Below are 57,671 nucleotides of genomic sequence, written 5' to 3'. Positions count from 1 at the left end.
CAGCAGTGCCTGGATCACCAAATCGCGCGAGCCTTCAATCACTGCATCGGCGGTCAGATCGTGGATAGCAATCTGGTTACTGAGCAAGCCACCAATGCCTGCCGGCATATCCACTTTTATGCCATGCACCCCTTTGCGATCGATAATGGCCGGCACCTCGACGGCAATGAACGCCGGCAACTGTTTAATAAACCCCAGGTTGGGGATATTCACCGCCGACTCTTCATAGCCGGAATCCGTCAAGATCCCTTCCATGATCGGCACCACGCGTTCTTTCAGTTTCAATTCGATTTTCGGCTGCACATGGCCCAGGTAATTGCGATAGAAGGTGTAGAAATCGAGGATGCCGCGATGATCGCTGACCTCATTCGCCCAACGAATATACTCGCCAAAGTGGCTGTCGCCGGTGATTGGCAAGTGATGGAATTTCTCCAGAATCTCTTTAAACAGGGTGCGATCGGCCCAAGAATAGGCACTGTCTTTGCCACCCAGCGCCTCCCGCTCGGTGCTGCCTTCTGTCTGAACCCATGTTCCGTGAGTACGGGTGTAGTCCAGGATGTCGCTGTAGCCTGGCAAACGGGAAAAATAGTCCGGCGCCTTGGCTCGCACGTCGCCATAAGCATCTTGACCACTGTCTTTGTAGCTGGCCTCCAGCAAGACGCTAAAGTGATTGAGCCCGGCGGCACGCAGCGTGAGATTGTCGAATGACGTTCCGAGCATTTCCGGCAGATAGCGCTCAAGCGACGCAATTTCGTGACACATACCGACAAAATTGAGCTGCGGGAAGCGGCGATGCACGGTAGTACAAATGCGACTCATCGGATTTGAGTAGTTAAATACCCAGGCATTGGGGCAAATGTCGGCAACGTCAGCGCAAATGTCGAGGATCGGTGGAATAATCCGCAGCGAGTGGAACAAACCGCCAGGGCCGCCATTTTCACCATACACCTGCTGAATGCCATACTGCTGCGGAATTTGCCAGTCGAGATCCCACAGCGCAAAGCGATCGCCCACTTCGATGGAGATAATCACAAACTCTGCGCCCCGCAGCGCGGTTTTACGATCGGTCGTGGCGCTCACCGTAAAGGGCAGATCTTCAGCGGCCAAAAAGTCTCGGGCCGTTTTCTCGGTCACCGCCAGTGCGGCCGGGTTGATGTCGTGCAGCACAATCTCACTGCCGTACAGCGTTTTGCTCTGGAAGATATCCCCCAGCGTGCCGTAACCGAATTGTGCACTGCCTGCTCCCACTAAAACGATTTTTGTAGCCATTACTTTTCTCCTGCTTCAGGGTTAATCGAAAATCAGCCTTTTACTGCGCCGTTGGTTAATCCGCTGACGATTCGGCGCTGGAAAATCAGAACCAGTGCGATGATCGGCAGTGTGACGATGACCGAGGCCGCCATGATGGTGCCCCAGGGGAGTTCGAATTGAGAGGCGCCCTGCAACATGCCGATCGCCACAGGGACGGTGCGCTTGCCGCTGGAGATGACAAACGTCAGGGCAAACATGAATTCATTCCATGCGCCGATAAATGCCAGCAGTCCGGTGGTCACTAGCGACGGCCCCATAATGGGTGCAAAGATACGGGTGATGATGGTCCAGGTGCTTGCGCCGTCGACAATCGCCGCCTCTTCCAATTCTGCCGGGATCGCTTTCATAAAGGTGGTCAGTACCCAGACGGTAAAGGGCAATGAAAAGGTGGTATAGGACAACACCAACGCCCCGAGGGAGTCATACAGCCCCATAAAGCGCACCAACTCGAACATGCCGGACAGTACCGCCACCTGCGGGAACATTGAGACGCACAAAATGGTGAACAGCAGATATTTGCGACCGCGAAAACGAATGCGCGCCAGGGCAAACGCGGCGGTAATCGATACCAGCAGACAGATACCGACCGTCAGCGTTGCCACCACGATAGAGTTCAACAAGCTGCGAGCAATGCCGTTATCCATCAAGGCTGTCAGATAATTGCCCCAATTCAGGTGGCTCGGCAGATAGGCAACCTGGAACAGGTCCTGCCCCGGACGCAATGAGGTGATCAGCGCGTAGTAGAACGGAAACAGACAGATGATGCTGGCCAACGCGGCGCTGGCGAATATCAGTATCTTATGACCCTTTTGTTGCTGTTGGCGGCTCAGTTTCATGCCTGTTTCCCCTTGTCATTCAGGCGACTCAGCGTGAGGAAACACGCAGCGATGCCCGCAACCATCATGAATACCAACACGGAAGCTGCCGAGCCGGATCCCATTTCCTGATAGCTGACCATGCGATCGCGCGCATAGCCGGACACAGATACCGTAGCCTCGCTGTTGGAGGTCAGCACATAGATCAGATCAAACACCCGCAATGCGTCCATGACCCGGAAAATCAGCGCGACGATCATCGCCGGCATGATCAGCGGCAAGGTGATGCGGCGAAACCGCTGCCAGGCATTGGCACCATCGACCCGTGCCGCCTCGTATAAATCCCCCGGGATCAGTTGCAGCGCGGCCAGCAGCATCAAGGCCATGAAGGGTGTGGTTTTCCAGACATCGGCAATCACCACCGCCCACATCGACAACCCCGGCTCCGCCACCCAGGCCAATGGGGTCGAGATGATGCCGGTCTTGAGCAGCAGGTCATTGACCACACCGTACTGATCGTGAAACATCCAGCCCCACATTTTGGCGGACACGATGGTCGGAATGGCCCAGGGCACCAAAATCGCAGTGCGCACGAGCCCCTGACCGCGGAATTTCTGATGCATCAGCAACGCCAGCAACATGCCAAACACCAGCTCCAATGACACCGACAGCAGGCTAAACCGCAGAGTATTGCCTACGGCCAACCACCACAGTGGATCCGCCAGCACGCCGTAATGATGCCCGCCCTCGGTCAGGTCCAGATAATTGGCAAAACCGACAAACCGGTAGTCATCTGGCGCATCCAGCATGGCGTCGGTAAAGCTGTAAAACAGCGTGCGCAGCAGCGGCCAACCCGCGACGACTGCCAGCAACAGCATTGCCGGTGCCACCAAGAGCCAGGCGATGCGACTACGCCGTTGCTGATGATTCAACGTGCGGCGCCTGGCGGAACGTTCCGCCTTCGGTGCCGGCGCCGCCGTTAGGGATAAAGCGTGCGTCTCGCGTTTCATGCGTCTGACTCCAACGGTTAATGGGGATTGCACTGCCTTCAACGCCATCCTCTGGCTTTAATCCGTTCCAGTCGCTGTTGTAAATCCGCCACAGCAGTGACACCGTCACTATCTCCGCGCAATACGTTAAACGTGGCGTTGTAGATCGCTTTCGAAACCTGCGCGTACTGCCTTTTGGTTTGGGTTGCCGGGCGTGGCGTTGCCTGCGCGAAGATGCCTTTGAAATCGGCTAAATACGGTGCCTGCGCCAGGACCTGGGGATCGTCGTACAATGCCATCCGTGACGGTGCCAGGCCCATTAATGCCAGCGCCCGTTTTTGCGATTCGGCATCGCTGACAATTTTCAGCAGCGCGATCGCCGCCTGAGGGTTCTTGGTATAACCGTTGATTGCCCACTGCCAGCCGCCTAATGCGCTGACGGACTCACCTTCAGCGCCCTTCGGCAACGGCGTTACGCCGACCTTTCCACGTATTGCACTGCTGCTGTCCTGCGCCAATACGTAGGCGTAGGGCCAATTGCGCATAAATAACGCATCGCCGTTTTGAAACACCGCCCGCGACTCTTCTTCCATGTAACCGAGTGCGCCCTTTGGCGTAATTTTGCCTATCCATCCGGCGGCCATATTTAATGCCTGTGCGGCCTGTGGATTGTTGATGGTGATATTGCCCTGGGCATCAATAAAACTGCCGCCGTTTTGCGACGCCACCCACTCGAGTGCGTTGCACGTCAGCCCTTCGTAGGATTTCCCCTGGAACACGAGTCCCCAAAAATTCTTATGGCCGGCGGCACGCTCCCCCTGCTGAATACGCGTCGCGATGCGGGTCAAGTCGGCCCAGGTCGCCGGGGGCTGCTCGTCGTATTTTTCCAGCAAGTCCTTGCGGTAATAGAGTGCGCCACTGTCCAGATAGGCCGGTACCGCTTTAACCCGGCCATTAACCACATTGTTTTGCCAGGCGGCGGGGAAGAAATCCTGCTTGATGTCGCTCACGCTGTCGGTCAGATCCAGCAGATGTTTGTTCAGCACGCCTATCCACACGGTATCGGCCTGGAACAGATCGATGGCACTGGAATCTTTGGCGGCAAACAGCTGCTGAAATAACGACAGCTTTTCATCGGAGGCCGGGGGAAGATCGATAAATTCCAGGGTATGGCCGGTCTGAGCCTCAAAACGTTGCTTGATCTCATTGCAATACTGACGCCCTTCTTTGCTGGGCGCACACTGCATACGCAGCGTATCGGCCAGCGTTTGACCGGACATCAGCGCCAGTGTGGCGGCAACCATACTCGGTATCAGTCTTCTCATTGCGTCCTCTCTGGTGGCGGCTGGGAATACCGGCATATCCCCGTCATACTTGAAGCTGCATCTGTGTTGGCTGCACCCGCGCACTCCAGTCACGTAGTTAACTAAGCGCCTGGGGATTTACGCCCTTGCCGCGTTGATGCAACGCCAATTATTTTGGGTATAGCAGCAAAACTATCGAAGGCGGGTCATTGGCGGAAATCGTTTTTCATCGCTACGATATAGAAACTTTCTATATCACCAGTGGAAAATATGATCGTGGACAAAATTCTGCGGCAGTTTATCGAAGTGGCAATGTTCAAAAATGTGAGTCATGCAGCAAACAAACTTTGTTTGAGTCAGCCGACATTGACCCACAACATGAAGAAGCTGGAAGAGAACCTGGGAGTACAGCTGCTGGAGCGCACCTCAACGGGCGTGAAAACCACCGAATACGGTGACTTGCTGCTGGAGCAGGCGCAAATGATGCAGCGAATTTACGATAATACATTGATTAAAATGGCGTTTATCAAAGCACGCCAAGAGCAAAGCCTGCGCATGGGCACAGGCCATGCGTGGTGGTACATGTTCGTGCGTGACAGCTTCAATGCCTACCGTAAGTTACATCCGCTGGTGAATATTCATATTGATCTGGGCAACCATCTGCGTTTGATGGATCTGCTGTTGGGGGGCGATATTGACTTGTTCATCGGCCATGAAATTCAGGGATTGAACCCCAAGGCCGGCATCAGTTTTTTGCCGTTATTCAGCACCACCGACAGTATGTTTGTACGACGCGGGCACCCGCTGCTCGGTAAACCGGTAAGCCCGGATGCGTTGCTGGATTATCCCTGCGTTGAGCTGACGCCAGATGAAAGTCGCTATCATCATATCGTGGAGGATATGCAGCCGAAAAAGCTGGCACGTAACCGTCTGCACCTGGCGGAACGGGTGATTTGCTCAACCAACTCGATGATGTCGGCCGTAGATATGATCAATGATTCCGATGCAATTTTGTTAGCGTATCCCTCCTGTATGGCGGGCTACTTTGCCGATTATGGTATTGAGCCGCTGACGTTGATTCAACAGGGCCAACGCTGCACCGTCGGTATTTACCTGATGCGCGAAAAAGCGGATGCCCCCCATCTGATGCAAATGCAGGCGTTAATGCAGCAGCATCTGGAGCAGATCCGCCCTTTGTTGGTGTAATTACTTTTCGCCGCTCAATGCGACCAGTGCCTGATATAACGGCCGGGCATTCCCCGGTCCTACCACCAACTGATACTCGGTGGTCCGCTGTGGCGTTTCTACCTCCAGCAATGCTTTAACGCCTGGCAACTGCGTTATGCTTTGCCGCTCTAACCTTGTGCTATCACACAGTTCTGCCCTGACACGGCTGGCACAGTAACGCAGTTTGGTCAGGTTTTCTGCGCCGCCCAAGGCGGCAAGTACCGCTGTCGCCAACTGTTGTTTTTCCATGATGCCTCCTCAAAAAAATTGCCCTATGCCACCGCAGCATAGGGCCGCTGAGCGGCCGAAGTGAAATTGGTTTATTCCGGGGTGATATAGATAAGTTCTATAACGCATGATCGGACGCTCTCGGCGCCTTGCAGTGCATATACTTAAGAACGTGTTCAGATCGGAGGTAACTGAGATGAAGGCAATGATCCCCCTGTTTTTGATCCTGATGCTTTCTGGCTGTATCGGTAAAGGTGGCCCACAGGACGTGCCGCCACCGCCGGTGCATAATGATCCACAGACCTGCAATAATACCGGCGCCAGCGCCAACAGCGATTGCTCCCAATCTGTGGTGCCCGCTATGCATTAAGTGACCTCGGCCCACCTTTCACGGTGGGCCTTTGTGCCACCGGCAGATTACGACGACTGCTCTTCGTCGTTAGCCATATTTCTCGCCTGCTGCTTCATAAATACCACTTCCTGCGGGCTGGACATATTGACCCGTTGCGCGCGCAGCAGTTTGAGAATATTGAACAACAGCTCGCTTTTGGTGGCCCCAACCATGCGCGGACTTGCCACATACCCGGTCACACTGAGGATGATGCCATCCGGGCCGAGCTGGCTGAAGCGCACATAGGGCGCAGGTGCCTCGAGAATAGCGTCATACTCTTGGTAGGCACTCAACAAAATATTACGTACCTGTTCCGGATCGATGTCCGTTGGGAAGGTCAGCGCAATCGTCACTACCCCCTGTGCGTTCCCCATCGTCGCGTTACGGACGTTTTGTGAGATTAACTGGGAGTTAGGGACAATCATTGTCGAACGGTCACTGAGTTGAATCTCGGTAGCACGCACGTTAATACGGCGTACATCCCCTTCGACACCGCCAATACCGATCATATCGCCGACTTTCACTGGCCGTTCGGTCAGCAGGATCAAACCGGAAATAAAGTTCTTCACGATCTCCTGCAAACCAAAACCGATACCGACCGATAACGCACTCACGATCCACGCCAGATTGTTCCACTGAATACCCAACGCAGCCAGGGTGATCAAGATCAGTAACACATAACCAACGTTACTGAATAACGTGACCAATGAGGCACGAATACCGATATCTGAAATGGTTTTCGGCAGTAATTCCTGACTGAGCCAACGCTGCGTCACCCGCAGAATGTAAATGCCAATGGCCAGGCAAATAACCGCATTAATCAGGTTACCCGGCACAATATTCAGCCGCTGTAATCCTTCACCACTCAGGATGGCAATAATTTTTTCGAGCAACGAGTTCGGCGTGGTGGTACCAAAAGAACCGTTAAACAGCGAGACGATCATCAACAACAGCAAAGAACATTTGGCAATGGCGGTGAAGATGATGGCCATTTGTTCCAGATGACGGTCTTTAAAGTTAAAGGACTTTTTGAGCATCTTGCCACTGGCGGTCTGCGGCGAAAAGATTGCGCCACACAGATCGGTCGCGAACAGCAGCAGAAAATAAAACGCCATCAATACCAGAGCTATCCAGATCACCTGATAGGTCAGGAAACGGGCGAACGCGATATACCCCACCAACAACGAGAATAAGATCACTACTGAGCATACCAACGTGCCCATGTGCAGCAATCCGCTGATGGTTGAGCGTTTCTCTACATGCTCGCCCTGCTGTTCCAGCTTACGGCGGATACGCTGAGAACGTAGCGGCATCGCCAGCAATACCATGCCGATCAAGCCAGCGACCAAGCCATTGCCGAAAATGGTGGTGCTCAGGCTGGCGCTGACCACGTTATTGATCAGTTCCACGGTACCAAACGCCAGTGCCAACCCAGCCAATAGCGGCGAAAAATAACGCAGCCCGGAAGCAACGGCATCATCCATCGAGGCCAGGCGCCATGATGGCCGATTGAGCGACAGTGTCGCACGTCCCAGCCCGGCAATCAGCGCACAGAAGATCCCCAACCGGTTAAAGCCTTCGGCGAAGTCCTCCAGCATTACCGGCAGTGGTTGCACGCGGGTAAAGGAGATATACAGCAAATTTAACGCAATACTGGTGGTGATCACGGTGACGGTGACGGTCATCAGCGCCATAAAGCTGCGGCGCAAGCGCCCGTCCGGCAGAAAACGAATACTTGCCCAAGCCAGAAAACGCTCGGAGAAGTAACGCCCCCACGACCAGATAACCACGGCCAGTACCAGCAAACCGAGAGTGCCGTAACGCGAGTCCTCTTGCCAACTGGCGTCCCAGACCTGTTTCATTGCAGCATTGAATTCATCCAATCGCTGCATGTCACTGTCGGAAGGTTGCACCACCGGCGACCAAAACTTGGCGCCCAGCACGCTGCCGGTGTTCAACGCCAACTGGGTTTTGAACGCCACACGACGCAGATCGCTGATTTGTTGCCCAAGGTCGAGCACGCTGGCTTTCATGGCCTGCGCCCGTTTTACCGCATCGTCGAGTTGCTTTTTGCTGTTGTTCAAACCATTACGCTGCTGCACCACGGCTGCGGTTTCTGCCATCGCCCCGGCGGCCGGCGGTGGGCCTAATACATCGAGTTGCGCCTGCAATTTTTCCTGCGCCGGTTGCAGTTCGGTCGCGAGCTTGTCCAGCCCAGCGGCCAGATCGTCGGTGACCAGCTTCAGCTTGCTGAGTTGGTTATCATTATCCGCCTTGGAAACCTGCTGTTTAATGCTATCCAACTGTTTCTGGTAGTTCTTTAGCGCGGTAGCAGGATCCAGCTGGACTTCGGCGGCAGGGGTATCATCCTGTGCAGCGACGCTGGTCAGCGGTGCCAACTGCAAGCCAAACAGCAGGAACAGGAAAAGAAGAATTTGACGGGGCTTTAACATAAATTCATTGCTCGGCATTTGCATGATAGACAGACGACGCAGGCGGGTCGATATACACCGACCCGCCTGGCTAATCATAAACTGTAGTTATGATAACTGCTTAATCTCCGCTTAAATATCAGTATTACTCCCATTCAGCACGATTATTGATGCCGCCCTATCACTCGGCTTGCAACCGGTTGAATTACGGTAAACTTTCCCCTGACGTAACCGATCAGTAGCGTGACTCACAGTGGCATAACCGACCAAAGCGTTTTATACTCAGCGCACCCATTTACCAACATTATAAAAAGGAGGATTACTATGCCGATGTGTGAATTGTTTTTTTACTCACACTTCTATAGTAATTGCCGCTGCTCAAGCATTACCGGTATCGTGCTGCGATAACCCAGGCTTGAGCGAAGCTTACTAAAATTTGAGTCCCTTCCCTCCGGCTTACCGGGTTATCGTCAGCGATGTTTGACGATAGGCATTTGCATGCCTGTAACTCTTGAGTAAGCAATGAGCACATTATTATCTGCACAATCTGTCGGTTTCGACAACGCGTTCGGCCCTCTGTTGGTTGAGGTTTCCTTCAGCCTGAAAAAAGGCGACCGCATTGGTTTAATCGGCCATAACGGCTGCGGCAAAAGTACCCTGTTGAAAATCCTTAGCGGTGATCTCTCTGCCAGTACCGGCAGCGTGACGCCTGCCCATCAGTGCCTGATGGCACGGGTAGAACAACACCTGCCTGATGAACTGCACGGCTGCACCCTGCTCGAGGCAGTACTGGCGCGATTGCCAGAAAATCAGCGCGTCAGCGAAAGTTGGCAGGGAGAAGTCCTGCTCACCAGCCTGGGTTTTGCGCCACCGTCATGGACGCTAACCGCCGGCACCTTGAGCGGTGGGCAGCATACTCGTCTGCTGCTGGCACGTGCGTTAATCCGCCAACCGGATCTGCTCCTGCTGGATGAACCCAGTAACCATCTGGATCTTCCCACCTTATTGTGGTTAGAGCGTTTTTTGCAAAACTGGTCTGGCAGTTTTGTTCTGGTATCTCACGATCGCTACCTGTTGGATCAGGTCACCAACTGCACCTGGATCTTGCGTGACAAAACACTGCAATTCTTCCGCTTGCCATGTACTGCAGCACGCAAGGCGTTAGAGGAACAGGATGCCGCAGATGCGCATCGCCGTCAGGCGGAACAGAAAGAGATCGACCGGGTCGCCAAAAGCGCCCATAGGTTGGCCGTTTGGGGCAAGGTTTACGATAATGAAGACCTGGCTCGCAAGGCTAAACAAATGGAAAAACGCGTTGATCGGATGAAAGAAGAGCAAACCACGTTGACGGCGGGCAGCCAATGGCGGCTTAAGCTTAACGGTGAGGCGCTGGATGCCGATCGCCTGCTGGCTTTGCCGCAGTTGGACGTCCGTCCGGCCGCTGATGCGCCGGTGCTGTTTCACCTGGCGCAGCTGCGGGTCAAAAGCGGTGACCGTATTGCCATCGTCGGGCGTAACGGCTGCGGCAAGTCTTCACTGCTGCAGCACCTGTGGCGGGAATACCAAGGCGCGGCCAGCCAGGACGCGGTTTTCCATCCTCGGGTACGCATCGGCTATTACGATCAAAGCCTGCAACAGCTGCGCGATGACGACACGCTGAGCGAAGCATTGACGCATTTCGCGCCGCTAACCGAAGAACAGCGGAAAATGGCCCTGATTGGTGCCGGCTTCCCTTATCTGCGCCATCAGCAACGTATCAGCACGCTGAGCGGCGGTGAGCGATCGCGCCTGCTGTTTGTCGGGCTGACACTGGCTAACCATTCTTTATTGTTGCTCGACGAACCGACCAACCATTTGGATATGGAAGGTAAGGAAGAGCTGGCCGATACCCTGCGCCAATTTGAAGGCGCTGTGATGCTGGTCACTCACGACCGGATGTTGATCGAAAACAGCTGTAACCGTTTCTGGCTGATTGATAACCAGCAGTTGGAAGAATGGCACGATCTGGAGCCGGTCTACGCACGAATGGCCGAAGAACGTGACGCTCAGCCAATGGCAGCGCCAGACCGGGTTCTCACCGCCAGTGAGTTACGCCATGATGACGAAGAAATGCTTCTTGCGACGTTGTTTGAAGTGGAAAACAAACTGCAGGAGGATCTGGCGCGTAAGCCAAAGCATCAAAAAACGCACTTGCAGCAACAGTGGCGCGAGGAAATCGCCATCCTCACCGCCCGGTTGAATCTGGACTAACCTTCACAGGCCGCCTATCGGCGGCCTTTTTCTTTTCGGTGGTGATATGAATCTTAATCTCCGGCTGGCAACCCGTGAGGAACGGCCACTGCTGGCGGCCATGCTGCACGACTACCTGCGAGAGTTGGGCGCCGATGTGGACTACCCGCATTTGTCACATTATTGGCGCGAAAGCGGCCGGTATCCGTATTTGATTTTAAATCAGTCGCAGCCAGTGGGGTTTGCGTTGGTCCGCACGCTGGATCCCACCCCAACAATGGAAATGGCAGAGTTCTACATCACCAAACCCTGCCGCAAATACGGTATGGGTAAAACGGTTGTGCAAACCTTGTTCAGGTTACATCCGGGTCACTGGCAGCTGTCAGTGCTGGCAGATAACCCCGGTGGCCTTGCATTTTGGCTGTCGGTGGTCCCCCCGACAGCCTACCGCGCGTGGATTGATCAACCGGGTAATCGGCCTCATTGGCGGCTGACATTCTCGGTATGTATGACGCCCTGATAACCCCAGGCACGCAAGAATAGATCAATCGTGGTCGTCGCCAATACGTGCAAATGCGCTTTATCCGGTATGTCATCAGTCAGCAACGCCGCAGGTAATGGGTACCCCATCACCGCTCCCAAAAACGCTTTGGCCTGAAGTTCAACGTTTTTAACTTCTATGGCTCCTCGCTGTTGAGCCTGTTGTAATAACGTGACCAATCCTTGCAGTACGCGCCCAGAATCGCGTTGCTGCAACGTCGCGTATAATTCCGGCCGCTGTTGTAACAGTTGGATCAACAACCGATGAAAGTGGATGTTTTTGGTTTGGAAAAAGTGATCCTGTACCACCGTCGCAAAACGCATCAGGACCAAGTGAAGATCTTGCGTATCGCCTGCCAGAATTGCATTGATTGGAGGATGCATCATGTCCTTCATGTAATTGAAGGTCTCCAGCACCAGTGCATCTTTTCCGGGGAAATGGTTATACAACGTTTGCCGCGTGGTACCGGCCTCGGTGGCGATCACATCCAACGAAATATCCAACCCCTGTGTCAGAAACAACTCGCTGGCAGCGGCTAATATTCGCGGTTTAGCCTTCATCGGGCGCCCTGGTTGGCGGTTGTTCATGGTGAATTTACTCCTGCCCCGCAGATATCGTTACGAAAGGATTATTTTTTACTTTTTAGGCGTGCCAGCCCTTGTTTCACCAGCACAAAAAACAACGGCACGAATAACAACGCCAACAGTGTGCCAGAAATCATGCCACCGATCACCGCAATGCCTATTTCACGACGGCTTGACGCTCCGGCACCGACCGACAAGGCCAACGGAATGACCCCTGCGACAAACGCCAGTGACGTCATAACGATAGGACGTAATCGCAGACGCGCGCCTTCAAGTGTCGCTGCCAGCAGTGTTTGCCCCGATTTCATCTGCGCTTCCGCAAACTCAATAATCAGAATCGCATTCTTTGCCGACAATCCGATAGTGGTCAACATGCCCACCTGAAAATAGATGTCATTTTCATAGCCTGCCAGCCGTGTGGCGAGCACAGCACCGACAATACCCAAGGGGATAATCAACATCACAGCAATTGGAATTGACCAGCTTTCATACAGCGCTGCCAGACACAGGAAGATAAACAGTACAGACGCCAGGTAAATCCACAGCGTTTGGCCCGCAGCCACCTGTTCTTGGTAGGATAAACCACTCCACTCCAGTCCAAACCCCGTTACACTGGCAATAATACCCTGCATCTGAGCCATGGCCGTGCCCGAGCTTTCGCCTAATACAGAGGAACCCTGGAGTTGAGTCGCTGATAGCCCATTGAAGCGTTGTAGCATTTGCGGACCGGAGAGCCAGCGCGTGTTAGCAAAACTGGCAAATGACGCCATGCTGCCGCTGCTACCGCGCACAAACCACTGATTAATGTCATCAGGTGCAGAACGAGAACTGGCCTGACCTTGCATATAGACGCGCTTCACCCGCCCACGATCGATAAAATCATTGATATAGGCGCCGCCCCAGGCTGCAGACAAAGTGTTGTTTATATCCGCCTGCTGCAACCCCTGTGCGCTCGCCTTTTGCTGATCGACATCTACCTGGAGCTGTGCTTTATCTTCCAGACCATTCACCCGCACCGCGGTCAATAAGGGATTATCACTGGCAGCGGTAATTACCTGCTGCTGCGCCAATTGCAGTTCATCATGGCCAGCATTGCTTTGATCTTGTAGCCATAACTCAAAGCCACTGGATTGCCCCAGACCGCGTACCGCTGGCGGAGACAGAACATTGACCTGTACATCCCGGGCGCCTTTAAAATGCTGGTTGGCTCGCGCAATGATCGCTTGGGCGGTGTTCTCGCTGCCATTACGCAAATCCCAATTTTTTAATTCCGCAAACGCCATGCCGACATTCTGGCCACTCCCAGCGTTGTTACGCCCGACCACCATAAAAATAACGTTCAGGTTGTCTTTTTCTTCGGTCATAAAATAGTCGGCAATGCTATCTGCAGCTTGCTGTGTTCGCGCCATTGGCGTACCGGGCGGTAACGTAAATTGTATCATGACAGAGCCCTGATCCTCGACCGGCAGGAATCCCGTGGGCATGCGGAAGTACTGCCATATCATCACACCGGTAATCAGTAACGCCACCAGGCTGTAAAGCCCTTTATGTGCCAAAATATGCGTCAACCCACGACCATACCCCTGTTGGCTACGATCGACGACACGGTTAAAACGCGTGAAAAACCAACCGCGCTTGTCATGGGAGGCTGGACGCAGTAAACCGGCGCACAAGGCGGGCGTTAGCGTCAACGCGACCAACACGGATAACACCATGGAGGAAACGATGGTAATCGAAAACTGGCGGTAAATAATCCCGGTGGAGCCACCCAAAAACGCCATAGGAATAAACACCGCAGACAGGACCAGTGCAATGCCGATCAACGCACTGTTGATCTCACCCATCGAACGCAGCGTCGCCTGCTGCGGAGGTAATGCGTCCTCTTCCATCACCCGCTCTACGTTTTCGACAACCACGATTGCATCATCAACCAACAAGCCGATCGCCAACACCATGGCAAACAATGTCAGGGTATTAATGCTGTAACCTAGCAGCGCCAGAATGCCGAATGTCCCTAGCAAGACGACTGGCACGGTGATCGCCGGAATCAACGTGGCGCGCCAGTTCTGTAAAAACAGGTACATCACGACCACAACCAAGATGATGGCCTCGATCAACGTCTGCACCACACCTTCGATCGAAACAGTGACAAAAGGTGTACTGTCGCGCGGATAAGCGACTTTCAGTCCGGCAGGAAACTGCGGAGTCATGCGTTCAACGTCGGCACGCACGCTTTCCGCCACGGTCAGCGCGTTAGCACCCGATGCCAACTGAATGGAAATACCGGCGGCCGGATAGCCGTTTAAGCGGGTTTGGTTCTGATAATTCTCTGCGCCTATTTCAACCCGTGCAACGTCCCGCAGATAAACCGCCGAACCGTCTGTGTTGGTACGCAAAATAATGTTGCTGAACTGTTCTGGCGTTTGCAGCCTGGATTGTGCCGTAACGGTGGCGTTCATTGCCTGGCCAGGGAGTGTTGGGAGCGACCCCAGCTCACCGCTAGTGACCTGAGCATTCTGCGCCTCTACGGCTGTTTGAACGTCTGAGGGCATCAGTCCGTAACTGCTTAACCGGAGCGGATCCAACCAAATGCGCATGGCATATTGCGCACCGAACACCGTCGTCTCACCCACTCCATCCACCCGACTCAGCGGATCCTGCAATGCACTGACAAGATAGTCATTGATATCGACGTTATCCATTTGCCCACCGGTATCGTACAACGCCACCACCATCAAACTGTCGCCTTGTGACTTGGTAACGGTGATCCCCTGCTGTTGCACTTCCTGAGGTAAACGTGAATTAGCCTGGTTCACCGCATTTTGTACCTGAACCTGCGCTATATCCGGATTGGTTTGCTGATCAAAACTCAGGCTGATGCGTGCCTGTCCGGCGGAACTGCTGGTTGAGGAAAAATAGAGCAGCCCATCAATCCCCTTGATTTGCTGCTCTATCACCTGAGTCACACTGTCTTCCACCGTTTTAGCAGACGCCCCGGGATAGTTGGCCGTCACGGTAACACCTGGTGGGGCGATATCCGGGTATTGTTCCACCGGCAGCGTCAGCAATGCCAGAATGCCCGCAGCCATAATGCAAATAGCCAGAACGGCGGCAAATACAGGCCGAAAAACAAAGAAATGCGCCAGCATGGCTTAATCTCCTCTCAGGATTAAACGGATAAACGGCATTTGGTGCTGTTTCGGGAGGCAACGCGGTATGGATAACTGAGAAGGGATCTTCATCACACGCACCACCGTTTCATTCAATTTATTTACTTTACTGTAAAGTAAATAAATTGAATGAACAATAGACCCAACAATATAATCGGCGGTAAAACGTTCTACTTTACAGAAGAGATCTTCGTGACAATGTCACTTAAGCAAATGATGCAGGCTGCTGCCGAGCACTCACCGGGCAGCAGCCAATGGCGTATATACGCCAGGGGAACGCGGCCTCAAATACCGGGTTTAGGCTTAATGGGTTCCACGTGCCCTACTGCCCGAGAAATCGTCGGATAGCGTGCGCGCAGTTGGCGCTCGATGCTGTCTACCGCTGCATGAGCTGACACAATGGAGGCCGCCGGGGATACCCGACAATGGAAATTGACGATGATACCGCCGGTGGTTTTACGGGCGCGAATATTATGCACGTCCTGCACCATGTCTCCACCCTCCACTACCGTTTGCAGTATCTGACGAATATCGGCCAGTTCATCCGGTGCCACGTCCTCGCTGGCAATCCAGTGATGGGTTTGGGGCTCCAGGTGCGTTTCAATCTCTGTCTCTTCACCAATCGCCTGTCGTAGCAGCGTTTCGATTTCGCTGGCGATGTCGTGTGCCTGCGCCACACTGGCGCTGGCCGGGACCGCCAGATCCATGCTGATCGACATCCGTTCGGGCAGTTGTTGTAGCGCCAGATTTTGCACCACGGCACCGTGGTTGGCAGCAATCACCCGGATGCGGGTCGCCATGTCTTCGTCACTGCGGGTTTGTGGGTTGGCAATCACCGTGGCTTCGGCATGTGCGTACTGCTGTTCCAGGCGTTCTGCAATAGACTGTTTTAACGCGTTAATGCGCTCTAACGGCAAAGTACGACAGACGGCGACAGTGACTTCAATGAACAAGCTGGCCCCTGCGTTACGAATACGAATACTCTCGGTTGCCAATATCGCTGGGAAGGTGTCGAGCAATGCGCTGATTTCTTCCTTGGCTCCGGCGGGTGCCGTGTCCATTAACGAATCGAAAGAGCGTTTTCCCAGTTTCAGCGCCGCGACCACAATAAAACAGGCGACGATCAAGGCTGCAATGGCATCTGCACGGTTGAAACCCAACAGAACAAAAACCATCCCCAACAGCACAACGGCGGAAGCCAGCATATCGGAGAAAAAATGCAGCGCATCGGCTTCCAATGCCGCACTGTCAGTGGCTTTTGCCACACGGTTCAATGCTTTAACACGGAAAAAATCGACCAGGATAGAGATCAACAGCACGGCGATCACCACGGGCGCTGCGACGATTTCATGGGCGTCGCCCAGCAGGCTTTTGCCCGCTTCATAAACAATCCAGCCTGCCGCCCCCAGTAGCAGCAGCACTTCAAACAGTGCCGCCAGGTTTTCGACCTTGCCGTGGCCAAAATGGTGATCATCGTCGGCAGGTTTATCGCTGATACGTACCGCCAGCCAGGTAATGCTGGTGGCAACAAAATCGGTGAGAGAGTGGATCCCTTCTGAAATAAGGCCAATACTCCCGGTAAAAATACCGGCAGTAAATTTACCGACGGCCAATAGCCCGCTCGCTATCATGGAGTTTCTGGCAACGGATTGCTTTTCATTTTGCATATTACGACTCACATTCAAATGGGTAATTCATTTTTTTATTTTAGTAGACCATTGCCAGACAAAAGCAACCAGCAGCATAGTACCCGAGAATGTCAGCATTAAACTAGAAAGGAATTCTGATTTTCCGGTTGAATAAAAATAAATCTCATTCACACCAACAGAGATCATCAAAATGGCATAAAGTAAGCCAAGAATAGAAATAATCATTATCGTTATACTCCATAAAGCCGCATCCTGCGGTCAGCATTTAAGCGCATCCTCCCCGTCGTAAATAAAGCACGTCGAGGAGGATGCATCCAGGCGGATCTTTAGCGTTCATTAATCATCCCATTTAGTGCTCATATAGGCAGCTAGCAAGCCCAGCGAGCTGATAACACTCAGGAATCCTACAAAGATTGTCATGTTTCCCATTATTTCGTCCTCGGTTAGTTATTATCGATAAATGCCTCTTTAATTAAAAAGCGGATGGGGTCATTGCTCATGGATATTTACGCGCCTCCTGTTTTGTCAGATAAAATGCCCGCTCCGGCAGAGACACGGAGCGGATACGTCTTTAAATCTCCAGAATGTACTGGGCGATTTTGAAATAAATAATCAAACCGGTGCCATCAATAAAGGTGGCAATAAACGGCGCAGAGACCACCGCGGGATCAATACCCAGGCGTTTGAGCAGCATGGGGATAATCGAGGAAACAATGGCGCTCCAGACGGTGATGGCGACCAATGACAGACTGACCACCAATGTCACGTCCATCCCTACGCCCATAATCCAGGCCCGCACCCAGGCAGCCACGCCAATGGTGATGGCGATCAGCAGCGAGGTGGATACCTCCTTGCGGATTACCGCCCCCAGATTGCGCAGGCTCACCTCGCCCAACGCCATGGCCCGTACCAATGTAGACGTGATTTGAGTACCGCTGTTACCGCCGGTGCCGATCAGTAATGGGATGAAAAACGCCAATGCGATAGCGGCTTCCAACTGCTCTTCAAACGCCTTTAATACATTACCGGTATAGGCTTCTGCGACAAACAGCATCAGCAACCATACCGAACGCTTGCGCCATAACGCCCAAGGGCTGGTTTCCAGATAAGGTTTGTCCAGTGGCAGACTGGCACCCTGACGCTGTGCATCCTCGGTATTTTCATCTTCGATCAGCCGGGCAATTTCTCGTTCGCCCAGCACGCCCACCAGCGTATTATTCGCCACCACCGGTACCACATCCAAGCCGCCCTTAGCCAGTAAATGAGCGACATCATTGCGATCGTCATCGGGGGAAACCTGGAAATAACTTTGGTTGATCATCACCCCAACGGCTTTATCATGATCGTCGCACTGCAGGAGTTTTTTTACCGATAATGTGCCACGTAAATGATAATCGTCGGCGGTAACAAACAACTGCGTCGGAATTTCTTCGGTTTTAAGTTGCGAAAGAAAATAATCTTTTGCGTTATTAACCGTCATATTGCCGGGGATAGTAATAAAATCGGCATTCATATAGCCCGCGACCGAAGACTCATCATGAGTTTCAGCAGAGGCAAGCGCCGAGGATGGGTGATTTTGATGTAACTTCATTATGTTAGTCCCTATTTCTGTTTGAACTTCAACAGCGAATCGCATAGGGGCGTTAACCACAGAGGGAGTGCAGACAGCCTATCTCCGCGTCCAGGTTTTAGCACTATACAACGTATCTGATGTATTCATCAGAAGTTACCTTGGGCTGAACCTTAATCCGATAAAGCCTGTCTTAACCTTGGGCATCTCTCGATGTCGTCAGATCAGTAACCTGTGTTTGTATAGGAGCCTCGCCAAACGAGATACTGCATATAAACTACGGGGGGCAGTATAGGCGCGGTTTTTTATCGATGAGGAAAAAGTTGGCTAACCGTTTATGAAACATTTAGAAAAAAGTTTCGCGACAAAATAATAAATGCGGGCCAGTACCCTCCCGGCCCACGCGTTATTCTGTCGTTAATGAGCGAGAATATACACATTCTTGTCGTACAGCGGCCCCTGCCGGGTAAAGTCGATACCTTTCACATAGGGTTTGACCAGAGTGGCCTTCGCTTCGTAGTAAACCGGTGCCACTGGCGTGTCTACCGCCAGCACGTCTTCAGCCTGTTGGAAATAGCGTTGTACTTGCTGTGGCGTCTGCGCCGCGGTCGCCTGGTGTAACAAACGATCGTAATTTTCGTTGGCATATTTGGCTGAATTTTCACTGCTGGTAGCGCGGAACACGTTCAGGAACGTAGACGGATCATTGTAGTCTGCCAACCAACGGCTGAAAGCCACGCTGTACTGCCCATTGTTGATATTGTCCAGCACCACCTTCCGTTCCTGGCTCTGCAAGGTGACGTCCACACCCAGGTTCTTTTTCCACATCGCACTGCTGGCGATCACTATTTTCTTGATGGTGGCATCGTTGCTGTACAGCAGCGTGAAACTTAACGGATGTGCCGCATCAAAGCCCGCTTCCGCCAATAGCTTTTTCGCCTGTGCGATACGCTGTTCGCGTGGCCACCCGGCCTCTTGGCCCGCTTGCAGCGTAAAACCACCGGCACCGGTTGGCGTAAACGTCCAGGCCGGCTGTTGGCCATAGCCCAGCACTTTGGTGGCTATGATCTCTTTATCCAGCGCCAGATTTAATGCCTGACGCACGCGGACATCATTGAAGGGAGCCTGCCGGTTGTTAAAGGCAAAGTAACTGGTCGACAGCAGTGGATAGGTGATCAACTGTTCATCACCCAGGCTGTTTTTTAACTGCCGGTACAATTCCGGCGGCGCACTGTAGCCCAATTCAATTTCGCCGGCTCGGAAACGTGCCACTTCAGGGAACCCCTGTAACGGCAGGAACGTCACTTTATTGAGCACCGTGCGGGCGTTATCCCAATACTGGCTGTTGCGTTCCACCACCACTTTCTCATTCACGACCCACTGCGTCAGGCGGAACGCCCCGTTGCCAACAAAGTTCTGCGGTTGAGTCCAATTTTTGCCGTATTTCTCCACCACGTTTCGATTCACCGGCAGCACAGGAAAATGCACTAACTGCTTAAGCAGATAGGAGTTTGGCTCAACCAATGTGACTTGTAGCCTGTGTGCATCCAACGCTTTCACACCCAGCTCGGTTGGCGGTTTGCTGCCGGCGTTAATCTCTGCCGCGTTTAGCACATAGGCCGACGCCAAATAGCTACCATAGGGGGATGCTGTTTTGGGATCGGTGAGGCGCCGCCAGCTGTAGACGAAGTCATCGGCCGTCACCGGATCGCCGTTTGACCATTTGGCTTCCGGCCGCAAATAGAATGTCCAGACATTGCCCTGCTGCACCCATTTTGTCGCCAGCGCGGGGATCACTTCACCGTTTTTACCCACCCGCAGCAAACCTTCAAAAACGTCATTGAAGATATAAAACTCTACGTTACTTTCTGCCAAATTCGGATCAAGCGTTGCCGGCTCATAACCATTGGCCCGGACCAGTTCCTGTACGGTGGCCAGTTGAGCCCCTGCAGGCACGTCGGCGGCGTTAACCGGCACCATCGCCTGTAAAGACAAGATGATTAGACCGGCTAATCCGTTAAGTTTGAATGAATACTTCACGTCGATATCCCTTATTGGTGTTTTGTCGACGTATATATACAGTGAAGCAGTTGAATAAATTAAATGATTAAACGCTATGACTCATAACCAAATAAGCGCGTACCGAACAACATGAATTTCTTTCACAATCAATCGAATATCTGCTGCGTTGGTGAGCCTGTTTGATACTGGTCGAGACGGCGGTTGGCGCTTCCCCATGGCAGCGGGGATCATTGTGATCAACGAAAAGAACAGCGTGGCTTCCGGCGCGTTCTTCAGCTAACGAATACGTCGCGCACGAATTGAAGATGAGGGTTTGAACATAATAAATACTGATGAGAATCAGGTATCAAGGCAGATTATTCAGGCTGAAACTTAATTTTTCCTTAGGATGAGATAATTAGTGAGCAAAATCTAAAAATAAATTAATACGAATCGTTTTCACTATCATTATTAATGTTCTTATATACAATCAGGGCAGCCCAACGCCCGTTAGGCACATTTCGCTTTTATTCTCTGCACTCTCTTAATAAGGATGACTGTATGAAGCTGCGTTTCTCTTCTCTCGGCCCGATTGCCTTGTTGGCATCGTCCATGATGCTGGCGTTCTCGGCCAATGCGGCATCCCAGGATGACGGTATCGTTATTTATAACGCGCAACACGAAAACCTGGTGAAATCCTGGGTTGACGGCTTTACCAAAGACACCGGCATAAAAGTGACCTTGCGTAACGGCGGCGACAGCGAATTGGGCAACCAACTGGTGCAAGAAGGCACCGCATCCCCTGCCGACGTATTTCTGACGGAAAACTCCCCTGCGATGGTGCTGGTAGACAACGCCAAGCTGTTCGCTCCGCTGGACGCAGCAACACTGGCGCAGGTTGAACCGCAGTACCGTCCGCAGCACGGCCGCTGGGTTGGCATTGCCGCCCGCTCAACGGTGTTCGTTTACAATCCGGCGAAACTGACAGAGGCACAGCTGCCTAAGTCCCTGCTGGATCTGGCCAAGCCGGAATGGAAAGGCCGCTGGGCCGCGTCACCTTCAGGTGCTGACTTCCAGGCTATCGTCAGTGCATTGCTGGAGCTCAAAGGCGAAAAAGCCACGCTGGAATGGCTGAAAGCGATGAAGACCAACGCCACCGCCTATAAAGGTAACAGCACCGTGATGAAAGCGGTCAATGCCGGCCAAATCGACAGCGGGGTTATCTATCACTATTATCCGTTCGTCGATGGTGCAAAAACGGGCGAAAACAGTAAAAACATCAAGCTTTACTATTTCAAACACCAGGATCCAGGCGCGTTCGTTAGCATCTCTGGTGGCGGTGTGCTGGCATCCAGCAAGCACCAAAAACAGGCACAGGAGTTCGTTAAGTGGATCACCGGTAAAAACGGCCAAGAGATTCTGCGTACGAACAACGCCTTCGAGTATGCCGTCGGTGTTAATGCTGCCTCCAATCCAAAACTGGTACCGCTGAAAGAACTGGATGCACCAAAAGTTGACGCTTCGTCGCTGAATGGCAAAAAAGTGGTCGAGTTGATGACCGAAGCCGGGCTACTGTAAGCCGGTTTATCAGTACAGAGAGCTTTCAACCCTATGTCGAATATAGGTTTCAACGCCGCGGGCTCAGCCCCGCGGTACGCTTCGACCCGGCGTCATCATCGGCCCGGGCTGTTTATCGTGGCAACGGCCATTTTACTTTCCCTGTTGGCGCTATTGCCGCTGGGGTTTGTCATTAGTGTGGCGTTTGAAACCGGCTGGCAAACGGTTAAAGCTCTGGTATTTCGCCCCCGCGTGGGCGAATTGCTGCTCAACACTCTGCTGTTGGTGATCTTCACCTTACCCATCTGTGCACTTCTTGGGGTGACGCTAGCCTGGCTGACTGAACGTTCGACGTTGCCGGGGCGCCGCATCTGGTCTTTATTGGCGACAGCACCGCTGGCAGTACCCGCCTTCGTGCAAAGTTATGCCTGGATCAGTTTGGTGCCTTCAATGCACGGACTGGGCGCGGGTGTCTTTATTTCTGTGCTCGCCTACTTCCCGTTTATTTATCTGCCGGCCGCCGCGGTTTTGCGCCGCTTGGATCCCGGTATTGAAGACGTCGCCACCTCGTTGGGTAGTCGGCCATTGGCTGTCTTTTTCCGCGTGGTGTTACCGCAGCTAAAACTGGCCATTTGGGGCGGATCACTGCTGATCGCACTGCATTTACTGGCGGAATACGGCCTGTACGCCATGATCCGTTTTGATACCTTTACCACCGCCATTTTCGATCAATTCCAGTCTACCTTTAACGGCCCGGCCGCCAACATGTTGGCGGGTGTGCTGGTGCTGTGCTGTCTGGGGCTGCTGCTGCTGGAGGCCGCCAGCCGTGGTCGGGCGCGTTATGCCCGCGTCGGCTCTGGCAGTGCCCGCAGCCAGACCGCGTATCGACTTGGCAAAATGGCCACCCTATTCGGCCTGCTACTGCCAGTGTGCCTCACGGCGCTGGCACTGGGCGTTCCCTTTATTACGCTAGCCCGATGGCTGGCGCTCGGTGGGCTTGACGTGTGGCGTAACGCCGAGTTATTGCCGGCCTTGCTGCAAACATTGTCGCTGGCCGCCAGCGGCGCATTACTGATCACCTTGTGCGCCATTCCTATGGCCTGGTTGTCGGTACGCTACCCGGCGCGGCTCTATCGCGTGCTGGAAGGCTGCAACTATGTCACCAGTTCACTGCCCGGCATTGTGGTCGCGCTGGCGTTGGTGACCATCACCATTCACAGCTTCCGCCCCATTTACCAAACAGAAATTACCTTGCTGCTGGCCTATTTATTGATGTTTATGCCACGAGCCTTGATCAACCTGCGCGCCGGTATTGCTCAGGCGCCGGTCGAGCTGGAAAACGTGGCACGCAGCCTCGGGCGTTCACCGGCTCAAGCGTTATGGAGTACCACGCTGCGCCTGGCGGCCCCGGGTGCAGCCGCCGGGGCGGCGCTGGTGTTTCTGGCCATCTCCAATGAGTTGACCGCCACTCTGCTACTGGCACCCAACGGGACGCGCACGTTGGCGACCGGTTTCTGGGCATTGACCAGCGAGATCGACTATGTGGCGGCAGCCCCTTACGCTTTGATTATGGTGGGGCTGTCTCTGCCATTGACCTGGCTTCTTTATTCTCAATCCAAACGCACGGCGGGATTATGAGTACGCTTGAACTACACGGCATCAGTAAGTCCTATAACGCAGTTAAGGTGCTGGAGCATATTGATTTACAGGTCGAAGAAGGCAGCCGTACCGCGATTGTCGGCCCTTCGGGCTCTGGGAAAACCACGTTGCTGCGCATCATCGCGGGTTTTGAAATTCCGGATAACGGCCAAGTGATGTTACAAGGCCAGGCGATGGCCAACGGCAACGGTTGGGTACCGGCACACCTGCGTGGCATTGGCTTTGTGCCACAGGACGGCGCGTTATTCCCACACTTTACCGTGGCAGGCAATATTGGATTCGGTCTAAAGGGAAGCAAACGCGACAAACAGTTGCGCATTGATGCATTGATGGAGATGGTGGCGCTGGATCGCCGCCTTGGAGCACTGTGGCCGCACGAGCTGTCCGGCGGACAGCAACAGCGGGTGGCCTTGGCACGTGCATTGTCTCAGCAACCCAAACTGATGTTGCTCGATGAGCCCTTTTCCGCGCTCGATACCGGCCTGCGCGCCGCGACCCGCAAAGCCGTGGCCGAGCTGCTGGCCGAAGCCAAGGTTGCGTCGATTCTGGTGACCCACGATCAAACCGAAGCCCTGTCATTTGCCGATCAGGTCGCGGTGATGCGTAATGGGCGTTTGGCGCAGGTCGGCCCACCACAAGATCTCTATCTGCGACCGGTGGACGAGCCGACAGCCACCTTTTTAGGGGAAACGCTGGTGTTGTCCGCAGAGCTTGAACAAGGCTGGGCCGATTGCGCTCTGGGCCGAATTGCCGTGGACGATTGTCAGCGCCGCGGGCCTGCGCGCATTATGCTGCGCCCAGAACAGATCCAAATTAGCCAGTCTGTGTCACAACAGCAGAGCCAGGCGATCGTGACCAGCATTGATTTTGCCGGTTTTGTCTCGACCTTAAATCTGCGCATGACCGGCAATGACACGGCTATCGAGATTAAAACCGTCAGCCGAGAAGGCATTCGTGCCGGTTCCCACGTCAGCCTGAGTATCATCGGTCAGGCGCACATCTTTGCCGAGTGATGCCGTAGTGGGCGAGTTATCGCCCGCTACCCTGCTGGCCATTTGAGTCGTCTCAATGATCTTCTGCTCTGCCCGCAGCAATGTCGGCACGCAGGCCAATACGGAAAAACCTATCGCAGCCATCACTTAGTAAAACCCCTTCTATCAACTACGATTAATCTGTGACCGGTGTAATCATTCATCCGTCCGGAGATAACCCACAGAGGATTATCATAATTATTCATGCTGTTTGAGCCGCTTCTCTTTAACGCGGCTAAGAAAGGTTAATTATGGCACGTACTACCCCCCTCGAACGCTACCGCAACATCGGCATTTCAGCGCATATTGATGCCGGCAAAACCACCACGACCGAGCGAATTCTGTTTTACACCGGGGTCAGTCACAAGCTGGGCGAAGTGCACGACGGCGCAGCCACCATGGACTGGATGGCACAGGAACAGGAACGCGGTATTACCATTACCTCGGCAGCAACAACCTGTTTCTGGAACGGCATGCAGCATAATTATCCGCAGCATCGTATCAATATCATCGACACCCCAGGCCACGTGGACTTTACCATTGAGGTCGAACGTTCCATGCGCGTGCTGGACGGCGCGGTCATGGTTTATGACTCGGTGGGCGGTGTACAACCGCAATCAGAGACCGTTTGGCGTCAAGCCAATAAATACAAAGTGCCACGTCTGGCGTTCGTCAACAAAATGGACCGCGTCGGTGCGGACTTTTTCCGCGTACGTAAAATGATGATCGAACGTCTGAAGGCCAATCCCGTGCCGATTGTCATTCCTATTGGCGCCGAGGACCACTTCACCGGCGTGGTGGACCTGGTACGCATGAAGGCCATTGTGTGGGACGAAGCGACGCAAGGCATGAGCTTCAGCTTTGAAGAGATCCCCGCAGAACTGCGCGACATTGCCCAAGAGTGGCGAGATAAAATGATCGAAGCCGCCGCCGAAGGTTCGGAAGAACTGATGGATAAATACCTTAATCAGGTGCCGTTGAGCGAAGAGGAGATCGTTCGTGGCCTGCGTCTGCGCACGGTGGCGGGTGAAATCCAGCCCATGCTGTGTGGTTCAGCCTTCCGCAACAAGGGCGTGCAACGCATGCTCGACGCGGTGATCGAACTGATGCCTTCGCCGCTCGACGTTCCGCCCATGGAAGGCCACGATGAGCACGACAAGATTGTTATCCGCCGAGCGTCCGATGACGAAAAGTTTTCCGCGCTGGCGTTTAAACTGATGACCGATCCTTTTGTTGGCCAACTCACCTTTGTGCGGGTTTACTCCGGTGTACTCACCAAGGGCAGCAGCGTTTATAACCCGATCAAAGGCAAGAAAGAGCGTATTGGTCGCATCGTGCAAATGCACGCCAACGATCGCAAAGATGTCGAAGAGCTGCACGCCGGTGATATTGCCGCCTGTGTGGGACTCAAAGACGTCACGACCGGTGACACCCTGTGCGATCCTAACGCCATCATCACGCTGGAAAAAATAGTGTTCCCAGAGCCGGTGATCGCACAAGCCATTGAGCCAAAAACCAAGGCCGATCAGGAGCGAATGGGGATTGCGCTTCAGCGGCTCTCCTCCGAGGATCCCTCTTTCCGCGTGCGCACGGATGAAGACTCCGGCCAGACCATTATTTACGGCATGGGCGAATTGCACCTGGAAATTATCGTCGATCGCATGCGGCGCGAATTTGGCGTGGCAACCACCACCGGCAAACCGCAAGTGTCTTACCGTGAGACGATACGCAAACGCGTGACCGACGTAGAAGGGAAATTCGTGCGTCAATCTGGCGGCAAGGGGCAGTACGGCCACGTGGTGTTGACGGTGGAACCCAATGAACCGGGTAAAGGTTTTGAGTTCATTGATGAGATAAAAGGCGGCGTTATTCCGGGGGAATTCATTCCGGCGGTAAAAAAAGGCGTACTGGAAGCACTGAATAATGGCGTGTTGGCCGGTTATCAGGTGGTCGATGTTAAGGTGCACCTGACCTTCGGTTCATACCACGACGTTGACTCTTCAGAACAAGCGTTCCGCATGGCGGCGATCTTTGGCTTCAAAGAAGCCTGCCGTCAGGCAGACCCGGTAATCCTCGAGCCGATTATGTCGGTAGAAGTAGAAACGCCAGAGGACTACGCCGGCAGCGTGATGGGCGATCTGTCGTCTCGGCGCGGTTTGGTGCAAGGGATGGAGGACCTCCCGGGCGGCGGCGGCAAGGAAATTCACGCCAAGGTGCCGCTGTCCGAGATGTTTGGTTATTCAACTACCCTGCGCTCAATGTCGCAGGGCCGCGCGACTTACACGATGGAGTTCAGCCACTACGCTGAAGCCCCCCATAATGTGGCCGAAGAGATCATCCACCACAGCAAACGCTAAAATCCGCACCTGTCGTGTCCCCACGGCAGGTGTTACTCCTTCGCAGCCAGTGACACCACCACCGGCTGCGGCTTAATCCGCATCGCGTACACCACGCCAATCATCAGGCAGGCAATGCCACCGACGGTCAATAACGGCGGCCACGCCTGACGCAGCATAAAGGTATAGGCGAGCCCTGCCAGAATTTCGAATACGATCAGCGGCCCCACCAACACCGTCGGCAGACGCTGGCTCGCTTCATTCCAGCACAGTGCGCCAATCCACGAGCAGAATATGCCAATAACAAGCATCAAAGGAATAAACAGTTCCGGCCTTGGCCCAAACGGCAATGCAAACGCCGGTTGGGTCATCGCCAACTGGCCGCAAACCAACACGTAGCCCACTAACGCCAGCGGTAACGTCACCAGCCCCTGCGCCGTCGCCCAGGTTGCAGGCCTTTGATTTGGGTTTTCTCGTAACCAGCGGGCATTGCGCAGCGGGAACCAGGTCCAACATGCTACCGCCACTAATGCCAGCCCCAGGCCACTGGTATAGCGCCAGACATCGACAGGTGCCTTATTGCCTTGCAGCTCGGCAACGTTAACCAGTGCCAACCCGCAGGCGATCAACAGCAAGGCTGGCGTGAGTTTACGCCATGAAAGTCGCCCATCCTGTTGGCTGTAAAACAGATTGGCAGTGACCGAAATCACCACCGGCAACGTGCCGATAATCATGGTGGAAACCGGTGCTCCGGTACGTTGTATCGCACTGGCCAGGCACAGGTAATACAACAAGTTACCTATCGCCGTCAGTTTTAATGCTTCCCACCAATCATTACGGTGTAACTTTTTCAATCGACGACGATCAAACCAGGCCAGAGGTAACGCAATCAGGCCAAAAGCCAGGTAACGCCCGGTGGACTGCAATGCCGCAGGATACTCAGGAATTAACACGGGGCCGACAAAAATCAGCCCCCACATCAGCCCAGCAGACAAGGCAAATAACACACCAACAAACATAGTGACTCCGTCAACAACCAGGTACAGCAGCCTGAACCCGTGAATGATATTGGGTGTCAGCCTAATCGACCCGTCAGGGGGAATATTGTAGCAAATTGCTGTTTTACTCACTTTTCGTAGGTACGGGGAAATTCTGCTGCAACGTTGAACGTCTGCAACTTAAGTCCACTCTTGCCATTTAATTGCATAAAAACACGGCCCATTTAAAAAGCCTGCATTGTATGCAGGCTTTCCTTTGGTGCTGGCAGAAATCAGTGCGTCACGCCTGAGTCAATGTTTTTACTCCCACGCGCTGATAGCAAAGGTTCCCTCAGGTTTCACTGGCAAATACTTTTCATAGTAACTTAGGTAATTCTTAACCGGATCAACATCTTTAAACTGTTCTGGATAAAGTGACTTTGCAATAAACTGAATCATGGCAAAATCAGAGAGCGTTCTTGATGCACCTTGATACACACCGAAGAGTTGCTTATTTTTAATGGCTGGCAAAGAACTCCACCCCTGGCGTGTAGAGAACCCAATAAGCTGTTGAATTGATATGTTTTTATCAACACCCACCCCCATCGAAAGCGCTGAGGCAATCTTGTTGTTTTCTCTTCCTGAGATGAAAATAGCATCAGGCTTCGAAACGAGAAGTTGTTCTGGATTAATCACGCCCCACCACTCAAAAAGCGGTTCAGCGATATTGTCTGCCCCCGCAAGCTTCAGCATCGCTCCCCACATATTCTTACCGTAAGTGAAGGAGTAATCATCAGGACCTTTATTGCCAAACTCGATATAAACTTTGGGTTTCTTTAATCCTGACGCAGCCACTCTACGTTGTACATCGGCAATGTTATTAGCGTATAACGCTGACAATTCCTGAGCGCGTTTTTCTTGCCCTGTCAGTATGCCAAATATTTTTGTTGAGCTGACATGTCTTTCTACAGTTTGCGCATTGTAGTCTACCACGACGACCGGAATGTTTAATTCTTCAAGGCGAGAGACTTCATGTTTAAGAGCAACGTATTGCCACTCTGCCAAAATAATAACGTCGGGTTTCAATGATATTATATTTTCGAGCGAAATATTATGCAGGTCCACTTCGCCAATATCGGCGATACGGGCCAGCGATGGCATATGCTTAACATACATACTCCAATTCGCAGGGACTTTCCCTCGCCAGGCCTCACGAGAAATACCAATGACGTGTTCGTACGCGACTTCCCCGCCGACAGCCATGTAGTCTTCAAAGTAAAACCCCAAGACCGCCCTTTTGACGGGGGTCTCAAGCGTAACTTGCCGCCCCAGGACATCCGTTAATGTCGTGGTGGCAGCATTTGTGGTGCCAGACAGGGTTAACAAAAGGGTAAAGAACGTACAGCTTATGAAGTTTCGAACGCCCATAAAATAGCAATCCTCAGGAGTTGGGGTTGTTCTTAATCATTTTTCATTTCATTATTCTGAATGCAAAAACGCAAATGATAATAATTTCCATTAAGCTTTATATCAACCAGAATCGCTGTGTCTATTCACGGTTAGAGGTAAAATTCTGCGCGTGACAAACCCTTCAGCATGACTCGCCAGATAATTTTGCTAATGCAGCATAAAAAAAAGAATTATCACGTTAACGGAAAATACATCTTGGACAGAGAACAAGCAGCATTCGCCTACTTAGCTTAATATCGGCGGTAATAACGGAAAGGGTATAAGGCCACGCATTGCCCCTATTTATTGCGCGTTATTCGGTGCCCTTCATCTGACGCATCTTGTGGCCCCTCTTTTCAGCGGCCTCCAACTTGTTTTTGATAGCGGACAGGAGTGACACCGTAACGATTAGCAAAAGCCCGCGTCAAATGCGCCTGATCGGTTAATCCCGTTGCCGCCGCGACCTGTGCCGCAGGTATACCGCGCCCCAACATCTGTTTGGCCTGCGACAAACGGATTGCCATCAGCATCTGCTGGGGAGACACATGGTATTCGGCTTTGAATTTACGCAGAAAATGATAGGGACTGAGAGACACCAACGATGCCAGTTGGCCCAATGTAATCGCAGCGGAGAAGTTATCGTGCAGGTAACTTTTGACAATATCAAAACGGTGCGTCGACTCGGCCTTCAACGATCTTGATACCTGGATATGAGGGCGAAAAACGGCGACGATCTGCAATAACAAACTGTCAATCGTAAGCGGGTCATCAGTTTGCCACAGGGCGGCCAGCATGGCGGACAGTTGCCGCGCCGCTAATGGATCCTCGCGGACCGCATCGGTAAACCAAAACCCCTGCTCACCTGACAATAGCTCCAGGGTCGCCGGCTCCAGATACAGCATGCGGTAATTCCAGCCACCGACGGTTTCCGCCTGGCCGGTATGCAGTTCGTCGGGGTTCATCAACACCAGTGAACCCGGCGCCGCCACATGTTGCGCGCCACGGTAACGGAAACGCTCAGCACCAAAATCGACGGTCCCGATGGCAAAAGCGTCATGCGAATGCGGTTCAAAGGCATAGCGTTCAATATGGGCATGATAAAGTTCTACACCCGGCACCTGCGGCAAACGCCGAAACTGTGCGCTGTCCTTTTCAAAGGGAAACGCTAATGGAACACCCTGCACCGTACCGTCCTGCTTCAATGTTGCTGATGCCGATATGATAGTCAACACAACGGGTTTTGAGTAGTGCACTGCCCGGTACTCTGGACGCTGCGGCTCATTCAGCGTAGGGTATTTTACCCAGTGTCCGGTACCTGCAATTCAGCGCCGGGCTATCGATTATCCCGCCGCAGAGTGGGAACACGGTCTTTAATCCCCTGAAAGTAAGAGGCAACAATGTATCCAGATACCCAACTCTATATTGACGGACAATGGCGCAACGCAGTTGCTGGCAAAACCACGCCGGTCACGAATCCCGCCACCGATGAGGTTATTGGCAACGTGGCTCACGCCACAGCAGCCGATCTCGATCTGGCGCTGACCGCAACCGAGCGCGGCTTCAAAATTTGGCGTGAAACCTCTGCCTATCAGCGGGCCAACCTGATGCGTAAAGCCGCAGCATTGTTGCGTGAACGTGCCGAGAAAATTGCCCTGACCATGAGCCAGGAACAGGGTAAACCGGTGGCGCAGGCCAAGGTTGAGATCCTGAACTCGGCAGACGTGATTGACTGGTTTGCCGGCGAAGCCAGCCGCACTTATGGCCAGATTATTCCATCCCGCAGTCAGGATGTTCAACAGCAAACGCTGAAGCTGCCGGTAGGCCCGGTTGCTGCGTTCACGCCGTGGAACTTCCCGATTAACCAGATTGTGCGCAAGCTGTCCGCCGCTCTGGCAGCCGGGTGTTCAATCATCATTAAAGGGCCGGAAGAAACCCCGGCCTCGCCGGCAGAGTTGATTCGCGCCTTTGCCGATGCCGGCATTCCCGCTGGCGTGATCGCGTTGGTTTACGGCACCCCAGCAGAGATTTCCGAATACCTGATCCCGCACCCTGGCATTCGCAAAATCTCGTTCACCGGTTCCACCCGCGTGGGCAAACACCTGGCGGCGCTGGCGGGTCAGCACATGAAAAAGGCCACCATGGAGCTGGGCGGTCATGCCCCAGTGCTAATTTTTGACGATGCCGATCTCGACACCGCGGCGAAAGAGCTGGCACTGGCCAAGTTCCGTAATGCCGGACAGGTCTGCATTGCACCGACCCGTTTCCTGATCCAGCAAGGCGTTTATGAAGCCTTTGTCGAGAAATTCACCGCAGCAGTACGCGATATCAAGCTGGGCAACGGTCAGCAGGACGGTGTGACCATGGGGCCAATGGTGCTGCAACGCAGCGTAGATGCCATAGAAGCCTTCGTGAAAGATGCCATTACCGAGGGAGCCAAAGCCACCACCGGCGGAAAACGTGTAGCAGGCCCTGGCAATTTCTTTGAGCCGACGGTGTTGCGCGACGTCCCGTTGAGTGCTCGTGCGATGTCTGAAGAGCCGTTTGGCCCAGTCGCCCTGCTGCGGCCATTTGCAACCTATGAGGAGGCTATCGCCGAGGCCAATCGCCTGCCTTACGGTTTGGCAGCCTACGCGTACAGCCGTAGCATCGCGACCGTGAACGCGTTGGGACGCGATGTGGAAAGCGGCATGCTCAGCATTAACCACATTGGTTTTGGCCTGCCTGAAACGCCGTTTGGCGGGGTGAAAGACTCTGGTCACGGCACCGAAGGCGGCAGCGAAGCGATCGAATCCTACCTGGAAACCCGCTTTGTCACCGTCGCGGGCCGTTAATTAACCTAAGCGAAAAAAATGCCCCGTTCTCACGGGGCATTTTATCATCGGGCCTTGTCGAACAGTTCCCGTGCCGCCGGGGTTAAACCCAGCATATGGATGCAGGCATGTACCATGCCCGGCAGCCGTTCACAGCGCACCGCAACCCCGTCCTCCCGCAGACGCCGGGCATAATCCTCCGCCTCATCGCGCAACGGATCATACTCGCAGCTCAATATGGTTGCCGGGGGCAACCGGCTTAACGTTGCTGCATGCAAGGGTTCTGCGTAAGGCTCTGGGTGATCGCGCTCTTCAGGCAGATACTGACGCCAGCAAAATTCCATCACTTCCCGCGTCAGAAAATAGCCTTGTGCGTAGTCGACGTAGCTGGCCGTATCCATAGCCCGGCTCAAGGCCGGGTACAGCAACAGCTGATGTTCAATCTGCGGGCCATCCCAGTCGCGAGCCAATAGCGCAACGGCCGCGGCCAGATTCCCCCCCGCGCTGTCACCACCAACCGCGATACGTGTGGCATCGAATCCCCACACATCCGCCTGTTCAATCACGCCGCACAATGCCTGATACACGTCATCCAACGGCCGTGGATAGGGATGTTCCGGTGCCAAACGATAATCAACCGACAGGATCATGCGGCCTGTGGCATTGGCCAGTGCCTGGCAAGGCTGGTCATACAGCGCCAGTGAGCCCAGACACCAGCCGCCACCGTGGGCGTACAACATTGCCGGTATGGGGGCACGCGCATCCACGCCCAATGGCGTGTAAGCACGAATAGCAATATTGTGCCCGTCGCTGGCGGTGACCCATCCGTTCTTGATCCCGCCACTGGCATCGGGCTCACCTTGCAACTGCAACAGCCCGTTTTCTGCTGCCGCACGCATCTCAGACAGAGATTCCGGTGCGGTTGCCTGCGCCGCGTCCGCCAGGAAGTGGGCAATCTGCGGATTAAGCGGCATCAGCCTGGCCCTCCAGCAAGAACGGTATCACCAACGCAATAAACGCCTCATGGGACTCTTCGGTAATGAAATGCCCACACCCGGCAACCGTTTCACCACGCAGGTTAGTGGCGTTATCGCGCAAGGTGACAAAAGGCGCATCTCCAGTGGCGTGCTCGGCTCCAATGGTCATCACCGGCATGGTCAGGCGGGTTTCAGCCCGACGCTGATTTTGCCGTATGGTTTCCGGAATGGCGCGGTAGTAATCAAAACCGGCCCGCAGGCTACCCGGTGCCGAATAGGCCGTGATATACGTTTCCGCCGCGACCCGATCGCGGCGATAAGACCAACGATTAAAGATATAGCTGAGGTACTCTCGCTCACGGCCCAACGTCAATGCCTCCGGCAGGTCCGTCAGTTGGTTGAACATGAAGTGCCACAGGAAAATGTTCTGGTCGGCGGGCACAAAAATCGGCGGTGCGGGTGCAAGCCCAGGGATCACCGCCTCCGTCAGTACCACCCCCGTGACCGCCTGTGGGAAGTCACTGGCCATCGCGTACCCGATCCACATCCCTATATCATGACCGACCAATTGATAACTCGGGTACCCAAGCTGCAGCATGGTCTGGTGCAGCGTGGCAGCGACACTGCCGGTGTCATAGCCGCCCACAGGCTTGTCTGAATCCCCGATACCTGGGGGATCTACCGCGATGGCTTTAAAACCGGCTGCCGCCAGCGCTTGCATAACATGCCGCCAGGTGTACCAGGTTTGTGGCCACCCAGGAATCAACAGCACCGGACGACCTTCGCCAAGCGTTACACAGTGAATTCGGTTGCCATTTACCCGCGCATAGACGTGTTCTGGCTCAGGTCCATGTTGCGTGGACCCGTTATTTTGCAGTGTCATCGGTGTTCTCCGTGAAGGATTAAGGTGGCTCAGCGCAGGCCAAGCAAGGCATTGATTTGTTGTTGGTCAACCGGTGCGCCGGCAAAATCATCAAACACCTTGTCGGTGACGTTGATGATATGGTCACGAATAAAGGCTGCGCCTTCACGGGCCCCGTCTTGTGGGTGTTTCAGGCAGCATTCCCATTCCAGCGTTGCCCAGCCTTGATAACCGTGCTGCGTCAGCCGTGAAAATATGCCCTTGAAATCCACCTGCCCATCGCCCAGCGAGCGGAAACGCCCTGCGCGTTCAGTCCAGGATTGATAACCGCCGTAGATCCCCTGCCGACCGGTCGGATTAAACTCCGCGTCCTTGACGTGGAACATGCGAATAAAATCCTTATAAATATCAATACAATCCAGATAGTTAAGTTGTTGCAGCACGAAGTGACTCGGGTCGAACAGTATCTGACAGCGCGGATGGCCGCCAACGCGCTGATGGAACATTTCGAAGGTCGCGCCATCGTGCAAATCTTCGCTGGGATGAATTTCATAGCACAGGTTCACCCCTTGCTCGTCACAGGCATTGAGTATCGGCAGCCAGCGCTTGGCCAACTCATCGAAGGCCGTTTCAATCAGCCCCGCCGGTCTCTGTGGGAAGGGGAACAAATAGGGCCAGGCCAGTGAACCTGAAAACGTGCCCATCTCAGTCAGCCCCAGTCGTGCAGAGGCTTTGGCCGCCAACAGGAGCTGCTGGTGCGCCCACTCACCGCGTGCCTTCGGATTGCCGTGTAAAGCCGGTGGCGCAAAGCTGTCACATAGCGCGTCATAAGCCGGGTGTACCGCCATCAGCTGACCAAAAATGTGGGTGGTCAGTTCGCTGACCTCCAGCCCATGTGCTGCCAACATACCGACCAGATCGTCGCAATACGTCTGGCTTTCTGCGGCCGTTGCCAAGTCAAACAGGCGGCTATCCCACGCGGGGATTTGCAGGGCTTTAAAACCGGTTTTCGCGGCCCAGTCGGCTATCGCCGGCAGGCTGTTAAAGGGGGCAGCGTCGTCGCTGAATTGTGCGAGGTGCAGGCTTGGACCTTTCAGGGTTTTCATCGTAAACTCCTATTGTTTGTCGATCGACAAACAATATGCTTAAATACATTCCTCAGCAAGCGAATTTTAAAAAATCGTTGGTATTAAGGTGGATTTAAGCGATCCTATTTCACTGAAAGATCGGCAAATAAGGGTAGATGAATGGCAGGCAGACCACGCGAATTCGACCGCGAACAGGCATTAGTGAAGGCACGTGACCTCTTTTGGCGACAGGGTTATGAAGGTACGTCGATGTCGGATTTGGTTGCCGAGCTGGGCATTGCCTCCGCACGTATTTACAAGGCGTTTGGTTCAAAAGAGCTTTTGTTCCGTGAAGCCATTGCCTGTTATGAAAGCCATGAAGGTGGGTTTGCCGATCGCGCATTCAGTGAAGAAAGCAGTGTGCATACGGCAATAAAACGCATGTTATACGACGCCGTGGCACTCTATAGCCGCGCTGATGCACCACAAGGCTGCATGGTGGTTTCCTCTGCAACCAGTGTCAGCGACGAAAACGCCGGTATCAAAACCTGGTTGGCAGAACACCGCCGGTTGCGCACTCAGGGCATTATTGAGCGCCTGAAGGCTGCGGTAATCGCGGGCGAACTGCCACCCGAAACCGATGCCGAAAGCCTCGGTGATTATTTTGCCGTCTTTCTGCACGGCTTGTCGGTGCAGGCTCGCGACGGCGTCACGGAGGCACGTCTGCTGGCGGCGGTGGACGTGGCGCTCAGCGCGCTGGGCAACGGCGAATAACCTTCTGATTACTGCGGGTGCGTCGCGTTCTTTACAAAATCCGCAATATAAGGATTGGTATTTTCTGGCTTATGAGTCAAGGCAACCTGATACAGGATCGGCTCCCCAATAAGTTTGCAAAAAGAAACATTTGCCCATCCATTTTTTTGCATAAACTCCGGGACAAGACTGACCCCTAACCCCGAAGCAACCAGGCCGACAATCGTTTCCATCTGCAATGCTCGCTGGACAACCTCTGGAATAAACCCTTCCTTTTCACAGGCCTCCGTAATAGAACGATAGAGGCCAGGCCCTTCCTGCTCCGGGAATAATACCCAGGGTTCCCCCGCCAGAGCAGAAAGCGGCAAAGCACCGCTTGCGTTATCCGGGTGTTTTTTTGGCAAAACGGCAACCAGCGGACAGCTAAAAAATCGGTGATAAGAGAGTTTCTGTATTGCGTATTCAGGAACGGGTAACACCACAATGCCAACGTCAAGCGAATCATCCAGAATGCCTGCCACCTGACGTGCGGTTGTCATTTCTTTCAACTCAAGAACAACCTTCGGGCAGGAGACGTGAAAACGAGCAATCATGTCAGGAAGCAAATGTCTGATGGCAGTGGCCACAAAACCGATACGCAAAGTCCCTGTCATTCCCTCGCCAGCACGTCGGGCCAACAACATCGCCCTTTCCATCTGCATGAGCGTCGCAACCGCTTCCTTCTGCAACACCTTTCCTGCTGGGGTCAGTGCCGTGATTCGATTTGTTCGCTCAAAAAGCCGGGTACCCAGCGTCTCTTCCATATGACGGATCGCTTTTGTCAGCGGGGGTTGAGCCATATGTAAACGCTCTGCTGCTTTCCGCATATTCATTGTTTCCGCAACAACCAGAAATTGGCGCAACTGACGCAGGGTGAGCATATCGCGATACCTTTAATGTATTAAGAAAGCACCACAATAGTATTAGACACATCATGGAAGCCACATGAATATACTCCCTGTATATATTCGTGGAGCAGAAAGGACAATGAACATACTCAGATCATTATCACTGCCTTACCGAAGCATAAATATGCTGGCGGCCTTCCTGATGATGTCGGCATCATGCGCGCTGGGCGCGTCAGAAGAAAATGACCTATCCAACCCGATCAGCCGTACAGAGAGGTATGTTGCACTTGAGAATGGAGAACGGCTCCACATTAGGGAAGTCAGACTGAAATCAAGCAGTACGACACCACTTTCGCCGGTTCTACTGATTCATGGTGCCCGTGTTCCCGGTATCGCCTCTTTTGATCTGCCCGTTAAGGGCGGCTCTCTGGCAGCAGGCCTGGCACAGGCAGGGCTTCAGGTGTATATCCTTGATCTGCGGGGGTATGGGTTATCAAGTCGGCCAGTTGAAATGGATGCACCGCCTGACCAGTCAATGCCGTTGATACGCACTGCAGATGCCGTAAACGATATCGCCCACGCCGTACGTGCTATTCAAACATGGAATGGTTCCCCCCGCATTAGTCTCCTGGGATGGGCTACCGGGGGTCACTGGGCAGGCGCTTACGCGTCGCAGTACCCCCAGAATGTTGAACGACTGGTTCTTTATAATACGCTTTATGGCGGAAGCGCCCATCACCCATCACTGGGATATGGCTCGCCACTGGAAGACCCTCGGAACCCCGGGCATTTCAACACGGCAAAATTTGGCGGCTGGGGTCTGAGCACGCGAGACAGTCTGTTTGTTGTCTGGGATAAAAGCATTCCCATGCTGGATAAAACTCAGTGGCGTGATGAAACGGTTAAACGCGCTTACGGTGATGCGGCTCTGGCATCGGACAAAACGTCACAACGCAGAACACCGCAAAGTTTCAGGGCGCCAACAGGTGCAATGGCTGACAGCTTTGAACTGGCCACGGGCAAAAAACAGTGGTCCGCAACAGCATTAACTAACGTTCCGGTGTTGGTTATCCGCTCTGAGCGGGACTTCTGGAGCCGGCCCGAAGATGCTGCGGCCATCATGAAAGATGCCCCCCTGGCAGAGATGCTGGCCATTCCTGAAGCCACACATTTTGTCCATCTTGATCGGGATAACGCCGGCAGAAAACGCTTTCTCGAGGGCATTGCCACATTTCTGGCACAACCGCATTGATCGGTCAACGCGGCCCTCCGTTTTGCGTTGCTGGATGAAAGACAGTGAATATGATGAGATAAGCACGCTGTTGGGCGCCCTGGTTCACCTGCTCAGTCGAGACACATGAGTCTCATGGTGCCTTGCTCATTGATCGACCGAAATGGGCTTGAACTCTGACCAGCCTTAGGCAGCAGGCGTCCCCTTCGACAGAAACGACGGTACTCAATCTTCCGGCAGATCGAAGATCACCAGCGTGCCCTCGCTGCCCGGTAATACGCGGTGTGGCACGCCAGCAGAAGCCTGATATAGCTGGCCGGCCCTCACCACAATTTCGTCCCCCGCCACCTGCAACCGCAGTTGGCCGCTGATCACCAGGAGGCCTTCGTTGTAATCATGCACTTCTTCCTCACTGCTACGCGAGTCCATGCGCAGCACTTTGATGTTGGCCGAGCCGACATGTCCCAATACGCGGGAACGCCATGCCTGCGGAAGACCGGCTGCCAACGCGGTAAGATCGAACAATGACATAAACCCTTTCACTCACAAGCAGCGCCCATCGCGCTACCGCAATGTACCCTCTCCCGCGCAGACAGTTAAATAACCAATGCTTTTAACCTATAGCCAAGCGCCTCAAACCGGCACCCGGCGGCTAATTTCAACAACCTGATCGCTGGGCAAATAGTAATAATCGGTTACGTGCATACCGTTGCGCACCATCAATGCAAAAATGTTGCGCTGCCACGCCGGTAATCGGTCATTGGCCTCGCGGCGTACCACGGTTTCATGCCCCAGGTAATAGGTCGCGTCATCAAAATTCAGCCCGGTTTTCTGCGCCTCTGCATGGCGTAATAAGCGGGGAATATGGGGCCGCTCCATAAAACCGTAGCTGGCGATTCCGCACCAGAACCCCGGTGACTGTTGTCGGATGACCAACCGCTCGGCATTCGCTACGCGGGGTTCGTTGACGATCATAATATTCAGTGTCAACACGGTGGCGTGCAGCGAACCGTTACGCTTAACGTGCCACTTCATCACCGGCGGCGTGCCATTTAGCGTACGAGTAAGAAATATTGCAGTGCCGGGTACACGGGGGATTTTTTGCTCTTCAAGGTGTGCCAGGAAATCCGTCAACGGCACGCTTTTTTCCCCCAAGGTACGGGAAGCCGCGATCACCCCGCGATGCCAGATTAGCATCACGCCGTACACCAGAGTGGCCAACAGCAACGGGACATAACCGCCCTGCATTACCTTGCTGAGGTTGGCCAACAGGAAACTGAGATCGACGATAAAAAAGCCGCCTGCCACCAACAAACTGGTGACCACTCCCCATCGCCATACCTCTCGCATCGCCACAAACAGCAGCCCGGTGGTCATGATCATGGTAAGCGACACGGCGATGCCGTAAGCGGCAGCCAAATTATCGGACGACTTGAAGAACACCGTCAGGAAGACGGTGACCGCCATCAGCAACCAGTTGATGGCACCGATGTAGATTTGCCCGTAGCTTTCCTCCGTGGTCTGTTTCACCTGCAGGCGTGGCAGCCAGCCAAGCTGGATCGCCTGACGGGTCATGGAGAAAGCCCCGCTGATGATAGCCTGACTTGCGATGATCGTGGCCAACGTCGCCAGGATAACCAGAGGGATTTGCAGCACCGGCGGACACAGGCGGAAGAAGATATTTTGGGTCACGTCGGCGCCAGACAGAATGAGCGCAGCCTGCCCGGCATAGTTCAGCAATAGGCTGGGGAAAACGATGCCAAACCACGCAAGCCAGATCGGCTTTTTGCCAAAATGCCCCATATCGGCGTACAGCGCCTCTGCACCAGTGACACAGAGGAAAACGCCACCGAGCACCAGAAAGCTGGTCACCCCATTAGAGAACAGGAAGTTAACGCCGTACAAAGGATTCAACGCCATCAGCACCGCAGGATGCTGAATAATCCCCCAGATGCCCAAGGCCGCGATGGAAAAAAACCACAGCGCCATAATCGGCCCAAACACCCTACCGATGCGTGCAGTGCCGAGCGGTTGAATAGCGAACAGGCTGACCAAGATGGCCACCGCCGCCGGCAAAATATAGGGCTGCGATTCAGGCAGAACAATGTTAAGCCCTTCCAGCGCCGACAGTACGGAGATCGCCGGGGTGATCGCCCCATCGCCGTAGATCAATGCCGCACCAAACAGGCCGGCAAACAGCACCATTGGGCGGGAGCTGGTCTTACTGACCAACAGCGACATCAAGGCCATGATGCCGCCTTCGCCACGGTTATCAATACGCATCGCGAACATTGCGTATTTCAACGACGTAACGATCACCAGTGTCCAGAAAATAAGCGACAACAACCCGAGGATCACGGGTACCGAGGGGGTATCGCCAGAGAGAAACAGCACCGTTTTGAAGGTATACAAGGGGCTGGTACCAATATCACCAAACACCACACCCAGTGCGCCACCTGCCAACAGAGTTAAGCTCGACTTGTTGGGTTGTTCCGTGTCACTGCCGGCAGACATAACGTAATCCTCTTTGAAAATCGAACGGTCATCCTGTCTTAGTCTATGAATTATTATCGCTTCCCCCCAGCAAAGCTACTGCACGATCACGATAATCTGAATTGTCATCCGCCATCGGTACACTGTGGCATAACAGCCACTGAAACGACGTCTGCTGAGTAACGGTTTAAAAATGCCGGTTGGTAATGGTCTATAGTCGTTGTGCTGCCATTACCCTCAAAACTCGACCAATTTTGGTTTAAAGAGAGGTTAGATGAACGTCAGGCTCAATATACACGCCTCCGCCCGGCGTTTACTGCCCAACGGGTGGGATGTTATCGCCTTCCCGATGATTATCGGCACTATCGCGATGATGGCTGTTGGCCTGCATCAAACGATGCAGCCAATCATGACGCTAAAAACCCAGGCCATCTCTCTTGATCCCGCTAACCTGCCTGAATATGCCCTGCGCACCACCTTGCGCATGCTTATCGCCATGGTGGCAGCGCTGATATTTTCCTTGGTTTACGGCACGCTGGCAGCCAAGAGCCGCCGTGCGGAAAAAGTGCTGGTGCCTATTCTCGATATTCTTCAGTCGGTGCCGGTACTCGGTTATATTTCCTTTACCGTGACCTTCTTTATCGCACTGTTTCCCGGCAGGGTGTTAGGCGTCGAACTCGCCGCCATCTTCGCGATTTTCACCAGCCAAGCCTGGAATATGACCTTCAGTTTTTATCAATCACTGCGCACCGTGCCACGTGATTTACTGGAGGTGTCGCGCGGTTTTCATTTGAGCCCCTGGCAGCGTTTTTGGAAGCTGGATGTGCCGTTTTCAATGCCGGGCCTGATCTGGAACATGATGATGTCGATGTCTGGCGGCTGGTTCTTTATCGTGGCGTCTGAAGCCATTACGGTCGGTAATAACACCTTTACGCTACCCGGTATTGGCGCCTACCTCGCACAGGCGATACTGAGCAAAGATCTGCACGCGGTCGGTTGGGTACTGCTCACCATGACCGTGGTGATTTTGGCTTATGACCAGTTGTTGTTCCGCCCATTGGTGGCGTGGGCAGACAAATTTCGCATGGAAACCACCCGCTCAGCCCATGCGCCAAACTCGTGGGTGCTGAACCTGATGCGCCGCACGCGACTCATTCACCTGTTATTGACGCCCTTGGGTGCACTTCTGGCCAAGACCGCACGCCTGCGGCTCAATCTGCCGACAATAAGACGCCGCCGAGCCAGCAACGTGCAACGGCAAAAACGCTCGCGCCTGATCGACCTATGCTGGAGCGGCCTGCTGATCCTGCTGACGATCGCCATTGCTTATCACGTGATCCTTTATGTGCAGACCGGGGTGACGCTGGCGGACGTCGGCCATGTGTTGGTACTGGGTCTCATTACGTTGTTGCGCGTCACCGTACTGATCGCTATTTCATCGCTGATCTGGGTGCCGCTTGGGGTGCTGATTGGGCTGCGCCCTGCGTTGGCCGGCAAAATTCAGCCTATTGCCCAATTTCTGGCCGCCTTCCCAGCCAACCTGTTGTTTCCCGTATTCGTCATCACCATTGTGCACTTCCACCTCAATCCGGATATTTGGCTGTCGCCACTGATCGTGCTCGGTACCCAATGGTACATCCTGTTCAACGTGGTCGCGGGCACCAGCGCCTTCCCCAACGACTACCGAGAAGCCGCTGCCAACTTCCATATTCGTGGTTGGCAATGGTGGCGTCAGGTCATGCTGCCCGGCATTTTCCCGTATTACATCACCGGGGCCATTACCGCCTCAGGTGGCGCCTGGAACGCCAGTATCGTGGCAGAGTTCGTGCAGTGGGGCAGCACGCAGGTCACGGCACATGGACTGGGCGCCTACATCGCACAAACCACCACCGCGGGCGACTTCCCTAAAATCATTTTGGGCATCGCCGTGATGTCGTTATTTGTCACTCTGTTCAATCGCCTGCTGTGGCGTCCGCTGTATGCCTACGCCGAATCCCGATTCCGCATCGATTAAGGAAGCGTTCAGATGTCAGATCCAGAAAACAGGGTAGCGCCGCTCGCCGGCACGGAAATTTTAGCGGTAAAGAACATCGACCACGGCTTTAACACGACGCACAGCGAACTGCTGATCCTCAATGACGTTAATCTGTCTTTACGGGCCGGGGAGATTGTCGGGTTGCTGGGGCGGTCTGGTTCCGGTAAATCAACGTTGCTGCGGATCATTGCCGGGTTGATCGAGCCCACATCAGGCACGGTTGACTATCTTGGCCAACCGTTAAGCGGCCCGGCCAAAGGCATTGCCATGGTGTTTCAGACCTTTGCCCTTTTCCCCTGGCTCACCGTATTGCAAAACGTGGAGGCGGGACTGGAAGCCTTGGGTGTTGCCGCCAATCAACGGCGTGAGCGCGCGCTGGCCGCGATTGACCTGATCGGTCTGGACGGCTTTGAAAACGCCTACCCGCGTGAGCTTTCAGGCGGCATGCGCCAACGGGTCGGCTTTGCCCGGGCCTTGGTGGTGGACCCAACGCTGCTGTTAATGGATGAGCCCTTCTCCGCGCTGGATGTGCTGACGGCGGAAACACTGCGTACCGACCTGCTCGATTTATGGAACCAGGGCCGTATGCCGATTAAGTCCGTGTTGATCGTGACGCATAACATTGAAGAAGCGGTGTTTATGTGTGACCGAATTTTGGTGCTGTCCTCCAACCCCGGACGGGTCGTTGCTGAAATCAAGGTGCCGTTCAGCCACCCACGTAATCGGCTGGATCCGTTATTCCGCCGCCTGGTGGATGACGTTTACGCCAAAATGACCGCCAGACCGGTGGATGAGAGCGTTAAAAAAGGCCTGAAGCTTGGCACGCGTTTACCGCATGTTTCCACCAACCTGATTGCCGGTCTGATAGAAACGTTGGCTGCCGCGCCTTATTTCGGCCGCGCCGACATGCCGGACATCGCCCATTCGCTGCACCTGGAAGTGGATGATCTGTTCCCGATCGCCGAAGTGCTGCAATTTTTGGGGTTCGCAGATGTCCGTGAAGGGGATATTTTTCTGACACCCCCAGCGCGAACCTTTGCCGACTACGATGTCCAGGCACGTAAAGTCATGTTCGCCGAGCATTTACTGCGCTACCTGCCGCTGGCCGCGCTGATCAAAACTGTGCTGGACGAACGCCCGGGCCACCGTGCGCCGCGTATGCGCTTTGAGCAGGAATTGGAGGACTCGCTGTCTGACGCCGCGGCGAAGGAGACACTGGACACCGTCATTAACTGGGGACGTTATGCGGAAATCTTTTCCTATAACGATCAGACCGAGTTTTTCAGCCTGGAAGACGTCGAATTCTGAATCACATTTGGCGCGGGGTGTTCAAACCCCGGCCTCTTTCAACAACCAGCGTTGCAGATCCAGTCCCTCCGGCGACAGTTCACTGTCTTGCCGCACGCACAGGTAATAATCACGGCCGTCGTCGATCGCCAGATCGAACAGCTTAACCAGTTCACCACTGTTCAGGTAAGGCGTGATCAATGGCTCGCGCATCAGGGCGCACCCCAGCCCGGCCTGCACTGCCGCCAAGGTCAATAAACCGTCTTCAAACAGCGGGCCGGTGCTGCGTAAGGGGCGCCGCGCCCCGGCTAGCTGAAACCACTGCATCCAGGTCGTGCGTTCTTCATCATGCAACAGCGGCAGCGGCGAGAGTTGATCTGGCGTATCGAACACCCCGTGTAGCTTGATAAAACCCCGGCTGCACACGGGCACCATTTTACCGGACATCAGTTTTTCACTGCGATAACCTGTCCATTGCCCGGCACCAAAACGAATCGAAATATCCGCAGCGTCACTGAGATAGTTACGGTGATTAGCGTACACCACGTTAATGTCGATCTCGGGGTTCTCACGTAGAAAACCCTGTAGCCTTGGCATGAACCACCCCATGCCAAACAGCGGGATCAGACTGATGGTCACCTGTCGGGATGCTGATTGTTCTCGCACCTGCTCCGTCGCCTGACGCAGTACGTTAAACGCCGAGCGTATCGAACGGTAATAGTCCCGCCCTTCATTACGCAGGATCAGCTTACGCCCTTGGCGTTCGGTCAGCGGCATCTGCAGAAATGCCTCCAGGGTTTTGAGCTGATGGCTCACCGCCGAGGGTGAAATCCCCAGTTCTTTCGCTGCGCCGGTAACGCTGCCCAAGCGGGCAATAGCCTCAAATGCCCGCACAGCACGAAGCGGCGGATCGTTGGGTAACGGCACTGTGTATTGTTCTGTTTTTTTCATATATTGGCTATTTTTGTGAAAATACAGCGAAGGTTTAAATTTAATATACAGATAAATCAATCTATTAAAAACACGCGTTTTTTGTATAAGAAATTATTTTTCCGTATTTTACAATTTTTTTTAATTCTCTAGTGTGAGCGTCCTGAATCATTATTTTTCGGGACTCTCCCCTATGGATACGCTGATACAGCAGACCGTCAACGGCCTGATGCTCGGCAGCATTTATGCGTTGATCGCCCTGGGCTACACCATGGTTTACGGCATCCTGCGCATCATCAATTTTGCCCACGGTGATGTGTTGATGGTTGGCACACTCAGCGCACTGTCCGCCATCGGCGTGTTACAGCACCATTTTCCTGCGCTGTCGCCGTATGCCGTGCTGCTGCTGGCGGCACTTATCGCCATGACGGTCTGCGCCCTGGTATCGATGAGTATCGAGCGTCTGGCCTATCGCCGCCTGCGCAATGCGCCGCGCCTGGCGCCCCTGATCAGCGGGATTGGCGTTTCGCTGCTGCTACAAACGTTGGCCATGCTTATCTGGTCGCGCAATCCGTTGATGTTCCCGCAACTGTTACCCATGTCCCCTATCGCGCTAACTCAAGGCAGCGCTGAACACGCACCGGCGGTGATCACCGGGACGGGCATCGCCACACTGGTCGTTGCCGTACTGGTGATGGTCGGGCTGTTGTTCTTGGTCGAACACTCACGCTTTGGCCGCGCCATGCGCGCCACGGCTGAAAACCCCCAGGTCGCCAGCCTGATGGGTATTGATCCCAACCGCATCATCATTCTGACCTTTGCCCTTGGCGGTGCTCTCGCAGCCGTGGCAGGCATCATGATGGCCAGTAACTACGGCAATGCCGGTTTCTCCATGGGCTTCCTGCCCGGCATCAAGGCCTTTACGGCTGCCGTACTGGGTGGGATCGGCAATCTGCGTGGCGCGATGCTCGGCGGATTACTGCTAGGGCTGTTTGAATCACTGGGCACCGGTTATCTCGGCGAACTGACCGGCGGGACTTTCGGCAGCAACTATCAGGATGTGTTTGCCTTCCTGATTTTGATTGCCGTGTTGGTGTTCCGCCCATCCGGGCTGCTAGGCGAACGCGTCGCTACCCGCGCCTGAGGACAAAAATGACTATTCTGACCACCATGATACATACCGACAGCCCACACCGCGCCAGACTCGGCGTAGTCTTGTTTATGCTCGGCCTGGTGCTGGCCCCCTGGGTGGCCGGTGCCGCAGGCGGCAACTATTGGGTACGGGTGATCGATTTCGCACTGCTGTACCTGATGTTGGCACTGGGGCTGAACATCGTGGTCGGCCTCACTGGCCTGCTGGATATGGGGTTTATCGCTTTTTACGCGGTAGGCGCCTATCTGACCGCGCTGTTGTCATCTCCACATTTGACCGATCAGTTCCCGCTGCTATTGCACTGGTTCCCGAATGGCCTGCATCTGTCGATTTTGTTACTGATCCCCTTGGCTGCACTGCTGGCAGCGCTGTGCGGCATTTTGCTGGGGGCACCCACGCTGCGGCTTCGCGGTGACTATTTGGCCATCGTCACACTGGGTTTCGGCGAGATCGTGCGTATTCTAATGCGTAATCTGGATCGCCCCCTCAACATAACCAATGGCCCGAAGGGGATTTCCGGCATCGATCCCGTCTCATTGTTTGGCCTGACGTTTTCCGGCATGCACCAATGGTTTGGCCTGCGTTTTTCGTCGCTCTACCTCTATTACTATCTGTTCGCCGCATTGCTGTTGCTGATCCTGTTTATCTGTCTCCGCCTGCAACATTCGCGGGTTGGCCGCGCCTGGACCGCCATCCGCGAGGATGAAGACGCTGCACGCGCCATGGGCATCAATACGCGTAACTTCAAGCTGCTGGCATTTGCCATTGGTGCCACCTTTGGCGGTATTGCCGGGGCGCTGTTTGCCGCGTTTCAGGGGTTTGTCTCGCCAGAGTCCTTCACCTTGCAAGAGTCTATCGCCGTCTTGGCCATGGTGGTTTTAGGCGGAATGGGCCACATACCCGGCGTGATCCTCGGCGCTTTGCTACTGGCCGCGCTGCCAGAATTGCTGCGCAGTACCATGGGGCCACTGCAACAGGCGTTATTTGGGCAGGTGTGGATCGATCCGGAAATTATCCGCCAACTGTTTTACGGGCTGGCGTTGATTCTCGTGATGCTCTATCGCCCTGCGGGCTTGTGGCCGGCACGCCACCCACAAGGGGCAACGTCATGACACCACTCCTCACGCTCAGTAACGTCAGTAAACGCTTTGGCGGGCTCACCGCTGTCGATGACGTCAGCATCAGTATTCGTCAGGGGGAGATTTACGGTCTGATTGGGCCGAACGGTGCAGGAAAAACCACCTGTTTTAACCTGATCACCGGCCTGTATCGCGCCGACAGCGGCGAATTCCGTTTACAGGATCGCCGCTACAAACCACAGGCGATAGATAAAGTGGCGCAAGCCGGTATTGCGCGTACCTTCCAGAATCTGCGGTTGTTCAATGAAATGAGCGTGTTGGAAAACGTGATGGTCGGCTGCCATCTGCGTACCCGCAATGGGCTCTGGGCGGCAATTTCACGCCACCGTCGCGCGCGGCAAGAAGAACAGACAACGCGGGAGAAGTCCTACGCGCTGCTGGAGTACGTCGGCATCAGTCAATTTGCCGATTACCGCGCCAGCGATCTGTCCTATGGCCATCAGCGTCGGTTGGAAATTGCCCGCGCATTGGCCACCGAACCCAAATTGCTGGCCCTGGACGAACCGGCGGCAGGCATGAATGCTGCCGAGAAAGTGGCGTTGCGCGATCTGCTGCAACGTATCCGCGAAAGCGGCAAAACCCTGCTGTTGATCGAACATGACGTCAAGCTGGTGATGGGATTGTGCGACCGCCTGACGGTACTCGACTACGGCAAAGTTATTGCCGAAGGCGAACCTGCTCAGGTACGACGCGAACCTGCCGTGATCCGTGCCTATCTGGGAGGGGCTGCCCATGTCTGAACCGTTACTGGCAGTCAAACAACTAAAAGTGTCCTACGGCGGTATTCATGCCGTTAAAGGCATCGATTTTTCGGTGAACAGCGGCGAACAGGTGACATTGATCGGTGCCAACGGTGCCGGAAAAACCTCCAGCCTGCGAGCACTAACGGGCCTGCAGCCCTTCGGGGGCGAGATCCTGTTTGAGGGACGCTCTATTCGCGGCGTACCGACACATCAGTTATTGCAACAAGGGCTGGTCATGGTGCCGGAAGGACGCGGTATTTTTGCCCGCATGACGGTACTGGAAAACTTGCAGCTCGGTAGTTATTTGCGACGTGACAAAGCGGCAGTACGTCAGGACCTGGAACAGGTTTGCACCCTTTTCCCACGTCTGCGCGAACGGCTGCAACAGCAGGCCGGGCTGCTTTCCGGCGGCGAGCAGCAAATGGTTGCAATGGGCCGCGCCTTGCTCAGTCGCCCCCGGCTGTTGGTGTTGGATGAACCCTCGATGGGTTTGGCACCCATTGTGGTCGAAGCCATTTTTGAGGTCATCAAACGTCTTTCTGGTGACGGTGTCACGCTACTTTTAGTGGAACAAAATGCCCGGCTGGCGCTGGCATCAACCGACCGCGCCTATGTGCTGGACAGCGGCAGTGTGAGCCACTGTGGACGCTCTGCCGACATGTTGGATGATGAAAAAATCAAACAAGCCTATTTGGGTGAATAACCTTTTTATTTTTAATCACACCGGGAGCTTTACATGAACAAGATAACTCGATTGAAGCCGCTGGCACTTGCCGCCGCCGTTTTGGTTAGCCTGAGTGCGGCATCACCGGCTCTGGCCGATGAAACTATTCTGATCGGCCTGGCGGGTCCGCTGACGGGCCCTTCCGCGCGCATCGGCAAAGATTTGGAGAACGGCGCGCAGCTGGCGATCGCCGATGCCAATGCCCAAAAACCCACGCTGAAAGGCAAGCCGGTCATCTTTAAACTGCTGTCAGAGGACGATCAGTCCGACCCACGTACTGCGGTTGCCGTAGCCCAACGCTTGGTGGACGAAGGCGTCGCAGGTGTGGTGGGCCACTGGAACACCGGTACCAGCATACCGGCAGCACGCATTTACCACGATGCCGGCATTGCCCAGGTCGCGCCCGTCGCCACCGGCCACGGCTATACTCAACAAGGGTTCGATACCAGTTTCCGCGTGATGGGCCATGACGATGACGGTGGCAATTACGCGGGTGAATATGCGGCCAAGGTACTCAAGGCCAAGCGTATTGCGGTAATAGATGACCGTACCGCCTTCGGACAAGGGCTGGCAGATGAGTTTATCAAGTCACTGGCGGCGCAAGGAATTCAGCCGGTAGCGCGTGAATATGTCGACGACAAGACTGTCGATTTCAGTGCGGTATTAACCACCCTGCGCAGCAAGAACGCTGATCTGATCTTCTTCGGCGGTGTTGATTCTCAGGCCGCTCCTCTGGCCCGTCGCATCAAACAACTGGGGATGAATACCCAATTAATGGGTGCCGGTGGTTTTGTCAGCCAGACGTTCCTGACGCTGGCGCAAAAAGAAGGTGAAGGCGTCGTCGCACTGGAGCCCGGTTTGCCGCTGGAACAGATGCCAGGCGGCAAGGCCTTTGAGCAGGCCTACCGCGACCGCTACAAAACCCATATCGAACTGCATGCGCCGTTCGCCTACGACGCCACCCGGGTATTGATTGCTGCCATTGAGCAAGCGGGGTCTGCCGATCCAGCCGATTACCTGCCGGCATTACGCACCCTTCATTATCAAGGTGTTACAGGCACCATTGCATTCGATTCTCAGGGCAACCTGCAACAGCCGAGCTTCACCCTTTATCGGGTCGTTGACGGCAAATGGCAGCCGCAGAGCGTACTGGGCGGCGCAAAAACACAATAAGAAATCCGCAAGGCAATGAGGAGCAAGGCGATGAGCGATGCAAAAAACGAATTGGGTATTCTGGCCCGGCGACGCATAGAGGCGGAAATCATTAAACCGATCTATCAGATTCTGGTGCGTGAGATAGGCAAGGAACGCGCACAGGCGGTGATCGGCGAAGCCATCGAAAACGCCGCCATTGAGGCGGGCAAAAACTTTGCTGCGCAGGAGCCCAATGGCGCCGATTTGCAGAGTTTCGCCGCCTTGCAATACCTGTGGGAAAAAGACGATGCGCTGCAGGTAAAGGTGATCTATCAGGACGAACAACATTTCGACTATAACGTTACCCGCTGCCGCTATGCCGAGATGTACCATCAAATGGGATTGGGCGAAATCGGTCATTTGTTGTCTTGCGCGCGCGACAGCCAGTTTATCGTTGGCTATGCGCCGGATGTCGAGCTGCAACGTACCCAAACCATTATGTCCGGTGCGTCCTGCTGTGATTTCCGCTATGCGACCAAACCGCAGGGAGAGAAGGAATGACACAACGGGTGAATGGGGAGCGCCTGTGGCAAAGCCTGCGTGATATGGCACAGTTTGGCGCCATCCCGAAAGACGGCGTCACCCGGCTGGCGTTGAGCGAAGAAGATCGCCTGGCACGCGACCAGTTGCGTGACTGGGCACTGGAAGCCGGTTGCAGCGTGCGCGTCGATCGCATGGGTAATATGTTTCTGCGACGTGAAGGTTCTCGCCCAGAACTGGCACCGGTGATCACCGGTTCCCACGTTGACTCTCAACCCAATGGAGGACGTTTTGACGGCATTTATGGCGTGCTCGCCGGTCTGGAGGTGATCCGCACTCTCAACGATCGCCAGATCACCACGGAACGTGCCGTTGAGGTCGTCAACTGGACTAACGAGGAAGGTGCACGCTTCGCCCCGGCGATGATCTCCTCGGGGGTGTTTGCTGGCGTATTTGACCTGGCGTACGGCCTGTCGCGTCGCGACGATCAGGGTGTCAGCATCGGTGAGGCATTGCAGCAAATCGGTTATGCGGGTGAACATGCGGTAGGCGGAATGCCGATTCACGCCGCCTTTGAACTGCACATTGAGCAAGGGCCGATTCTTGAAGCAGAAAACATTGAGATTGGCGTGGTGACAACGGCGCAAGGGCAACGTTGGTATGAACTGGAAATCACCGGTTTTAGCGCCCATGCAGGTACCACACCGATGGATCGCCGTCGCGATGCCCTGCTCGGTTTTGCCGCCATGGTTATTGCCGTCAATAACATCGGTACGGATTTCATGCCCGACGCCCGCGCCACGGTGGGCATGGCACAAATTAGCCCCAATTCGCGCAATGTGGTACCCGGTAAGGTGTTTTTCAGCGTCGAATTCCGCCATCCGCAAGAGAGGGTACTGGAACAGATGGAACAGCGGCTGTTAGCGGCCGTAGCCGAGGTTGGTACCAAGGGTCTGAGCGCCCACGCCGAACGTATTTTCCAGTATCAACCGATACGCTTTGATCAAGGTTGCATCGACAGCATTCGGCAAGCCGCACGGTCACTGGGCTATTCCCACCGCGATATGGTTTCCGGAGCGGGTCATGACGCCTGCTACCTGAGCCGGGTTGCGCCGACGGCGATGATCTTCATTCCCTGCGTGGAAGGCATCAGCCACAACGAACTGGAAAATATTTCCCGCGAATGGTCGACAGCCGGTGCCAACGTACTGCTTAACGCATTACTGGCGCAAACCCATGCCTGAACACATTGCCCCGGCCCTTCGGTCGGGGCAATAAAAAATATTCAACAAACTGGTTGAATATTCGCCTGCCTGTTATATATTCAACCATATGGTTAAATTATCTTCCTCACAGCTGGACGCCATTTTCCGAGCGCTTTCTGATCCAACGCGTCGCGCGATACTGCGTACGTTGGCCGATGGAGAGCACAGCATTGGTGAACTGGCCGCGCCGTTGCAGATGTCGTTTGCCGGCGCCTCCAAGCATATCAAAGCACTGGAGCTTGCTGGGCTGGTGCAACGCACCGTGCAGGGAAGAAACCATATCTGCCGGCTTGAACCCGAGCCAATGGCACAAGCCATGCAATGGCTGCAAACCTACGAGCATTTCTGGACAGAGCGGCTGGACGCGCTGGAAATCGCGCTGCTGCAGCCCGAACCGAATCCTCCCAAGGAGTGAACCATGAACGACTACGGCATGATTATTGAAACCGGCACGCTGCGCATTCAGCGGCTGCTTCCCGGCCCGATCGAGCGAGTATGGGCCTATCTGACGGAATCCGACAAACGCGCCACCTGGCTGGCCGCCGGCGATATGAAACTGGAAAATGGTGCCCAGGTTGAGCTGGTGTTCCGCAATTCTGACCTCACCGGCGAGCATGAACAGACGCCGGCCAAATATAAAAACCTTGGCTGCAGCGTCAGCAATATCGGTCACATCACCTGCCTTTTCCCCCCACGCCTGCTGAGCTTTACCTGGGCGGAACAAGGACAGAGTCGCCCTTCCGAAGTGACCTTTGAACTGACTGAACAGGGAAATGCCGTGCTGTTGACGGTGACCCATCGCCGCTTGGCTAACCGCGACGAAATGCTCAGCGTCGCCGGAGGCTGGCACACGCATTTAGATATCCTGGTCGATCGCCTGCATGATCGTCAGCCACAGCCGTTCTGGAGCACCCACGCCAAGTTGGAAGAAGAGTACCGGGCCAGACTCTAGTCAGCTTTCATCCCGGCGTCTGAACGCCAGATAGCCGGTCACCAGCGTAAAACCGCCGACCAGCAACACCAGCAAAATAAAGCCGTGGTGGTTGCTGGCCAGCGGGATCCCTCCCACGTTCATCCCGAAGAAACCCGCAACGATATTGATCGGCAGCGCCAACACGGTGATCACTGTCAGGGTATAGAGCGTACGGTTATTCTGTTCCATCTGCTTGGCGCCAATCTCCTCCTGCAACAGACGAATACGCTCGGTAAGACTGGCCAGATCGTTCAACACCACGGTAAATTCTTCCGTGAATTGGCGCAGATCTTGTACCACGTCGCGGCTCAACCAGGCCGGTGGCCGGTTGAGCAAACGGAACAGCGCCGCAGGTTCCGGTGCCAGTAAACGCTGAAAACGCAGCAGCATACGGCGCATACGCCCCAGTTCTGTACGGTTTCGTTTAACGTGATTACTCAATAGGCGGTCTTCGATGGTATCGACATACTGGTTGGCCTGTCGCACCACCTGCTCAAGCACATCTTCCTGTTCTTCCAGCAGATGCGCCAGCAGTTCGGTCGAGGATGTCAGTTGTAGCGGCCCCAACCGGCTCAGCAACCGTTCGATTAAACGCAGCGGCTTGTGCCGTACCGTGACCACCAGCCCGCTACGGCAATACAGCCATAACGTCGCGATCTCTGGATTGTTTTCTTTAGGGTGAAAAATCACGTCGTTGAGCACGGCAAACAGATCGTCGCCCTGACGTTCAATACGCGTGGTATGTGAACCATGACGGATCTCATCGAAGAAAAAGTCGGAAATAGCGAAGTGATTTTTCAGCCATTTCTCAGCGGCTGCATGGTTCAAATTGAGATGTAACCAGATAAAACCCTCACCCGGTGACAATGTCTGATAAGCCTGACAAGCCTGCTGCGATGAAACGCGTAGCGGCGGCTCTGCCGTGCGGAATACGTGGCCATAAATCAGCCCGGTGACCTCATCATCGAAATCAAGTTTGTGCAATTTTTCCGCAACCGTTTGAGCCATAAATCTTTATCCTGAATAACCACACCAATTAATAATCAGCTCCAGCATTTATATCAATCTTTAAATGCCAACGTTAATTATTTTCACTTTTCCCGATGATTAATATTACCGTCATAAAAAAGTCACATTGTTTCCCAATACTTTGATGGCAACAGCGTACGGCTCCGTCAGTATTCTAAATGAAGTTTATCGGGAAGGTCCTTTATGAGCGAAAACAGCGCCGTTCAAGCAGGTGCACCATCTGCATCCAGCCTGCCAAAAATCTACCAAAAGAACAGTCGACTCACTGTTCTTTTTTTTGTGTTTTTATTAGTACTGGGGATAGCTTTTGCCGGGGTTAATTTATTTAACGACGTGAGTGATGCGGGTGCGGTATATACCAGTTACCTCCCGTTCCTTTTATTAGGATTAGCGCTACTGATTGCATTGGGCTTTGAATTCGTTAATGGTTTTCATGATACGGCCAATGCCGTTGCCACGGTGATTTATACCCACTCATTGTCGCCGATGGTGGCGGTTGTTTGGTCAGGCTTCTTTAATTTTCTCGGCGTGCTGCTTTCCAGCGGCGTGGTGGCGTTCGGTATCATTTCGCTGCTGCCCGTCGAGCTGATCTTACAGGCTGGCACCGGTAACGGCTTCGCCATGGTTTATGCGCTGTTGTTCTCGGCGATTATCTGGAACCTCGGTACCTGGTGGCTCGGGTTACCTGCCTCGTCATCTCATACGCTGATTGGCTCAATCATCGGCGTTGGGGTGGCCAATGCGCTGATTCACGGCCGCACCGGCACCAGCGGCGTAGATTGGGGACAAGCAATCAAAGTGGGCTACGCTCTGTTGCTTTCGCCGGTGATCGGCTTTGTGTTTGCCGCATTATTGCTGCTGGCGCTGAAAGTCTTTGTCAAAAACCGCCAACTCTATACCGCCCCTAAAAACGACTCGCCGCCGCCGTTGTGGATCCGCGGTTTACTGATCCTGACCTGTACGGGGGTTTCCTTTGCTCATGGGTCCAACGATGGGCAAAAAGGAATGGGTTTGATCATGCTGATCCTGGTCGGCACCATGCCCATTGCCTATGCGCTCAACCGCTCAATGCCACCCGAGCAAATCCCGCGGGTCGCCGCACTGGCAGAAGTCACCAAAAACCAATTGCTGAGTCAGTTTCCGGCCGTCAACCAGGCACAACCGCGCGACGTGCTGACCGGCTATGTGCGGACCAGCGAACTCTCCCCCGACGTCGTGCCTGCACTGGCCCAATTGACCGGCGCCATTGGCGATCAAATCCGCCAGTACGGTTCGGTCGACAAGATCCCCGCTCAGGCCGTGTCTAATACCCGTAACGATATGTATCTGGCGTCGGAGGTCATTAAACACCTGAAGTCGGAAAAACAACTTCACCTATCCGCCGACTCGCAGCGCAATCTGGATGCCTTGAAAAGCGATCTGGATAGCGCCACCCGCTTTATTCCGTTCTGGGTCAAAGTGGTCGTGGCCATTGCCCTTGGGCTGGGCACCATGGTGGGCTGGCGACGTATCGTCGTGACCGTGGGCGAGAAGATCGGTAAAAGCCATCTCACCTATGCCCAGGGGGCCAGCGCCGAGCTGGTGGCGATGACCACCATCGGGGCTGCAGACATCTTTGGGCTGCCGGTTTCCACCACGCATGTGCTGTCATCCGGCATCGCCGGCACCATGGCAGCCAACCGCTCCGGTCTGCAAATGTCTACCCTGCGTAACCTGCTGATGGCCTGGGTCTTGACGTTACCGGCCTCGGTGCTGCTTTCCGCTGGGCTGTACTGGATTTTCAACCATTTCTAAAACCGGGCTAACACGGAGAATTAACCATGTCTATGCATGAATTTAACCGCGACGAGAGCTTCAACCAGCGCTTGTTGCAAGAATTTTACGACAGCTATGACGAAGAGCTGGAAATGGAGCTGGACGATCTGCGCTTTGACGATACCGAAGTGGACAGCGACTCGAAAAAGGCGTGGCGCAAACAGTACTTCCGCGAATTGCTGCGCTTACAGGGGGAACTGGTCAAACTGCAGGACTGGGTTATGCGTACCGGCCATCGGCTGGTGATCATTTTTGAAGGCCGTGACGCTGCGGGCAAAGGTGGGGTGATCAAACGCATCACTCAGCGCCTGAACCCGCGCACCTGCCGTGTGGCTGCACTGCCAGCCCCCAACGATCGCGAACGTACCCAGTGGTATTTCCAGCGTTTTATTGCCCATCTGCCGGCCGCAGGCGAAATGGTACTGTTCGATCGCAGCTGGTACAACCGTGCCGGGGTGGAGAAAGTGATGGGCTTTTGCAGCGACGAAGAATATGAAGAGTTCTTCCGCAGCGTGCCAGAGTTCGAGAAAATGCTGACGCGCAGTGGCATTCAGATAGTGAAATACTGGTTCTCAATCACCGACGACGAGCAAGAGTTGCGTTTTCTCAGCCGCATCCACGACCCATTGAAGCAATGGAAACTCAGCCCGATGGATCTGGAGAGTCGCCGCCGCTGGGAAGACTATACCGAGGCCAAAGAAGTCATGTTAGCACGCACTAATATTCCTGAAGCCCCCTGGTGGGTAGTTCAGGGTGTCGATAAGAAAAAGGCGCGGCTAAATTGCATCAGTCACCTGCTTGAGCAACTGCCCTATGAAGAAGCGGAGGGCAACGTGATCACCCTGCCACCACGCAAACGCAGCCCGGATTACAACCGTCATCCGGTTCCGGACACAATGGTGGTTCCAGAAGTGTATTGATGTCTATAGGGAGGCGGTACGCCGTCTCCCTGCGTTTTTTTCGCTACAATACCCCCCAAGATTCCTGACCCGTTGTATCAACACCCTATTTTCTCCACATTTGCTGTGCAGACTCTTTCTGATACTCATTCATCAGTCAGGATCATAGTTACGGTTGCCATGTCTTTATTTAATTCCACTGTTCGCGTTCACGCATGCCGCTTCGGCGCCCTTTTGGTTCTTGCTCTGCTCTTCCTGCTGCCTGCCGCACAAGCCGCTGCGCCGCTGGCGCTGCACTCGACATCCGTGTTGGTCGTCAATCAACGAACCGGTAAAGTCCTGTATCAGAAGAAGGCTAACCGCGTGCAACCCATTGCCTCGCTGACCAAGTTGATGACAGCCATGGTTACGCTGGACAGCAAACGTCCACTGGGTAACAGAATGCAGGTCACGCCATCGGACCGCGATCTGTTAAAGAAAACCCACTCGCGCCTGACTATCGGCTCAACGCTCAGCCGCCGGGATATGTTGCACATCGCGTTGATGTCATCGGAAAACCGTGCCGCGTCGGCGCTGAGCCGCAACTACCCCGGCGGTCGTAAAGCCTTTGTGGCAAAAATGAACCAGAAAGCACGTGCCATCGGCATGAAGCATTCACACTTTTACGATCCGACCGGACTGACCCCAAGAAATGTCGCCAGTGCCAACGATCTGCTGAAAATGGTTAATCATGCCTACCGTTATCAGACCATTCGGCGTTTTAGTACTGACAAACAGCAAATCGTACACCCTGGCCGAGGCCAGTTGGTTTATCGTAGCTCCAATGGGTTAATCAACAATCCCGCCTGGAAAATCCAGTTGCAAAAGACCGGGTTCACCGACGAAGCAGGCCATTGTCTGGTCATGCGGACCCTCATCAAAGGGCAGCCGGTGGTCATGATCCTGCTCGGTTCCCAGCAGCGCTACGGTCACTATAGCGACGCCATTCGCCTGAAAACCTGGCTGGAATCCTGATCCGATTCGGGCGCGCTAATGACGCGCCTTTTTCCGTTCTGCGCATATCTAAATTCGTTTTTTATCAATGGAATATCCTATCCCCAATCAGTATTACGCCCGGAGCATACGGCATGGTATTTGTCATGAATAATTGATGATAAAGGAGCGGAAAAATGGCTTATGCCCTGAGCGTGTTGGAAAAAAGTCCGATAGCCGAAGGAGAAAGCGCAGCACAGGCGCTCACACGCACGCTGCACCTGGCGCAGCAGGCTGAAATTTGGGGTTACCGCCGTTTCTGGCTGGCAGAACATCACAACACTGCGCAGCTTGCCTGTCCTTCGCCCGAAGTGCTGATTGCCTATTTGCTTGGGCAAACGTCACAGATCCGCATTGGCTCCGGCGGCGTCATGCTGCAACACTACAGTGCCTATAAAGTGGCGGAAAACTTCAATCTCTTGGCGACTCTGGCGCCAGGCCGG

The 57,671-nt window shown here is 54.3% G+C and carries 50 protein-coding genes and 1 riboswitch (2 of these 51 only partly in view); of the genes, 26 read left to right on the top strand and 24 right to left on the bottom strand.

What is annotated here, in order from left to right:
- The 4 genes in view from ACI2J2_RS05210 to ACI2J2_RS05195 are tightly spaced (at most 38 nt apart) and all read right to left on the bottom strand, a layout consistent with a single transcriptional unit that may run on beyond the window.
- On the bottom strand, positions 1–1,269 hold the 5' portion of the coding sequence (locus ACI2J2_RS05210; RefSeq protein WP_209633554.1) for an alpha-glucosidase. The gene continues 93 nt to the left of window position 1, outside the view; 1,269 of the gene's 1,362 nt are visible here — the first part of the coding sequence; the start codon lies at positions 1,267–1,269; its stop codon lies off the left edge, out of view.
- Between the two features lie 32 nt (positions 1,270–1,301).
- Positions 1,302–2,147, bottom strand: a complete 846-nt coding sequence (locus tag ACI2J2_RS05205; RefSeq protein ID WP_404759578.1) for a carbohydrate ABC transporter permease — start codon at positions 2,145–2,147, stop codon at positions 1,302–1,304.
- Entirely contained in the window at positions 2,144–3,136 is a 993-nt protein-coding gene (locus ACI2J2_RS05200; RefSeq protein WP_209633558.1) for a carbohydrate ABC transporter permease, read from the bottom strand. Before ACI2J2_RS05200 ends, ACI2J2_RS05205 begins: the two co-directional genes overlap by 4 nt.
- 38 nt (positions 3,137–3,174) lie before the next feature.
- Entirely contained in the window at positions 3,175–4,440 is a 1,266-nt protein-coding gene (locus tag ACI2J2_RS05195; RefSeq protein ID WP_404759577.1) for an ABC transporter substrate-binding protein, read from the bottom strand.
- A 249-nt stretch (positions 4,441–4,689) separates the two neighbouring features.
- On the opposite strand from ACI2J2_RS05195, the gene ACI2J2_RS05190 reads away from it, so the two are divergent.
- Positions 4,690–5,625: a LysR family transcriptional regulator gene (locus ACI2J2_RS05190; protein WP_209633562.1), complete on the top strand. Its 936-nt coding sequence runs from the start codon at positions 4,690–4,692 to the stop codon at positions 5,623–5,625.
- Here the strand turns inward: ACI2J2_RS05190 and ACI2J2_RS05185 are convergent, their stop codons facing one another.
- Positions 5,626–5,895 (bottom strand): PTS transporter subunit EIIB, encoded by a 270-nt coding sequence (locus tag ACI2J2_RS05185; protein WP_209633564.1) that lies wholly within the window; start codon positions 5,893–5,895, stop codon positions 5,626–5,628.
- 175 nt (positions 5,896–6,070) lie between these two features.
- Between ACI2J2_RS05185 and ACI2J2_RS05180 the strand changes: the two genes are divergently transcribed.
- The gene (locus ACI2J2_RS05180) at positions 6,071–6,244 is read left to right on the top strand and encodes a hypothetical protein (protein ID WP_209633565.1); all 174 of its coding nucleotides are present in this window, start codon (positions 6,071–6,073) and stop codon (positions 6,242–6,244) included.
- A gap of 47 nt (positions 6,245–6,291) precedes the next feature.
- Here ACI2J2_RS05180 and ACI2J2_RS05175 read toward each other — a convergent pair whose 3' ends face one another.
- Entirely contained in the window at positions 6,292–8,718 is a 2,427-nt protein-coding gene (locus tag ACI2J2_RS05175; RefSeq protein ID WP_404759576.1) for a DUF3772 domain-containing protein, read from the bottom strand.
- Positions 8,719–9,219: 501 nt separating this feature from the next.
- On the opposite strand from ACI2J2_RS05175, the gene ACI2J2_RS05170 reads away from it, so the two are divergent.
- Together ACI2J2_RS05170 and ACI2J2_RS05165 are read left to right on the top strand one after the other, a co-directional pair.
- Positions 9,220–10,947 (top strand): ABC-F family ATP-binding cassette domain-containing protein, encoded by a 1,728-nt coding sequence (locus tag ACI2J2_RS05170; protein WP_404759575.1) that lies wholly within the window; start codon positions 9,220–9,222, stop codon positions 10,945–10,947.
- 46 nt (positions 10,948–10,993) lie between these two features.
- Positions 10,994–11,446, top strand: coding sequence for a GNAT family N-acetyltransferase (locus tag ACI2J2_RS05165; RefSeq protein WP_404759574.1), 453 nt, complete (start codon positions 10,994–10,996; stop codon positions 11,444–11,446).
- Here the strand turns inward: ACI2J2_RS05165 and ACI2J2_RS05160 are convergent.
- The 7 genes from ACI2J2_RS05160 to ACI2J2_RS05130 form a co-directional block, all read right to left on the bottom strand.
- Positions 11,407–12,054: a TetR/AcrR family transcriptional regulator gene (locus ACI2J2_RS05160; RefSeq protein ID WP_404759573.1), complete on the bottom strand. Its 648-nt coding sequence runs from the start codon at positions 12,052–12,054 to the stop codon at positions 11,407–11,409. The genes ACI2J2_RS05165 and ACI2J2_RS05160 overlap by 40 nt on opposite strands.
- Before the next feature lie 41 nt (positions 12,055–12,095).
- Positions 12,096–15,200: an efflux RND transporter permease subunit gene (locus ACI2J2_RS05155; RefSeq protein ID WP_404759572.1), complete on the bottom strand. Its 3,105-nt coding sequence runs from the start codon at positions 15,198–15,200 to the stop codon at positions 12,096–12,098.
- Positions 15,201–15,505: 305 nt separating this feature from the next.
- Positions 15,506–16,888 (bottom strand): cation diffusion facilitator family transporter, encoded by a 1,383-nt coding sequence (locus ACI2J2_RS05150; protein WP_404759571.1) that lies wholly within the window; start codon positions 16,886–16,888, stop codon positions 15,506–15,508.
- A 27-nt stretch (positions 16,889–16,915) separates the two neighbouring features.
- Entirely contained in the window at positions 16,916–17,095 is a 180-nt protein-coding gene (locus ACI2J2_RS05145; protein ID WP_037415475.1) for a hypothetical protein, read from the bottom strand.
- A 111-nt stretch (positions 17,096–17,206) separates the two neighbouring features.
- Positions 17,207–17,290, bottom strand: a complete 84-nt coding sequence (mgtS, locus tag ACI2J2_RS05140; protein WP_390899961.1) for a protein MgtS — start codon at positions 17,288–17,290, stop codon at positions 17,207–17,209.
- A 151-nt stretch (positions 17,291–17,441) separates the two neighbouring features.
- The gene (gene mgtE / locus ACI2J2_RS05135) at positions 17,442–18,506 is read right to left on the bottom strand and encodes a magnesium transporter (protein WP_209633571.1); all 1,065 of its coding nucleotides are present in this window, start codon (positions 18,504–18,506) and stop codon (positions 17,442–17,444) included.
- 30 nt (positions 18,507–18,536) lie between these two features.
- Positions 18,537–18,710: riboswitch (M-box (ykoK) riboswitch) on the bottom strand.
- A gap of 147 nt (positions 18,711–18,857) precedes the next feature.
- A complete protein-coding gene (locus ACI2J2_RS05130) occupies positions 18,858–20,480 on the bottom strand; it encodes an ABC transporter substrate-binding protein (protein ID WP_404759570.1) in 1,623 nt (540 codons plus the stop codon).
- A 522-nt stretch (positions 20,481–21,002) separates the two neighbouring features.
- On the opposite strand from ACI2J2_RS05130, the gene ACI2J2_RS05125 reads away from it, so the two are divergent.
- The 4 genes from ACI2J2_RS05125 (at position 21,003) to fusA (ending at position 27,045) form a co-directional block, all read left to right on the top strand.
- Entirely contained in the window at positions 21,003–22,019 is a 1,017-nt protein-coding gene (locus tag ACI2J2_RS05125; RefSeq protein ID WP_265553333.1) for an iron ABC transporter substrate-binding protein, read from the top strand.
- 33 nt (positions 22,020–22,052) lie between these two features.
- Positions 22,053–23,636, top strand: a complete 1,584-nt coding sequence (locus ACI2J2_RS05120) for an iron ABC transporter permease (protein ID WP_209633574.1) — start codon at positions 22,053–22,055, stop codon at positions 23,634–23,636.
- Positions 23,633–24,670 carry an ABC transporter ATP-binding protein gene (locus ACI2J2_RS05115; protein WP_209633576.1) on the top strand — a complete coding sequence of 346 codons (1,038 nt, stop codon included), beginning with the start codon at positions 23,633–23,635 and terminating at the stop codon, positions 24,668–24,670. Before ACI2J2_RS05120 ends, ACI2J2_RS05115 begins: the two co-directional genes overlap by 4 nt.
- A 269-nt stretch (positions 24,671–24,939) precedes the next feature.
- A complete protein-coding gene (fusA, locus tag ACI2J2_RS05110) occupies positions 24,940–27,045 on the top strand; it encodes an elongation factor G (RefSeq protein WP_209633578.1) in 2,106 nt (701 codons plus the stop codon).
- 32 nt (positions 27,046–27,077) lie between these two features.
- On the opposite strand, the gene ACI2J2_RS05105 is transcribed toward fusA, so the two are convergent.
- From ACI2J2_RS05105 to ACI2J2_RS05095, 3 genes are all read right to left on the bottom strand, one after another.
- A complete protein-coding gene (locus tag ACI2J2_RS05105; RefSeq protein WP_209633580.1) occupies positions 27,078–28,043 on the bottom strand; it encodes a DMT family transporter in 966 nt (321 codons plus the stop codon).
- Positions 28,044–28,322: 279 nt separating this feature from the next.
- Positions 28,323–29,429, bottom strand: coding sequence for an ABC transporter substrate-binding protein (locus ACI2J2_RS05100; RefSeq protein WP_404759569.1), 1,107 nt, complete (start codon positions 29,427–29,429; stop codon positions 28,323–28,325).
- Positions 29,430–29,806: 377 nt separating this feature from the next.
- Positions 29,807–30,634 (bottom strand): AraC family ligand binding domain-containing protein, encoded by an 828-nt coding sequence (locus tag ACI2J2_RS05095; RefSeq protein ID WP_404760272.1) that lies wholly within the window; start codon positions 30,632–30,634, stop codon positions 29,807–29,809.
- A gap of 213 nt (positions 30,635–30,847) precedes the next feature.
- Here ACI2J2_RS05095 and ACI2J2_RS05090 point away from each other — a divergent pair, with 213 nt between their 5' ends.
- The gene (locus tag ACI2J2_RS05090) at positions 30,848–32,281 is read left to right on the top strand and encodes an NAD-dependent succinate-semialdehyde dehydrogenase (protein WP_404759568.1); all 1,434 of its coding nucleotides are present in this window, start codon (positions 30,848–30,850) and stop codon (positions 32,279–32,281) included.
- A 44-nt stretch (positions 32,282–32,325) separates the two neighbouring features.
- Here ACI2J2_RS05090 and ACI2J2_RS05085 read toward each other — a convergent pair whose 3' ends face one another.
- Genes ACI2J2_RS05085 through ACI2J2_RS05075 form a run of 3 tightly spaced genes read right to left on the bottom strand, consistent with a single transcriptional unit; the run spans position 32,326 to position 35,205 of the window.
- Complete coding sequence (locus tag ACI2J2_RS05085) at positions 32,326–33,234, bottom strand: alpha/beta hydrolase (RefSeq protein WP_404759567.1); 909 nt, start codon at positions 33,232–33,234, stop codon at positions 32,326–32,328.
- Positions 33,224–34,120 carry an alpha/beta fold hydrolase gene (locus ACI2J2_RS05080; protein WP_404759566.1) on the bottom strand — a complete coding sequence of 299 codons (897 nt, stop codon included), beginning with the start codon at positions 34,118–34,120 and terminating at the stop codon, positions 33,224–33,226. The genes ACI2J2_RS05085 and ACI2J2_RS05080 overlap by 11 nt, the downstream gene beginning before the upstream one ends.
- A gap of 29 nt (positions 34,121–34,149) precedes the next feature.
- Positions 34,150–35,205, bottom strand: coding sequence for a sugar phosphate isomerase/epimerase family protein (locus ACI2J2_RS05075; RefSeq protein ID WP_404759565.1), 1,056 nt, complete (start codon positions 35,203–35,205; stop codon positions 34,150–34,152).
- Positions 35,206–35,346: 141 nt separating this feature from the next.
- Here ACI2J2_RS05075 and ACI2J2_RS05070 point away from each other — a divergent pair, with 141 nt between their 5' ends.
- A complete protein-coding gene (locus tag ACI2J2_RS05070; protein WP_404759564.1) occupies positions 35,347–35,940 on the top strand; it encodes a TetR/AcrR family transcriptional regulator in 594 nt (197 codons plus the stop codon).
- A gap of 8 nt (positions 35,941–35,948) precedes the next feature.
- On the opposite strand, the gene ACI2J2_RS05065 is transcribed toward ACI2J2_RS05070, so the two are convergent.
- Positions 35,949–36,839: a LysR substrate-binding domain-containing protein gene (locus ACI2J2_RS05065; protein ID WP_404759563.1), complete on the bottom strand. Its 891-nt coding sequence runs from the start codon at positions 36,837–36,839 to the stop codon at positions 35,949–35,951.
- A 64-nt stretch (positions 36,840–36,903) separates the two neighbouring features.
- Here ACI2J2_RS05065 and ACI2J2_RS05060 point away from each other — a divergent pair, with 64 nt between their 5' ends.
- Entirely contained in the window at positions 36,904–38,058 is a 1,155-nt protein-coding gene (locus tag ACI2J2_RS05060; RefSeq protein ID WP_404759562.1) for an alpha/beta hydrolase, read from the top strand.
- A gap of 204 nt (positions 38,059–38,262) precedes the next feature.
- Here the strand turns inward: ACI2J2_RS05060 and ACI2J2_RS05055 are convergent, their stop codons facing one another.
- Both ACI2J2_RS05055 and ACI2J2_RS05050 read right to left on the bottom strand, forming a co-directional pair.
- On the bottom strand, positions 38,263–38,568 hold the full coding sequence (locus ACI2J2_RS05055) for a cupin domain-containing protein (RefSeq protein ID WP_404759561.1): 306 nt from the start codon (positions 38,566–38,568) through the stop codon (positions 38,263–38,265).
- Between the two features lie 102 nt (positions 38,569–38,670).
- Positions 38,671–40,551, bottom strand: a complete 1,881-nt coding sequence (locus tag ACI2J2_RS05050; RefSeq protein WP_209633598.1) for a potassium transporter Kup — start codon at positions 40,549–40,551, stop codon at positions 38,671–38,673.
- A gap of 253 nt (positions 40,552–40,804) precedes the next feature.
- On the opposite strand from ACI2J2_RS05050, the gene ACI2J2_RS05045 reads away from it, so the two are divergent.
- The gene (locus ACI2J2_RS05045) at positions 40,805–42,544 is read left to right on the top strand and encodes an ABC transporter permease subunit (protein WP_265553357.1); all 1,740 of its coding nucleotides are present in this window, start codon (positions 40,805–40,807) and stop codon (positions 42,542–42,544) included.
- Between the two features lie 12 nt (positions 42,545–42,556).
- The gene (locus ACI2J2_RS05040; RefSeq protein WP_404759560.1) at positions 42,557–43,873 is read left to right on the top strand and encodes an AAA-associated domain-containing protein; all 1,317 of its coding nucleotides are present in this window, start codon (positions 42,557–42,559) and stop codon (positions 43,871–43,873) included.
- 21 nt (positions 43,874–43,894) lie between these two features.
- On the opposite strand, the gene ACI2J2_RS05035 is transcribed toward ACI2J2_RS05040, so the two are convergent.
- A complete protein-coding gene (locus ACI2J2_RS05035; RefSeq protein WP_404759559.1) occupies positions 43,895–44,803 on the bottom strand; it encodes a LysR substrate-binding domain-containing protein in 909 nt (302 codons plus the stop codon).
- Between the two features lie 172 nt (positions 44,804–44,975).
- Here ACI2J2_RS05035 and ACI2J2_RS05030 point away from each other — a divergent pair, with 172 nt between their 5' ends.
- From ACI2J2_RS05030 to ACI2J2_RS04990, 9 genes are all read left to right on the top strand, one after another.
- A complete protein-coding gene (locus tag ACI2J2_RS05030; RefSeq protein WP_404759558.1) occupies positions 44,976–45,926 on the top strand; it encodes a branched-chain amino acid ABC transporter permease in 951 nt (316 codons plus the stop codon).
- Positions 45,927–45,934: 8 nt separating this feature from the next.
- Positions 45,935–47,047 carry an ABC transporter ATP-binding protein gene (locus ACI2J2_RS05025; protein WP_404759557.1) on the top strand — a complete coding sequence of 371 codons (1,113 nt, stop codon included), beginning with the start codon at positions 45,935–45,937 and terminating at the stop codon, positions 47,045–47,047.
- Positions 47,044–47,814, top strand: a complete 771-nt coding sequence (locus tag ACI2J2_RS05020) for an ABC transporter ATP-binding protein (protein WP_404759556.1) — start codon at positions 47,044–47,046, stop codon at positions 47,812–47,814. The genes ACI2J2_RS05025 and ACI2J2_RS05020 overlap by 4 nt, the downstream gene beginning before the upstream one ends.
- Positions 47,807–48,520, top strand: coding sequence for an ABC transporter ATP-binding protein (locus ACI2J2_RS05015; RefSeq protein WP_404759555.1), 714 nt, complete (start codon positions 47,807–47,809; stop codon positions 48,518–48,520). Before ACI2J2_RS05020 ends, ACI2J2_RS05015 begins: the two co-directional genes overlap by 8 nt.
- A gap of 33 nt (positions 48,521–48,553) precedes the next feature.
- Positions 48,554–49,714: a branched-chain amino acid ABC transporter substrate-binding protein gene (locus tag ACI2J2_RS05010; RefSeq protein ID WP_404759554.1), complete on the top strand. Its 1,161-nt coding sequence runs from the start codon at positions 48,554–48,556 to the stop codon at positions 49,712–49,714.
- 30 nt (positions 49,715–49,744) lie between these two features.
- Positions 49,745–50,236, top strand: coding sequence for an L-2-amino-thiazoline-4-carboxylic acid hydrolase (locus ACI2J2_RS05005; protein WP_209633615.1), 492 nt, complete (start codon positions 49,745–49,747; stop codon positions 50,234–50,236).
- Positions 50,233–51,459 carry a Zn-dependent hydrolase gene (locus ACI2J2_RS05000; protein ID WP_209633617.1) on the top strand — a complete coding sequence of 409 codons (1,227 nt, stop codon included), beginning with the start codon at positions 50,233–50,235 and terminating at the stop codon, positions 51,457–51,459. Before ACI2J2_RS05005 ends, ACI2J2_RS05000 begins: the two co-directional genes overlap by 4 nt.
- Positions 51,460–51,547: 88 nt before the next feature.
- The gene (locus ACI2J2_RS04995; protein WP_209633619.1) at positions 51,548–51,895 is read left to right on the top strand and encodes a helix-turn-helix transcriptional regulator; all 348 of its coding nucleotides are present in this window, start codon (positions 51,548–51,550) and stop codon (positions 51,893–51,895) included.
- 3 nt (positions 51,896–51,898) lie between these two features.
- Positions 51,899–52,432 carry an SRPBCC family protein gene (locus tag ACI2J2_RS04990; protein ID WP_209633621.1) on the top strand — a complete coding sequence of 178 codons (534 nt, stop codon included), beginning with the start codon at positions 51,899–51,901 and terminating at the stop codon, positions 52,430–52,432.
- Here the strand turns inward: ACI2J2_RS04990 and ACI2J2_RS04985 are convergent, their stop codons facing one another.
- Positions 52,433–53,461, bottom strand: a complete 1,029-nt coding sequence (locus ACI2J2_RS04985) for a transporter (RefSeq protein WP_209633623.1) — start codon at positions 53,459–53,461, stop codon at positions 52,433–52,435.
- 204 nt (positions 53,462–53,665) lie between these two features.
- Here ACI2J2_RS04985 and ACI2J2_RS04980 point away from each other — a divergent pair, with 204 nt between their 5' ends.
- The 4 genes from ACI2J2_RS04980 to ACI2J2_RS04965 all read left to right on the top strand — a co-directional run.
- Positions 53,666–55,276: an inorganic phosphate transporter gene (locus ACI2J2_RS04980; protein WP_209633625.1), complete on the top strand. Its 1,611-nt coding sequence runs from the start codon at positions 53,666–53,668 to the stop codon at positions 55,274–55,276.
- Positions 55,277–55,302: 26 nt separating this feature from the next.
- Complete coding sequence (gene ppk2 / locus ACI2J2_RS04975) at positions 55,303–56,217, top strand: polyphosphate kinase 2 (RefSeq protein WP_209633627.1); 915 nt, start codon at positions 55,303–55,305, stop codon at positions 56,215–56,217.
- Positions 56,218–56,376: 159 nt separating this feature from the next.
- Positions 56,377–57,210 (top strand): D-alanyl-D-alanine endopeptidase, encoded by an 834-nt coding sequence (gene pbpG, locus ACI2J2_RS04970; RefSeq protein ID WP_404759553.1) that lies wholly within the window; start codon positions 56,377–56,379, stop codon positions 57,208–57,210.
- Positions 57,211–57,365: 155 nt separating this feature from the next.
- Positions 57,366–57,671: the 5' portion of an LLM class flavin-dependent oxidoreductase gene (locus ACI2J2_RS04965; RefSeq protein WP_404759552.1), read on the top strand. The gene runs 666 nt beyond the window's last position; only the first 306 of its 972 coding nucleotides appear in the window; the start codon lies at positions 57,366–57,368; its stop codon lies beyond the right edge, outside the window.

It is taken from the genome of Serratia sp. NPDC087055 (assembly GCF_044900985.1).
GTDB lineage: Bacteria > Pseudomonadota > Gammaproteobacteria > Enterobacterales > Enterobacteriaceae > Serratia.
This window is presented reverse-complemented; position numbering and strand designations above follow the sequence as displayed.

Excerpts from the sequence above, each read along its gene's own strand:
- ACI2J2_RS05050 (WP_209633598.1), bottom strand. The coding sequence starts at position 40,551 with ATGTCTGCCGGCAGTGACACGGAACAACCCAACAAGTCGAGCTTAACT.
- ACI2J2_RS04995 (WP_209633619.1), top strand. The coding sequence starts at position 51,548 with ATGGTTAAATTATCTTCCTCACAGCTGGACGCCATTTTCCGAGCGCTT.
- ACI2J2_RS05125 (WP_265553333.1), top strand. The coding sequence starts at position 21,003 with ATGAAGCTGCGTTTCTCTTCTCTCGGCCCGATTGCCTTGTTGGCATCG.
- ACI2J2_RS05180 (WP_209633565.1), top strand. The coding sequence starts at position 6,071 with ATGAAGGCAATGATCCCCCTGTTTTTGATCCTGATGCTTTCTGGCTGT.
- ACI2J2_RS05020 (WP_404759556.1), top strand. The coding sequence starts at position 47,044 with ATGACACCACTCCTCACGCTCAGTAACGTCAGTAAACGCTTTGGCGGG.
- ACI2J2_RS05015 (WP_404759555.1), top strand. The coding sequence starts at position 47,807 with ATGTCTGAACCGTTACTGGCAGTCAAACAACTAAAAGTGTCCTACGGC.
- ACI2J2_RS05105 (WP_209633580.1), bottom strand. The coding sequence starts at position 28,043 with ATGTTTGTTGGTGTGTTATTTGCCTTGTCTGCTGGGCTGATGTGGGGG.
- ACI2J2_RS05175 (WP_404759576.1), bottom strand. The coding sequence starts at position 8,718 with ATGTTAAAGCCCCGTCAAATTCTTCTTTTCCTGTTCCTGCTGTTTGGC.
- ACI2J2_RS04985 (WP_209633623.1), bottom strand. The coding sequence starts at position 53,461 with ATGGCTCAAACGGTTGCGGAAAAATTGCACAAACTTGATTTCGATGAT.
- ACI2J2_RS05055 (WP_404759561.1), bottom strand. The coding sequence starts at position 38,568 with ATGTCATTGTTCGATCTTACCGCGTTGGCAGCCGGTCTTCCGCAGGCA.
- ACI2J2_RS05075 (WP_404759565.1), bottom strand. The coding sequence starts at position 35,205 with ATGAAAACCCTGAAAGGTCCAAGCCTGCACCTCGCACAATTCAGCGAC.
- ACI2J2_RS05005 (WP_209633615.1), top strand. The coding sequence starts at position 49,745 with ATGAGCGATGCAAAAAACGAATTGGGTATTCTGGCCCGGCGACGCATA.
- ACI2J2_RS04980 (WP_209633625.1), top strand. The coding sequence starts at position 53,666 with ATGAGCGAAAACAGCGCCGTTCAAGCAGGTGCACCATCTGCATCCAGC.
- ACI2J2_RS05145 (WP_037415475.1), bottom strand. The coding sequence starts at position 17,095 with ATGATTATTTCTATTCTTGGCTTACTTTATGCCATTTTGATGATCTCT.
- ACI2J2_RS05115 (WP_209633576.1), top strand. The coding sequence starts at position 23,633 with ATGAGTACGCTTGAACTACACGGCATCAGTAAGTCCTATAACGCAGTT.
- ACI2J2_RS05160 (WP_404759573.1), bottom strand. The coding sequence starts at position 12,054 with ATGAACAACCGCCAACCAGGGCGCCCGATGAAGGCTAAACCGCGAATA.
- ACI2J2_RS05170 (WP_404759575.1), top strand. The coding sequence starts at position 9,220 with ATGAGCACATTATTATCTGCACAATCTGTCGGTTTCGACAACGCGTTC.
- ACI2J2_RS04990 (WP_209633621.1), top strand. The coding sequence starts at position 51,899 with ATGAACGACTACGGCATGATTATTGAAACCGGCACGCTGCGCATTCAG.
- mgtE (WP_209633571.1), bottom strand. The coding sequence starts at position 18,506 with ATGCGATTCGCTGTTGAAGTTCAAACAGAAATAGGGACTAACATAATG.
- ACI2J2_RS05185 (WP_209633564.1), bottom strand. The coding sequence starts at position 5,895 with ATGGAAAAACAACAGTTGGCGACAGCGGTACTTGCCGCCTTGGGCGGC.
- ACI2J2_RS05030 (WP_404759558.1), top strand. The coding sequence starts at position 44,976 with ATGGATACGCTGATACAGCAGACCGTCAACGGCCTGATGCTCGGCAGC.
- ACI2J2_RS05010 (WP_404759554.1), top strand. The coding sequence starts at position 48,554 with ATGAACAAGATAACTCGATTGAAGCCGCTGGCACTTGCCGCCGCCGTT.
- ACI2J2_RS05200 (WP_209633558.1), bottom strand. The coding sequence starts at position 3,136 with ATGAAACGCGAGACGCACGCTTTATCCCTAACGGCGGCGCCGGCACCG.
- mgtS (WP_390899961.1), bottom strand. The coding sequence starts at position 17,290 with ATGACAATCTTTGTAGGATTCCTGAGTGTTATCAGCTCGCTGGGCTTG.
- ACI2J2_RS05195 (WP_404759577.1), bottom strand. The coding sequence starts at position 4,440 with ATGAGAAGACTGATACCGAGTATGGTTGCCGCCACACTGGCGCTGATG.
- ACI2J2_RS05100 (WP_404759569.1), bottom strand. The coding sequence starts at position 29,429 with ATGGGCGTTCGAAACTTCATAAGCTGTACGTTCTTTACCCTTTTGTTA.
- ACI2J2_RS05070 (WP_404759564.1), top strand. The coding sequence starts at position 35,347 with ATGGCAGGCAGACCACGCGAATTCGACCGCGAACAGGCATTAGTGAAG.
- ACI2J2_RS05040 (WP_404759560.1), top strand. The coding sequence starts at position 42,557 with ATGTCAGATCCAGAAAACAGGGTAGCGCCGCTCGCCGGCACGGAAATT.
- ACI2J2_RS05065 (WP_404759563.1), bottom strand. The coding sequence starts at position 36,839 with ATGCTCACCCTGCGTCAGTTGCGCCAATTTCTGGTTGTTGCGGAAACA.
- ACI2J2_RS05045 (WP_265553357.1), top strand. The coding sequence starts at position 40,805 with ATGAACGTCAGGCTCAATATACACGCCTCCGCCCGGCGTTTACTGCCC.
- ACI2J2_RS05035 (WP_404759559.1), bottom strand. The coding sequence starts at position 44,803 with ATGAAAAAAACAGAACAATACACAGTGCCGTTACCCAACGATCCGCCG.
- ACI2J2_RS05090 (WP_404759568.1), top strand. The coding sequence starts at position 30,848 with ATGTATCCAGATACCCAACTCTATATTGACGGACAATGGCGCAACGCA.
- ACI2J2_RS05120 (WP_209633574.1), top strand. The coding sequence starts at position 22,053 with ATGTCGAATATAGGTTTCAACGCCGCGGGCTCAGCCCCGCGGTACGCT.
- ppk2 (WP_209633627.1), top strand. The coding sequence starts at position 55,303 with ATGTCTATGCATGAATTTAACCGCGACGAGAGCTTCAACCAGCGCTTG.
- ACI2J2_RS05205 (WP_404759578.1), bottom strand. The coding sequence starts at position 2,147 with ATGAAACTGAGCCGCCAACAGCAACAAAAGGGTCATAAGATACTGATA.
- ACI2J2_RS05155 (WP_404759572.1), bottom strand. The coding sequence starts at position 15,200 with ATGCTGGCGCATTTCTTTGTTTTTCGGCCTGTATTTGCCGCCGTTCTG.
- ACI2J2_RS05085 (WP_404759567.1), bottom strand. The coding sequence starts at position 33,234 with ATGCCGCTTAATCCGCAGATTGCCCACTTCCTGGCGGACGCGGCGCAG.
- ACI2J2_RS05060 (WP_404759562.1), top strand. The coding sequence starts at position 36,904 with ATGAATATACTCCCTGTATATATTCGTGGAGCAGAAAGGACAATGAAC.
- fusA (WP_209633578.1), top strand. The coding sequence starts at position 24,940 with ATGGCACGTACTACCCCCCTCGAACGCTACCGCAACATCGGCATTTCA.
- pbpG (WP_404759553.1), top strand. The coding sequence starts at position 56,377 with ATGTCTTTATTTAATTCCACTGTTCGCGTTCACGCATGCCGCTTCGGC.
- ACI2J2_RS05000 (WP_209633617.1), top strand. The coding sequence starts at position 50,233 with ATGACACAACGGGTGAATGGGGAGCGCCTGTGGCAAAGCCTGCGTGAT.
- ACI2J2_RS05150 (WP_404759571.1), bottom strand. The coding sequence starts at position 16,888 with ATGCAAAATGAAAAGCAATCCGTTGCCAGAAACTCCATGATAGCGAGC.
- ACI2J2_RS05165 (WP_404759574.1), top strand. The coding sequence starts at position 10,994 with ATGAATCTTAATCTCCGGCTGGCAACCCGTGAGGAACGGCCACTGCTG.
- ACI2J2_RS05190 (WP_209633562.1), top strand. The coding sequence starts at position 4,690 with ATGATCGTGGACAAAATTCTGCGGCAGTTTATCGAAGTGGCAATGTTC.
- ACI2J2_RS05080 (WP_404759566.1), bottom strand. The coding sequence starts at position 34,120 with ATGACACTGCAAAATAACGGGTCCACGCAACATGGACCTGAGCCAGAA.
- ACI2J2_RS05025 (WP_404759557.1), top strand. The coding sequence starts at position 45,935 with ATGACTATTCTGACCACCATGATACATACCGACAGCCCACACCGCGCC.